We start from the raw sequence: 57,671 nt of genomic DNA, 5'->3' as shown, positions 1-57,671 counted from the left end.
TCTGGTCGGCGCTGTAGTACACCATCTGTGGCTGCAGCTGCACGTGCAGGCCCTGTGCGGCCAACCATAGCTGCCACCATTCGCCATCGTCTTCGTGAATCAGCGTGTGCTGCAGCAGCGCAGCCGGGCTGGCCGGCGTGCCGTGCTGCGCCAGATACGCCGGGGTGCACACCGGGAACACCGGCGGCACGGCCAGCGTGTGGTAGTAGCCGGGCAGGCTGGCGATATCGTCGGCCACCAGGCCCAGGTCGGCCTGGCCCGCTTGCAGCTGGCAAAACGTAGCGTGCGGCTCTATCGCCAGGCGCAGGCCGGGGCGCTGCGCCAGCAGGCTATCCAGCAGCGGGGCCAGCCAGCGCCGCGCCAGGCCTGGCACCACCATCAGCCGTAGCAGGGCAGGCTGCGGCTGCGCCAGGGCGGCACTGGCCGTGGCCAGCTCGTCCAGCAGGCGGCTGGCGGTGGCCAGATACTGCACCCCGGCGGCAGTGGGCTGCACGCCACGCGCATTGCGCTGAAACAGCGCCACCCCCAGCCAGCTTTCCAGCTGCCGCACGTGGCGGCCTATGGCCGGCTGGGTCACGTTCAGCTCCTGCGCGGCGGCCACAAAGCTGCCCAGCCGGGCGGCGGCCTCAAAGGCGCGAACACTATTAAGCGGGGGCAGGCGGCGGGCCATGGCGGCTCCAGCTGTTAAATTAATTAACACAAGGTAGCAAAAAGCGTGTCTTGCCGGTAGCGGCACGCGCTGGCCACACTGTGGCAACACTTGCGGAGCCGCCATGTACCAGCCCTTTTACCACGCCGACCAGTACCGCCCAGAACACACCCCGCCCAGCTACTGGCACGCCACTACGGCGCGGCCAACCTTTGCCGCCGGCAGCGGCGAGCACACGGTGGATGTGGCGATTATCGGCGGCGGCTACTGCGGGCTGTCGGCGGCGCTGCACCTGGCGCGCGACCACGGCGCCAGCGTGGCGGTGCTGGAGGCGGGCGACATAGGCTGGGGCGCGTCCGGCCGCAACGCCGGCTTTAATACCCTGCCGGCCACCAAGCACGACTACGCCGGGCTGCTGCGCCAGCTGGGCCCGGCCGGTGCCGCCGGTTTCATGGCCGCACAAAACGAGGCCATGCAGCTGGTGGCCACGCTGGCGGCAGAGGAGGGCATCGCCACCCAGGCCTGTGGCAGCGGCAGCTACGTGGTGGCGCACAGCCCGGCCGCGTGGGACGCGCTGCAGGCCGAGCACGATGCCTGGCAGCAGCACACGCCGGTAGCCTGCCGCCTGCTGCCGCGCCAGGTGTTTGCCGGCATGGGGCACGATGGCCCGGCGCAACACGGTGCCCTGCATATCCTGCAAGGTGGCGGGCTGAACCCGCTGGCGCTGGTGTGCGGCCTGGCGCAGGCCGCGCAGCGCCACGGTGCCGTGCTGCTGCCGCAGCAGCCGGTAAGCCGCTGGCAGCGCCACGCCGCCGGCCACACCCTGCACGCCAGCGGCAGCGTGGTACACGCCCGCCAGCTACTGCTGGCCACCAATGGCTACCTGCCGGCCGTACTGCCGCCCGCGCTGCGCCAGCGCACCCTACCGGTGATCTCCAACATCATCGTGACCCGCCCGCTAAGCCCGGCAGAATGGGACGCCTACCGCTACCACAGCGAGACCCCCATGTTCGACACCCGCCACCTGCTAAGCTACTGGCGCCGCCTGCCCGATGGCCGCCTGCTGTTTGGCGCCCGTGGCGACCTGAGCGGCAGCGACGCCAGCGGCCAGCGCCAGCGCGCCGTGCTGCAGGCACAGTTGGCCGCACGCTTTCCCGCCTGGGCCGGGGTGGAGATCGATTACTTCTGGCGCGGGCTGATGGCAGTAAACCGCCGTCTGCTGCCGCAATACGGTGCCCTGCCGGGTGATGGCAGCGTGTGGCACGCCGCCGGCTGCTTTGGCAGCGGTGTCAGCACCATGCCGTGGCTGGGCCGCGCCCTGGCACGCGCCATGGCCGGGCAGCCGCCTACCGCCACCGAAGCCGCCTGCGCCATGCACGGCCTGGCCCCGCGCCTGCCACCCACCAGCGCGCTACAAAAACTGGGCCTGCGCCTTGCTTATACCGCCTACGCCTGGCGCGACCGTTTCAGTGAACCCGCTTGAGGAGCCCCGCATGACTGCATTGATCTACCGCCCCCTGCTCGCCATCGCGCTGGCGGCTGCCAGCATGGCTAGCCACGCCGCCGGTGTGGTGAACGTGTACAACTGGACCGACTACGTGGCCGACAGCACCAACGCCAACTTCACCCGCGCCACCGGCATCAAGGTGCGCTACGACGTGTTCGACAGCAACGAGATCCTGCGCGCCAAGCTGATGACCGGCAAAAGCGGCTACGACGTGGTGGTGCCCTCGCACAACACCCTGGCGCTGGGCATACGCGGCGGGCTGTTTCTGCCGCTGGATAAAACCAAGCTGCCCAACCTCAAGCACCTGGACCCGGCCATCCTCAAGATCGTGGAGCAGTTCGACCCCGGCCAGCGCTACGGCGTGCCCAACTACTGGGGCTTTAACACTGTGGGCATCAATGTAGACAAGGTAAGCAAGGCGCTGGGCGGCAAGCTGCCAGCCAACCCGTGGGACCTGATCTTCAAGCCCGAATACACCGCCAAACTGAAAGGCTGCGGCATCAGCGTGCTGGATTCGCCCAGCGAGTTCTTCCCCGTGGCGCTGCACTACTTTGGCCTGGACCCCAACAGCAACAAGCTGGCCGACTACCAGACCGTGGCCAGCAAGCTGAAAGCCGTGCGCCCGCATTACAAAATGTTTTCCGGCGCCAGCTACTACAACCAGATGGCCAGCGGCGACCTGTGCGTCGCCATGGGCTATAACGGCGACTTCAACCTGGCGCGCCAGCGCGCCGAAGAAGCGCGCAACGGCATCAAGATCCAGGCGCTGCTGGCCCCCGGCGCAGACCTGTGGGTAGACATGTGGGCCATCCCGCGGGATGCGGCCAACGTAGACAACGCCCACGCCTACATCAACGCCATGCTGGACCCGAAAACCGCCGCCGCCAACGCCAACCACGTGGCCTACGCCACCGCCGTACTGGCCGCCCGCCCGCACATGCAGCCCGCGCTGGTGAACAACCGCACCATCTTCCCCCAGCCGGCCGACCTGCAAGGCAGCTTTGTCGCGCTGACCCCCGACCCCAAAACCATCAACGGCTACACCCGCATCTGGCAACAGCTGCGCAGCGGGCGCTAGGCCGTTTACTGGCGGGCAAATGTTGGCCGCAGGCCCTCACCCCTGGCCCCTCTCCCAGGGGGAGAGGGGAATGATGGTGCGCAGCCGTGGGTAGCGTGATGGGTGGGCGCTACACTGCGGCCAACCCGGCAAGGTATCGCACGCTGGTGTGCTCCCCTCGCCCTGCGGGAGAGGGGCCGGGGGTGAGGGCGCGACGCGGCCAACCTTACCCCGCATAGATCGTTGATATCCGCCACCTCTCGCCCCCGCAGGAGAGTGCAATGATGATGTGCAGCTGTGGGTAGGCTTGAGCCAGCCGCCTGCGTGTTGCGGCCAGCGCGCCAAGGTGTAGCACCCTGGTGTGCCCCCCTCGCCCTGCGTGAGAGGGGCTGGGGTGAGGGCGCTCTGCGGCCAACCTTACCCCGCATAGATCGTTGATATCCGCCACCCCCCGCCCCCGCAGGAGAGCGCAATGCCGGTGCGCAGCCGTAGGTAGCCTTGAGCCAGCCGCCTGAGCGATGCGGCCAACCCGGCAAGGTATCGCACGCTGGTGTGCTCCCCTCGCCCTGCGGGAGAGGGGCCGGGGGTGAGGGCGCCATGCGGCCAACCTTGCCCAGCATAAACCGCTGATGTTAATGCACCGCGCCCCAGCAGATCGCAGCCATAGGCAGCGGGTGAGGGTGCCATGCGGCCAACCCTACAGCGGCAGCGCGTGGGTGAGCTTGGCGGTTTCCATCGGTACTTCGGTTTTCACGCTCTGCACGCTGGCAATGCGCGTGAGCTCGTGTGCGTGAAACTGCCGGTACGACGCCAGATCTGTGGTGACAATGCGTAGCAGCATGTCGCACTCGCCCGCCATCACGTGGCATTCCACCACCTGCGGCATATCGCGCACCGCCTGGATAAAGTGGTTGGTGGTGTCCGCGTCTTGCGCCTTTAGCCATACCCGCGCAAACAGCGTCAGCCCCGCGCCCACCTTGCTGCCATCCAGCACCGCCACGTAGCGGCTTATCACCCCCGCCTCTTCCAGCTGGCGCACGCGGCGCAGGCAGCTGGACGGCGACAGCCCCACCTGCTGCGCCAGGGTAGCGTTTTGTATGCGGCCATCGCGCTGCAGCGCCTGCAGAATACGGCGGTCGAGCTTATCCAGTTTTACGGCATCCAATTGCAACACCTGCCTGTTTTGTGAAACCGGATTGCATTATGGCAATAAATGCCGCGCACTACGCAAGCCTATTCTGGCCGCCTTTCCCTACACTGTGTCTGCCTGCCCCGCCCACTGCGGCACCGCCGTTTCCCCCGGCTGCTGCGCGGGCGGCGGCGGGCACCACTAGGGAGAAACACCATGACCAGCCACACCCTGCTGCTATTCGGCCTGACTGTTTTCCCGCTGGTGTGCACCCCGGGGCCCGACATCCTGTTTGTGGCCTCGCAGGGGCTGACCGGCGGGCGCGCCGCCGCCACCCGTGCCAACGCCGGCATTCTTACCGGCTACTGCGTGCACGCCCTGTTGGCCGCATTCGGCATTGCCGCGCTCATTACCGCCTGGCCGCCACTGTTTCACGCCATCCGCTGGGCCGGGCTGGCCTACCTGCTGTACCTGGCGGTGCAGATGTTCCGCTCCGCCATGCAGCCCGGCGCGCTGGCGCTAAGCGGCAGCCCCACGCAGCGGCAGTTTGCCCGCGGCTTTGTGACCAGCCTGCTCAACCCCAAAGGCCTGCTGATCTACCTGTCCATCCTGCCCAACTTCATCCAGCCCGGCGAAGCCGTGGCCCTGCAGGCGCTGCTGCTTTCCGCCATCTTTATCGGCAGCTGTGCCGTGGTATACGGCCTGATAGGCTACAGCGCCGCCAGCATGGCCCGCCGCGGCGGCATCAGCGACGCCAAACGCCGCCTGGCCGAAGCCAGCGCCGGCAGCCTGCTGCTACTGGCCGCCGGCAAGCTGGCGGCGTAGCGGTGAAGGGTTGGCCGCAGGTTGCGATATCTAAGCGAGGGGGGCGGTTGCATTCAGTGGACGATAATGTGATTTCCGTTAGTGGTATGGAGCAGCCAACTGTAGTCGGTGTATCACGTAGGTACTTATCCTCTTCGTCCTGATAAGGATTAGCTAGAGTAGGGGAGTAATGCGGTAAAGCTGTAGCCCTACATACAACATGCCGATAGCGAGTTGAGGCCAACTTTCCGTCCTTTGTCAGCTCCACATTGCTATTTATTTTGTCAAGGCTCGTGTTGGGAGTCGGCAAACTTAGCGGCAGCGCTGCTCGTTTAATGCGTTTGTATTAAAATTTGACTGTGCAGGTGTGATCTTTTTGATTATGCCCTATAGACATTTTGCTCGACTGCATAGTACATTGACTAATGACATGTAATTTTAATAGTCATTTGTTATGCAGAAGTTGTTGCTCGATGTTTTGCCGAAAAGTCGACGTAAGCGAATGACCTACATCGATTTTCGACTGTATTTTCTTGGGCGCGTGTCTAGAGCTGATATTTGTAATCGCTTCGGTATTGCCTCTGCCGTAGCCACGCGAGAGTTGGCTTTGTACCGGCGTATTGCACCGGATAATCTGGCAATTGAGCAACAGTCAAGACAGTATGTAACTACAGCGGGGTTTCGTCCTGTATTTGAATATGCACTGGAACGCGTACTGGTGGCGTTATCCTCTGGATTTGGTGAGACGGAGCAGGAGCCTGTCGCTCCTTTGATCTCCAGCGACTTTATCCGTTCCATCTCTTGTCCTGATATGGATGTTTTGTCTTGTGTCTCCCGTGCCATTCATCTCGGCTACGCTTTAGATATCGGATATCACTCGAATGGTAGCGGGTATGACCGTCGGGAGATCGTACCAGGAGCTATAGTCGATAACGGTTTACGGTGGCACGTGCGTGCCTACGACCGTTCTCATGAAGGCTTCCGCGATTTCGTTCTGACACGTGTCGAGTCTCCCAAGATAAGTTCGCAGCCCCCTTGTGTCGGAGAACGACTTGACCAAGACGCTCAATGGACAAGGCTTGTCGATCTTGATCTGATTCCACACCCGGGGTGTCGTCAACCTGAGGTTATCGAGCGTGATTTTTCGATGTCTGATGGCGTGTTGCGTATGCGGGTACGTGCGGCGAACGCCGGCTATGTGCTTAGGCGCTGGAATGTCGATTGCTCTGTCGGACATACTCTTTCAGCTCATGAACATTTGCTTGCGTTGCGTAATCCTCTTTCTCTATACGGGGTAACCAGTGCGGTACTGGCTCCCGGATTCACTCCTGCCGAGTAGTTTCACCATGCCTCAAAATCAATCGCCACCCAGAATCAGCGCAATGCTGCGTTTTGCAATCAAATCTGGAGTCAAGGCAGCTGTAGCGTTGCAGATACGTAACCGCACTATGCTTGATGCAAGAGATGATCAGGGTCGGACGCCATTGATGCTCTCTGCAGCGACGGGAAGCCTTGATCTGTGTGTGCTGTTGCTTGAGGCGGGGGCCAATCCTGCCTTGGTCTGCAACGAGGGTAAAACAGCGGCCAGAATTGCTGCGGAGATAGGGCATGAAGCGCTCGGGAGCATGCTGCAGAGTCTCCTGGAGGAGCCAGCTTATTCTCCGCTCGGTGAAGTTGGTCAGGCTGCCGGAGACTTTCCGGGTCATGAGGCAGGAGATAGTGACAAAGATGTCATTCCAGATGGGGCTGAAATCGCAGTCTCCCCTTCTTCGGTCTCAGCCATGGATCCCGCTACTGCCTCGGGAACGCATCACGATACATCTTTTTTTATTGGTGATACTGTTCTCACTTCAACAGACACAGGCCAGTCTGATTGCAAAGCTACTGATCATATTGGCGTGATTGAACAGGGGGGTATCGAGGGTAAACGCCACCAACGCAATACTCTACCTAGGAATTCGGGCAATGTCGTTTCGGATGTGTTGCTGGTCCAGCCGAGGGAGGCTGGGGGTGATCTGAAGGTTTTTCCCGCTTGGAATAAAGATTCAGATGATCTGACAGGTGAACTCCTAGCGGATAACGCGCCTGCCCACTCGAATACTGGAACGGGCGGGAATGCACTGCACGATGATGATTTTGAACAGGCCAAGTCACATGATTTCGTGCAGTTGAATATTCCTTGCACAGATGGTTCTGATGTGCCGGCAAAGGACCTGAATGAGCCGGACCATTTGCATGAAGATGATTTTGGCTGGAAGGCAGAAGAGGAGGTGACTCCTCCTGATTCTGATGTGTCGCTTCTGTTGTCAGCGGTGCAGACTCATCGTCGCATAACTAGACACCGCGCTCTGAATACTGACGAGTCTTGGGATGACGTGGAGCTTAAGCTCCCTGAGTTGAAACCTGTAGTCAGCCGGGACAGCGAGGCTCAGGAGTTTCTGAAAGCAGTCTTTGTTGAAGGCTTTCATCGTGGCTGGGTCGCTTTTGACAAGGTAGCAGAGGCTTGCCGACTGGATGCTGGCCCTACTGCTGATGTGTTGCTTCCCGCAGCTCTTCAGGTGCTTGAGGATGTGGGCATCAGAGTCGAGGAAGAAAATCTGGCGGATGTCGCGGCAGATGGCCTTGTCGATGAAGAACAGGCGTTGTTTCTGGATGAGGCGTTCGAGAGATTGGACGCATATCTATCCGAATCGTTGTCCGAAGAGAATGCTTACAACTCCAGTACGATGAGAGCTTATTCTCGTGATGCCCGTGCTGTCGGCTTGATTTCCAAGGATGGGGAGGAACTGCTGGGAACTCGGATGGACTCCTCCATCAAGGCTCTGGCGCGTTACCTGAGGGATTTGCCAGAAAGCGCTGGGCTGGAATTGTATGCAAGTACTTTCGAGCGTGAGGTCGTGAGTGGTGATGACGTTGACGAAGAGGATATCTCTGACTTGGATGCATCCGTCGAGACCGATGAAGAAGGTCGTGTGTCCAGTTCTTTTGAAGATTATGTTCGCGCCCTGCGTGCAGGGAATGTGTCCGGCAAGACCGATGCAATGATTCCTCGTCCATCTGCATTGGTACTGGCTAACTTGATCGATGCCTTCCATCGGCTTGATGCGGATTTCCAGCCTGAACTTGCCCTAGAGCATATCCGGATCTTTGAAAAGGCTCGTAATGATCTAGTGAGTGCAAATTTGCGTCTGGTAATGAGCATTGCGGGCAAATATCGCAACAGAGGAATGCCGCTGGAAGATCTTGTCCAAGAAGGAAATATCGGTCTGATGAAAGCCGCCGAGAAATTCGAGGTTCAGCGTGGCTTCAAGTTTTCTACTTATGCGACGTGGTGGATTCGCCAAGCCATGACCCGGGCTATCGCGGATCAGCTTAGCTTGGTCCGGGTTCCTGTGCATATGGTGGAAAAAATTAACAAAATGCACCGCTGTACTCGAGAGCTAGCAAGCAAATCATCAATAAGTGTGAAAGATGATGATCTGGCAGCGGCGCTTGAGCTGAGTGTCCAAGAGCTCAGGAAAGTGCGGCTAGTTGATCGCGAAATGGTTTTCCGGGCAGGTATTGATGAGCTTGACTGGCCAGAACTTCTGGCAGAAGAGGAAACTGATGGTTTCCATTGCATGGTGAGAACAGAGCTCCAAGATGCCATAGAAGTCGCGCTATCCCAATTGACAGAGCGTGATCAAGCCATTGTCAGGTATCGCTTTGGTCTGGGATTGGACGAGGACTTTACTTTGGAACAGATTGGCATGATGTTCGATGTGACCCGGGAACGTATTCGTCAGATCGAAGCCAAGGCAATGCGTAAACTGCGCCACCCAAATAGAAGCAGGGTACTTGCTGATTTTCTGGATGGAGATGTTTTACCTGATGGTATTGATGAGGGCGGATGATTTATGAAAGAGCAGAACATTCGTCATGCGCCTCCACGTGCAGCGGCAATGATCGAAGCTTTGCGCGGGTTGGGCTACAACACAGCGACAGCATTAGCCGACATTATCGATAACAGTATTGCTGCCGGAGCCTCGACAGTCGATTTGCGCTTTGTCTGGAACAAGGAGCAAAGCCGGGTCGAGATTCAGGATGATGGACGTGGCATGAGTGCTGCTGAAATCGACAAGGCCATGCGGCTAGGAGAGAAGAGTCCGCTTGATGAGCGCAGTATGGATGATCTCGGTCGTTTCGGCCTCGGTTTGAAGACTGCATCCTTTTCTCAGTGTCGTCGTCTGACCGTAGCGGCTTGCGGGCCGGATGGTCTGCAATGTCTGCGCTGGGATCTGGACGTGCTTGCGGCAGGGAAAGGGGATGGCTGGTACTTGCTTGAAGGTCCTGCGGAGGGTTCGGAAAGCTTGCTGGATCCGCTGCTGGAGGCCGGTCGTGGAACCTTGGTCCTATGGGAAGTGATGGACCGCATCGTGACAAATGGAGTCGGCGAACAGGAGTTCCTAGATCTGATCGATGTGGTAGACCGGCATCTTGGCATGGTTTTTCATCGTTATCTGGAACAACCTCGCCGCTTGTTATTGCGTATCAATGGTCAGCCGGTGAAACCATGGGACCCTTTCCTTTCAGGTCATCCGGGCAAACCATGGCAATCGCCGCCCGTGTCCCCACCAGGAAATATGGCAATCAAGGTTCAATGCAATGTGTTGCCGCACAAGGACAAATTGTCATCTACCGAATTCGAGTCCGCACAAGGTCCTGATGGCTGGACTGCACAGCAAGGATTCTATGTCTATCGTAACGAGCGCCTGCTGGTCGCAGGTAGCTGGCTCGGCCTTGGTCAGGGGCGTTCGTGGACAAAAGATGAAGCTCACCGTCTGGCACGTATTCGCCTTGATATTCCTAACACAGCGGATGCTGACTGGAAAATCGATATTCGCAAATCTACAGCAAGACCACCAGTTGCATTGCGGAGCTGGTTGATCGGGTATGCCGAGGATACGCGGGCACGAGCTCGCAAGGCATTTGTGCATCGTGGTGTGGCACCGAAAATGCCAGGTGGGAGCGAAATCGCACAATCTTGGAAAGCCGAGCATTTTGCTGGCGGCATGCGTTACCGCATCGATACCGATCATCCAGTTGTTCGTTCTGTCCTTGATGATGCTGGTGTATTGCTGCCTCAGATCAAGGCCATGCTGCGTGTCCTGGAAGAGACCGTGCCTGTCCAGCGGATCTGGCTGGATACGGCCGAGAACAAGGAGGCTCCACGTACTGGTTTTGCCGGGGAGGCTCCTGCAGAGGTGAAGTCGGTGCTAGATGTGCTTTACCGGAACATGGTGGCGGTGAAGGGCATGTCCCCGGACATGGCTCGCGAGCGGCTTTCGAGAAGCGAGCCATTCAATCAATATCCCGAGCTGGTTGCCAGCTTGCCTGATCAGCTCTGAACAAGGAATGCAGCATGTCTTCAGCAGGTGAAGCAAACAAGATCAGTGTGGTTAAAATCGTTCAGGAGCTGTTGCTGGCCGAAAGTCCACAGGCCATTACGCCCGGTCTGATCGCAGACAAAATGAACCTTGTCCTCGCGTTGAACCCAAGGTGGAAGGAAGGTCTGGATCGAGAGGCTGTCATTGCCGAACTGATTCGTCGCCATAGCGAGTGGGTCGGGACGGGGGGCATGCTTGGTGATGTGGCGGGTCACGTTGCTTGGTTGACACCTTCACGGAAGAAAGAATGGCGTTATTGGCAGCGTTACCGTGAAATGCAGGAAAGCAAGCTTTCAGCGAATGCCGTTGCCAACCTTGATGAAACATCGGATCAGGTCCTGTCCATGTTGGAAGACCCTATCCGAGAAGGATCATGGGATCGTCGCGGTCTTGTGGTCGGACATGTGCAATCAGGCAAGACAGGCAATTATACCGGGTTGATCTGCAAGGCCGCGGACGCAGGTTACAAAGTCATCATTGTTCTGGCTGGCATGCACAACAACTTGCGGTCTCAGACACAGATGCGTCTTGATGAAGGTTTTCTGGGGTACGAAACACACTCTTCCAGCGATGAGCCCCGACCGATCGGAGTCGGTCTAATTGACCGGGATCCTTCGATTCGCCCGCACTACGCAACAACACGTTCCGAAAAGGGTGATTTCAACATGGCTGCGGCGAAGAATCTCGGGATTTCTCCCGAGGAACGTCCGTGGTTGTTTGTCGTCAAGAAGAACAAGAAAGTCCTTGAGCGGCTGCACAAGTGGATCATCAATCATGTAGCCAATGCCGTTGACACAGAGTCCGGTCGTAAGATCGTGACGCATCTTCCCTTGCTAGTCATCGATGATGAAGCTGACAACGCTTCTGTTGATACGGGAGAGCAGGTTTTTGGCGAAAACGGACTGCCTGACGAGGATCATCAACCAAAAGCCATCAACGGCCTGATCCGCAAGATTTTGCATGCTTTTCAGCGCAAGGCCTACGTTGGTTATACTGCCACGCCTTTTGCGAACATTTTCATCCACGAGCGCAATGCCACTCCGAATGAGGGGCCCGATCTGTTTCCGGCTGCATTCATAATAAATCTCGGTGCCCCATCCAGTTATATCGGACCTACTCGCTTGTTCGGCGTCAACAATGGCGGAACACGTACGGATGCATTGCCCCTGGTCCGTGAGGTCAATGACCACTGCTCGGACGATGGGAAGACAGGCTGGATGCCGGTATCTCACAAGAATGGACACAAGCCGGAAATCGAAAACGAGTTTGGCATGCCGGCGTCACTAGTAAAGGCCATTGATTCATTTGTACTTGTGTGTGCATTGAGAAAACTACGGGGTCAAGACGGTTCCCATAGCTCGATGTTGATTCATGTGACAAGGTTCAATCAGGTCCAACAAGAAGTGTATGCCGTAGTAGACCGCTATATCCGGCAGCAGCTGCAACGTGTAGAACGCAAGATCGGTCACGAAGGATTTGTCGAACGTCTTGCCGGACTTTGGAGGAAGGACTTCTTGCCTGTCACGACCGAGTTACATGCACAAATGCCGGATGTGGTGAGCCGTGACGAGTTTTCGTGGGAGCAGGTTGTCGAACAGCTACCGGGTATTATTTCGGACATTTCTGTCAGGATGATCAATGGTACGGCCAAGGATGCTTTGGATTATGCCGACTCAAGCAAGGGTCTCAAGGTCATTGCGATCGGTGGTGACAAGCTTGCCCGGGGCCTTACCCTGGAAGGTCTCTGTGTAAGCTACTTCCTTCGCGCATCCAAAATGTATGACACTTTGATGCAAATGGGGCGATGGTTCGGCTACCGGCCAGGTTACCTTGATCTTTGTCGTCTCTATACAACGTCAGATCTAGTCGAGTGGTTTGAACACATTGCCGACGCCTCGGAAGAACTGCGTGAAGAGTTCGACATGATGGTTGCCAGTGGTGGGACGCCGCGGGATTACGGTCTCAAGGTCGTATCACACCCTGTTCTGATGGTGACCTCGCCCCTGAAAATGCGATCTGCTAAGACATTGCGTCTCTCCTTTAGCGGGCATGTGGTCGAAACAGTATCAATGCACAAAGAGTCCGCTATTGTTCGCACGAACTTCGATGCATTCCAGAGTTTCGTTTCTGTAATCGGAAGGCCTTTGGCCATTCCGGAGAAGAAGCGTGGTGATGGATGGGATCACTGGACCGGGGTGTACTGGTCGAACGTGTCCTATGCGGATGTGGCTTCGTTTCTCACCGCCTATACGACTCATCCCAGTGCTTATAAGGTGAACAGTCAAATGCTGCGAGAGTTTATTGACTCTATGGCGTTTGATGGTTATTTGCTGAACTGGAATGTGGCCGTAATCGGAGGAAGTATCACCAAGGGGGCATGGCAGTTTGAGAAGCATGTTGTGCCGCTGACCCAGCGGGTCAATCGACAGCCTGATGCCAATCGATACGCCATCGGTCGTTTGCTATCTCCGCGAGACGAAGCTCTGGATCTGGACGAAGTCGCTTGGCTTGCCGCTCTTGATGAAACGAAGCGAATCTGGCACGCCGACCCTGGCCGACCGACGAGTAAGGAGGAGCCTGTCGTTCCAAGTGGTCCGGCCCTGAGGAAGATCCGTGGATTCGGTGCCGAGGGCGTACCAGCCTCTCCGGAAACGGGATTGTTGCTGATTTACTTGTTGAATCCGGAGAATGCCGGTTTGCCTGAGGATCATGAACCTGTCGTAGCATTCGGGATAAGCTTCCCCGGTAACAACAGTGGGATCAAGGTCGACTACAAAGTCGGACATATTTACTGGGAGCAGGAATTTGGATCTGCCGAGTAAGGAAGAAATCCTAGGAACATGGCGCGCGCTCTCAGGACAGACCGAACAGGAGGGCTGGAGAACCATCGTGCTTGTGCCGGAAGGTGTATGCGCTTTGAGGGCCGGTCGGTGTTTTCCTAGTAACGAGGAGGGCTTGCTGGTCCGGTTTGGCGTGGGGGGGATGGGGCCCTTGTCTGGACTGCCGGTGGCCACTGGATTCAAGGTCGAAAAAATTCGGCTAGGGGAAAATGAAGAGTGGCTGGCATTGATTCGCCAGCCCGGAGGAAGTCTTGATCTGTTTGCAACGGTCGTGGTGGACCTAGTTTCTGCATTGTTGCAATGCCCTATCCAGGATGACCGTCAACTGCTGAATGTATTCATGAAGCGATTGCGTGCGTGGATGAGCTTCATGAAGAAAGGGGCTAGTGTGCTCGGCCCCGAGGCTGAACTGGGCCTCGTTGGAGAACTGTACTGCATGTCTATATTGCTGGCGACGGGCTGTCCAGCCGAAAGTGTAGTGGAAAGCTGGATCGGTCCGATGGATGGTTTGCAAGATTTTCAGCCGGGACACGGGGCAATTGAAGTCAAGAGCACGCTGGCAAAGGCCGGATTTCCCGCCTCGATTCTATCGCTGGAACAGCTTGATGACAGTGTTCGCAAACCTCTGTTTCTTTGTGCTTGTCGATTCTCTGTTGATCCGGCCGGGGTTTCTCTGCCTGCCCGCATTGCCTCGCTGAAGGAACAGATGGATGAGGCCACTGCAGTTGCTTTCGGTTTCGCCTTACTGCATGCAGGGTACTTGGATGCACATGCGGATTCGTATACAAGGCAGTTTTTTGAGGTAAGTGCACGCTACATGCTTGTCGATGAGAAATTCCCGCGACTTATTGCCGGCAATGTTCCTGAGGGTGTGGTTTGGGCAAAGTATGAAATTGATCTAGATGCAATCGAGGCAAGGTTGTATCCGGCTGGTACAGTAATTGAAATGATCGGGATGAATTGAATGGAATTGGTCGAATTCTTGCGCCAGACGCAGCAACAAGTTCGTGACGAAACGGTCGAGAGAAGTACCGAGGCAGGTGGTGAGGCTGCATTCCCGGAATTGCTCTTCACCGAGATCGTGACAAGGCACATGGCTGACATTGGGATGACTTTTGATCCTGAAGTGTGTGCATATGACGCCAAAGTTGGACTGGGCTCAGGAATTGTGCGATTGAGCGGTTTCGCCGTTTCTGAAGATAATGATCAGCTGGATCTGTATGTGAGCCTGTATGAAGGCGTCGATGAAGTTGTCGATATTCCTAATGCCGATGTGCAAAAGGCAGCCGAACAATGTCTGCGTTTTCTTTCTTTGTGCGTGGATGGCAAGCTTGCTAAGGAAATGGATGAATCCCACACGGCGTATGCGCTTGTACTTACCATTCAACAGGTCTATCCGGATCTTGAGCAGATCCGGGTTTTTGTTCTAACAGATAGACGTGCAAAAGTCCGCACGTACCAGCCGCGGGAAGTGTCTGGCAAGACCGTCAAGCTTGAAGTCATGGATATCCAACGTCTGTTCAATCACTGGCAGGAGGGGCGCCCGCGCGATGAGCTCGTTGTGAATTTCGACGATGTATCCGGTGGGCCGCTGCCATGTGTCTGGGTTCCGGATCAAATGGGTGAATATGATTATGCAATGACCGTGATTCCCGGTGAAGCCTTGCGCTTTTTGTATGAAAAATATGGAGCACGCATCTTGGAGGCAAACGTCCGTTCGTTTCTCAGCCAAGTTGGAGGAGTCAACAAAGGGATTTCAGAGACCTTGCGCAAGCAGCCTGAACGGTTCATGGCCTACAACAATGGCGTGGTTATTATTGCAGATGAAGCCAGTCTAGCTCGTACCGAGGATGGCAGCTTGGGCATCTCTTGGTTGAAGGGCATGCAGATCGTGAATGGAGGTCAGACGACTGCCTCGATGTTCTTCACGAAGAAGAAATTTCCGGATGTCAGCCTGTCACAGGTCAGGGTACCCGCCAAGATCATCGTCCTAAAGAATGTCGGCTCCGAACAGGAGGAACGTCTGATTTCAGACATATCGCGCTATGCCAACAGTCAGAACAAGGTCCAGCTCTCTGATTTGTCTGCGAACATGCCATATCACGTTGAGCTCGAGAAACTTGCAATGACCACGTATTGTCCAGATGGCGTTGGTCGGTGGTTCTATGAGCGCGCAACTGGCAGTTACAAGGTGATGCTCGAGCGAGAAGGCAAAACGCCAGCTGGCACCAAGCGCATACAGGAAGGCATGCCATTGTCTCGCAAGATTACCAAAACGGATCTTGCCAAGTATCAATGTGCTTGGATGCGGCGGCCAGATCTGGTCAGCCAAGGGGGGCAAAAGAACTTCAAGGCGTTCATGGAGATTGTGAATGCAGCTGGGGATGCGTTGGTCTTACCTGATGTGATCGAATACAAGCGCATCATTGCCCAGGCCATTCTATTCAAGGAGGCACAGCGCAGGATTCGTCCACGTTTTGCAGCGTTCCAAGCAAACGTGCTTGCGTACACTGTGTCCCTTGTGTCCCTGAAGCTTGGTGATCGTCTGAGTCTGGATCGTATCTGGTCCGCGCAGTCGGTATCGCTGCAGCTTCTCGAACAAATCGAGGCATGGTCCGATGAGGTGAATACGCAGCTTCATGCGACAGCGAAAGGACGAATGCTTTCCGAGTGGGCCAAGAAGAAAGAATGCTGGGAAATGATGTCAGGATTCCGGTATACAACCTGCCTGGATGGCATTCCTGAGCTTGCCTGATCAGTCGTAAGGTGGGCGGTTTCAATGTTTACAACCGCCCTTCCTTCAATTTTCTCTTTCCCTGCTCAATAGCCCAGTATTCATCTACTCAGCAACTATTGTGATGGTAATCGCTGAAGAATCTTCTGCACTATTTCCGCAATTTTGTATGCCAGCAGGGGCGGGACTGCATTCCCCGCTTGTTGAAACTGTTGCGTCCGACCACCTTGAAAAAAATAGTTGTCAGGGAACGTCTGTAGCCTCGCGGCCTCACGTACTGTCAGACTGCGACATTGCAGTGGATCATAGTGAATGAAGTAGTGGCCATCCTTTGATATATGACTGGTAATGGTGGTGGAGGGGCCGTCTTCAGTCTGAACGCGGAATCGATCTGAAAAATTACCACTTTCCCAATTCTTATGTGAGGGTGCTAGCTCTGATAGATCAAATTCTTGATGGCCTTTCGGTGATCGTTTGAACTCTTGAGCAAATGTCGCTGCATAGCCATAGCGTGCTAGATCATCAATGCGATGACTCCGTGACTCATGATTGAGCCAGACCTTAAGCCTTTTATCTATTAACCAATAGTCTAACTGGGCATGACCTGTACCACCTTCTAAGTCCGTCTTGATTAGTCGATTTGCCCCGTATGATTTGATCCCCCCTATGAGGCCTGCATTTTGGCTAAGTTTCGGAGCCAGTCTATATGAAAAACCATATTGCTGTGATGCGGCTGAGACGGCAAGTTTTCCAAGCTGCTCACTTACCAATGTTGCCCATGAATCTGCAGAATCGATCTGCTTGCTCAGTCTGCTGCGAAGTTTAGGTAAGTTACCGATTATATCCTTTACGTTGATATGCTTGTCTTTGGTTAGCTTAGGCAATGAAGCGTGCGGAATGTCGTCTCGAATTCCTAATAATATTACCCGGTGCCGTGCTTGTGGAATTCCATGCTCCTCAGCCCGGATGATGTACTTCGTAGCATCGAGTTTGGCTGGATCGTTACTATCCTCGAAGACTACATCGTTAACTAACGACACAATTCTGTACTTATGGCCTTGTTTATCTGCACCAAGGGCATGATCTGGATTCGTTAGGTCATTAAGGATTTGATGAAATATCTGCACGCCATTAACTTTGGATGAAAGTATACCCTTGACGTTTTCCATTACAAAAATATCTGGTTGGTAGCGCTGTATAATTCTCAAATATTCTCGATAAAGGAAGTGACGATGGTCTTCTTCCGGTTTGTAGTCAGCCTTGCCCATATTTCGAGAGCGCCCAACTAGCGAATAGGCTTGGCATGGCGGGCCGCCAATCAACAGCCATGGTTTACGGTTGTTAGCTGCCCCCAGAGCTTGTTGAATAGCAGAGTCAAGCTTGGCATTACCTTCTGGGCTGCCAATCTCAATGCACAATGCCTCTTTGTTAGCAAGATCCCATAGATCCTGGGTATCACGACTGAATGGTGTTTCGGATTCTCCATGGCAGAAACGATAGTAGTCTCCAAGCATCTCAGGCCGTTTAGTGCGTAATAGCCGGTAGAATGCTCTTAGACGTAGTGTCTGATGTGCGACAGGATCTCTTTCTGCTGAGACGACGATCTGAAAAGATCTACCATCATTTAATGAAGAGAAGCCCTCTCCCAGTCCGCCAGGGCCGGCAAATAAGTCAACAATAGGGATAGTGGCTGCTTCATTACACATATTTACTCTTTTGCTGATAAAGATAGATGGCCAAAATGCTAAGTAACACGCCTAGTGGAAGGAAAAAACGTATGTGTAGTAATTGTACTGAATTTCTCCAAACTAACCTAGTCGTCTTATTTGGCAGGTCTGTTGATATGAAAAAAGCTCCCTGAGGAGCTTTTTTCATTATTTCTGTCAGTGAAATTTCACTAACCTGTCAAAAATTTCACTAACTGTGTTATTCGACATGTTTACACGTCAATATTCCGCGCAATCAACGCATTGCTCTCGATAAACGCGCGGCGTGGTTCGACGTTGTCGCCCATCAGGGTGGTAAACACGTCGTCGGCGGCCATGGCGTCTTCGATTTTTACTTTCAGCAGGCGGCGTACTGTCGGGTCCATGGTGGTTTCCCACAGCTGGCCGGGGTTCATTTCGCCCAGGCCTTTGTAGCGCTGGATGGACAGGCCCTTGCGGGTTTCGCCCAGCAGCCAGTCTAGCGCGTCGCCAAATTCGCTTACCGGTTTCACCGTTTCGCCGCGTTTTACCTGGGCGCCGTCGCGCAGCAGGCCGTGCAGCATGTCGCCGGTTTTGGCCAGTACGTCGTAGTCGGCGGTGGCCAAAAAGTCCTGGTCCAGCACGGTTACCAGCACGTTGCCGTGCAGCATGCGGGTGATCTTGATGAGCCAGGCGTCGTTTTTCTCGTCGCGCAGGGCGTCCAGCTTGATGAGCTCGGCGGGCAGTACGGCGGCCAGGCGCTGTACGGCGGTGGCGGCGGCGCTTTCGCTATCCAGGCTGATGCGGCCAACCTTCATCAGGGCGTGCAGTACTAGCGGGTCTACTACGCGGCTTTCGCGGTCGATGGCGGCGCGGGCTTGCAGGTACTGGCGGGCGATTTCACCCAGGGCGTCGCCGCTGAGCGGGGCTTCGCCGGCGGCGGGGGTGAGCTCGGCTTTGTCCAGCGCCAGCTGCAGCAGGTACTGGTTCAGCTCGAAATCGTCTTTCAGGTAGCGTTCCTGCTTGCCGTGCTTGGCTTTGTACAGCGGTGGCTGGGCGATGTAGATGTGGCCGCGCTCTACCAGCTCGGGGGTCTGGCGGTAGAAGAAGGTGAGCAGCAGGGTGCGGATGTGCGCGCCGTCTACGTCGGCATCGGTCATGATGATGATGCGGTGGTAGCGCAGCTTGTCCGGGTTGTATTCGTCTTTGCCAATGCCGCAGCCTAGGGCGGTAATCAGGGTGGCTACTTCCTGGCTTTGCAGCATTTTGTCGAAGCGGGCGCGTTCTACGTTCAGGATCTTGCCTTTTAGCGGCAGGATGGCCTGGAACTTGCGGTCGCGGCCTTGCTTGGCGGAGCCGCCGGCGGAGTCACCCTCGACCAGGTAAAGTTCGGACATGGCCGGGTCTTTTTCCTGGCAGTCGGCCAGCTTGCCGGGCAGGCCCAGGCCGTCCATCACGCCTTTGCGGCGGGTGATTTCGCGGGCTTTGCGGGCGGCTTCGCGGGCGCGGGCGGCTTCTACGATCTTGCCGGTAATGATTTTGGCTTCGTTGGGGTTTTCCATCAGGAAGTTTTTCAGGGCTTCGCTGATGACTTCGTTTACCACCGGGCCGATTTCGCTGGAGACCAGTTTGTCTTTGGTCTGGCTGCTGAATTTGGGGTCGGGCAGCTTCACGGACAGTACGCAGGTGAGGCCTTCGCGCATGTCGTCGCCGCTGGTATCGACTTTGGCTTTTTTGGCGATTTCGCTTTGTTCGATGTAGCCGTTCAGGGTGCGGGTCATCACCTGGCGCAGGGCGGTAAGGTGGCTACCCCCGTCGCGCTGCGGGATGTTGTTGGTGAAGCACTGCACGTTTTCCTGGTAGCTGTCGTTCCACTGCATGGCTACTTCTACGGTCATGCCTTCTTTTTCGCCAATGCCGTAGAACACTTTGGGGTGCAGCGGGTTTTTGTTGCGGTTCATGTACTGCACGAAGCCGGCTACACCGCCGCTAAAGGCGAAGTTTTCTTCTTTGCCGTTGCGTTTGTCGATCAGGGTAATGGCCACGCCGTCGTTCAGGAACGATAGCTCGCGGATGCGCTTGGCCAGGATGTCGAAGTGGAACTCTACGTGGCCGAAGGTTTCTTCGCTGGCGCGGAAGGTGACTTCGGTACCACGGTAGGTGGTGTGCCCGGTCATGGTCAGCGGGGCCACGGCTTCGCCACGGCGGAATTCCATTTCGTGTACCTGGCCGTTGCGCCAGATTTTGAGCTTGAGCCAGTCGGACAGCGCGTTCACTACGGATACGCCTACGCCGTGCAGGCCGCCGGAGATTTTGTAGCTATTGCTGTCAAACTTACCGCCGGCGTGCAGGATGGTCATGATGACCTCGGCTGCCGAGCGGCCTTCTTCCGGGTGTATGTCGGTAGGGATACCGCGGCCGTTGTCTTCCACCGAGATGGATTGATCCGGGTGGATGGTGACTTTGATGGTGTCGGCGTGGCCGGCCAGCGCCTCGTCAATGGCGTTGTCCAGTACTTCGAACACCATGTGGTGCAGGCCGGTGCCATCCTGCGTGTCGCCAATGTACATGCCGGGGCGCTTGCGCACTGCGTCCAGACCTTTTAGTACCTTGATGCTGTCCGCGCCGTATTCCTGTTCGCTCATAAACCCACTCTTGTTTCTGTTCGTTCGGGGCAGCTGCCCCCATGCTGGCGGCCAACCTTAGGCTGTTGGCCGCCACCGCTGGCCCTGCACGGGGCAGGGCAGGCGGGTGTTAGATGCGCATTGGCATCACAACATATTTGAAGGTTGCGTTGTCCGGGATGGTAACCAGCACGGCGCGTACGGCGTCGCCAAAGGCGAGCTGCACGGTTTCAGCCGGCAGGTTGGTCAGCACGTCCAGCAGGTAGTTGATGTTGAAGCCGATTTCCAGCTCGGCACCCTGATAGGCGATTTCCAGCTCTTCTTCGGCTTCTTCCTGCTCGCTGTTGGTACACAGGATGGACATGGTGCCCGGGCGCAGTACCAGCCGTACGCCGCGGAATTTCTCGTTGGCCAGGATGGCTGCGCGTTGCAGGGCCTGCAGGAAGGTAACGCGTTCCAGCAGGAAGATGTTGTTGTTGTCCAGCGGGATCACGCGGTTGTAGTCGGGGAACTTGCCGTCCACGATTTTGCTGATGATCACGGTGCTGCCAAAGCTGAAGCGCACCTGGTTGGACAGCAGCTCTACGTTGATCTGCTCGTCGCTATCCTGCAGCAGCTTGTACAGCTCTACGATGGTTTTGCGCGGCAGGATCACTTCGCTCTTGGCCAGGTTGGCCGCAATTTCGGCGCTGGCAAAGGCCAGGCGGTGGCCGTCGGTGGCGATCAGGCGTACCTGGTTGCCTTCGGTTTGCAGCAGCAGGCCGTTCAGGTAGTAGCGAATGTCCTGCACAGCCATGGCGTACTGTACCTGGGCGATCAGGCGCTTCAGGTCGCGCTGGGCCAGGCTGAAGCTGGCTTCGGCGGCGCTGGCGGCCGACAGCAGCGGAAAGTCGTCCGCCGGCAGGGTTTGCAGGTTGAAGCGGCTTTTGCCGGCTTTCAGCATCAGGCGGCCGTCTTGCTGTTCCAGCGTAACGGTGGTCTTGTCGGGGATCGCGCGCAGGATGTCCTGCAGCTTTTTGGCCGAGGTGGTCAGGCGGAAGGCTTCGCCGGCGATGTCGTCGGGGCTGGCCGTGGTGATCTGGATTTCCAGGTCGGTGGCCAGAAAGCTTACCGCATCTGCCTTTTTCTCGATCAATACGTTGGAGAGGATAGGCAGGGTGTGGCGACGCTCTACGATGCCGGTGACAGCCAGCAGGGGTTTGAGCAGTGCATCGCGTTCGGCTTGCAGAATCAGCATGTGCGGACTCCCGGGGTTACAGGTCGTTATGAAAAGGTTCAGTTACGCAGCATGGATAGCAGCGTATCGTAATCGTGGGCGATGTCCGCGTCACTACCGCGCATTTCTGCAATGGTTTTGCAGGCGTGCAGCACGGTGGTGTGGTCGCGGCCGCCAAAGGCGTCGCCGATGTTCGGCAGGCTCAGCGAGGTCAGCTCTTTGGCCAGGGCCATGGCGACCTGGCGCGGCCGGGCGATGTCGCGGCTGCGCTTTTTGCTGTGCATGTCGGACAGCTTGATCTTGTAGTACTCGGCCACCGTTTTCTGGATGGCGTCCACGGTGATCTGGCGGTTACCGGCTGCCAGGATGTCTTTCAGTGCTTCTTTGACCAGCTCCATGGTAATGGGCTGGCTGGTAAAGCGGGCGTAGGCCACCACGCGCTTCAGTGCGCCTTCCAGCTCGCGCACGTTGCTGCGCACGTTCTGGGCAATGAAGAAGGCCACGTTGTGGTCCAGCTTGGTGTTATCGGCTTCGGCCTTTTTCATCAGAATGGCCACGCGCATTTCCAGCTCCGGCGGCTGGATCTCTACGGTCAGGCCCCAGCTAAAGCGCGAGATCAGGCGCTCTTCCATGCCTTCTATCTGCTTGGGGTAGCTGTCGCAGGTCATGATCACCTGCTTGCCGCCCTCGATCAGCGCGTTAAAGGCGTAGAAGAATTCTTCCTGCGTGCGGTTTTTGCCGGCAAAAAACTGGATGTCGTCGATCAGCAGCAGGTCCAGGCTGTGGTAGTAGCGCTTGAACTCGTCAAAGGCCTTGTGCTGGTAGGCGCGCATGATGTCGGCGACGTAGCGTTCGGCGTGGATGTAACGAATCTTGGCCTGCGGGTTTTTCTGATAAACGTGGTTGCCGATGGCTTGTATCAAGTGGGTCTTACCCAGGCCCACACCACCGTACACAAACAGCGGGTTGTAGGCCGGGTCGCCCGGGTTTTCGGCAATTTGCAGCGCGGCGGCGCGCGCCAGCTGGTTGCCTTTACCGGTGACCAGGGTATCAAAGGTAAACGCCGGGTTCAGGCGGGTACTTTCGTGGCCACCGCCAATGGCTTTCAGGGCGTTTTGCTTGGGGCTGGCGGCCACGCTGGGGTTGCTGGCCGGGCGGCTGTCGGTTTTGCTGTCGCCGGCGGCGGCAGGGTTGGCCGCAGCGGCGCTGCCATTGCCCTGGCCACGCGGGGTGGCTTTGGGCGGCGTGACCGGGGCCGGGGTGGCGCCGGCGGGCGCGCCAATGCGCAGCTCTACCGGTGTTTCGCCCAGCAGCTCGATGGCCAGCTCTTCAATACGCGCCAGGAAGCGGTCTTTGATGAACTGCAGGATGAAACGGTTGGGTGCGTACAATACCAGTGCCTCCTCTGTCGGCTCGGCGGCCAGAGGGCGGATCCAGGTATTGAATTGCTGCGAGGAAAGTTCTTCCTCCAGACGCGTCAGGCACGTGGCCCAGAAGTGTTCCGGTTCAGTCATCAAAGTCATTAAAAACAAAATCCCGCCGCAAACGGACAGCTGGTCAGGGGGCGGCGGGAGTGGCTGACGGCAAGCGGCACCGGCAGTCATTGTTGGGTTGGGCTGGCTAGCCTTGCCTGTATAAGGGTAGCCGTGCTGGGGATTCGCTTTTATTGGGCACGGCGGCAGGCAGGTTTTCAGCTGGCTATTCTACGGCTTTTGCGCAAAGTTATCCACAGCGCTGCAAAAAATTTGTACAGCGCTTTGCCCACCATGGGCAGGGCATAGTGTCTCTATAATGTGTGCTTTAGCGTGCTGCCCGCGGGCTGTTAGTGGGCTTCTGGGCGGCAATGGTTGACAAAACATGGATTTATCTGTGTAATCACGCGTTTATTTCCGTTTCGAAACAGGAAAACTTCATCATGAAACGTACTTACCAGCCTTCTACTACCCGCCGCAAGCGTACTCACGGCTTCCTCGTTCGCTCCAAGACCCGTGGTGGTCGTGCCGTTCTGGCCGCCCGTCGCGCTAAAGGTCGCAAGCGTCTGGCCGTTTAATCGCTTGGACAACACATTTCGCCGTGCGCACCGGCTTTTAAAAACGGATGAGTTCTCATCCGTTTTTCATTTGCGGAACGCGCGCAGTAATAACCTGTTCCAGGTGTATGCCCGGCCCAACGGCCTGACGCATGCGCGCCTGGGCCTGGTGGTAGGCAAAAAAGTGGCCAAGCGTGCTAATCGCCGTAACTACATCAAGCGCACCGTGCGCGAGTGGTTTCGCCTGAACAAGCATGCCTTGCCACCGATGGATTTTGTTGTCCGCTCCCGGCAGGCGTATTACCGCGACGAATATCACGAAGCAATCACAGCTTTGGCTGCGCTCTTTGCTAAACTAGCCCGATGTCGAAATTCTTGATACTTCTGGTGCGCTTTTACCAGCTGGCGATCAGCCCCTGGCTGCCGCCGCGTTGCCGTTACCAGCCTACCTGCTCGGCTTACGCCATCGAAGCATTAAGAAAGCATGGCGCCATCAAGGGCGGCCTGCTAGCGACACGACGGATATGCCGTTGCCACCCTTGGGGCGGCAGCGGTTATGACCCGGTTCCCTGACCTTTCCGGTAAGAGAGATGGACTCCAAACGACTGATCATCTTTATCGTGCTGTCTTTCGGCATCCTGCTGTTGTGGCAGGAATACTTTGCGCCGAAGCCGCCCGCCAAGCCTGCCGTGCAGCAACAAGCTGCCGCCACCGCAGCCCCCCATTCCGATGTACCGGCAGCCCAGCTAGCCGATACCGCCAAACCGGCCAAAGGCCAGCGCGTGGTAGTGAATACCGACGTGCTGCGCGCCGAGATCGACACCAATGGTGGCGACCTGCGCAGCCTGCAGCTGCTGAAGCACGATGGCGCGGTAGACACCTCCAAGCGCTTCGAGCTGTTCACCGACAAGGGTGACCGCCTGTACGTGGCACAAACCGGCCTGATCGCCGCCGGTAACGCTGCCCTGCCTACCCACAAAACCGCGTTTGTTGCCGAAAAGGCCGAGTACCAGCTGGCAGGCGACAAGGTAGAAGTGAAACTGACCGCCCCGGCGGCCAACGGTGTACAGGTCAGCAAGGTGTATACCTTCAAGAAGGGCAGCTACCTGATCGACGTGCGCTACGACATCGTCAACGGTGGTACCACCCCGCTGTCCACTACCGCTTACTTCCGCTTGCTGCGTGACGGCCAGACGCCAGAAGGCGAAAGCCGCATGGCGCAAACCTTTACCGGCCCGGCGGTGTATACCCACGACGCCAAGTTCCAGAAGGTGAAGTTTGAAGACCTGGACAAAGGCAAGGGCGAATACGCCAAGAACGCCGACAACGGCTGGGTAGGCATGGTGCAGCACTACTTTGGTAGCGCCTGGATCCTGAAACCGCTGGAAGGCAAGCCGGTATGTGCCAATGCACAAAGCTGCCAGTTCCTGCTGGAGCCTAAAAACGGCGCCTACTCGGCCGCCGCCCTGGTGACCGTGCCGACCGTTGCCGCCGGCCAAAGCACCTCGCTGACCGTACCGCTGTACGCCGGCCCGCTGGAATACAACACGGTGACCAAAGTGGCCGAAGGCCTGGACCTGGCCAAAGACTACGGCATGGTGCATATCTTTGCCTCGCCGTTGTTCTGGCTGCTGACCAAGCTGCACGCACTGGTGAACAACTGGGGCTGGGCGATCGTGCTGCTCACCCTCACCGTGAAAGCGGTGTTCTACCCGCTGACCGCCGCCTCCTACCGCTCCATGGCCAAGATGAAGGTGCTGGCACCGCGTCTGGAAAACCTGAAGCAGCAGTACGGCGACGACCGAATGAAGTTCCAGCAAGCCGTGATGGAAATGTACAAGACCGAGAAAGTGAACCCGCTGGGCGGCTGCCTGCCTATGCTGGTACAGATTCCGGTGTTCATCGGCCTGTACTGGGCGCTGCTGGCTTCGGTAGAGCTGCGCCAGGCTGAATGGCTGTACATCCACGATCTGGCGCGCCCGGACCCGTTCTACGCGCTGCCGCTGATCATGGCCATTACCATGTTTGCCCAGACCTACCTGAACCCGCCACCGGCCGACCCGATGCAGGCCAAGATGATGAAGATCATGCCGGTAGCGTTCTCGGTGATGTTCTTCTTCTTCCCGGCTGGCCTGGTGCTGTACTGGGTAGTGAACAACCTGCTGTCTATCGCACAGCAGTGGTACGTGAACCAGAGCATCGAAAACGCCCGCAAGGCCGCGCTGCAGTCCTGATCTGCGGCCAACCTTGTACGGTAGAATCACAGCCCGGCCTTTTGGCCGGGCTTTTTGCTGGCTGGTCCGCCCGGCGGGCTACAATGCCGTTTGCCACGAACCCCACTAAAACACACGAAACAAGCGCCAAGCGCGCAGCCAGCCGCCATGGCTCTGCCGGTTTGTCAGTTTTTTGGTGTCTTTTCGTGGCTTTCGTGGCCTAAGAATCCAAGGAAATCACATGAGTCTCAGCTACACCCCCAGCACCATCTGCGCCATTGCTACCGCCCCCGGCCGCGGCGGCGTGGGGGTGGTGCGCGTTTCCGGCCGTGACCTGCTGCCCTTTGCCCAGGCCATCAGCGGCGGCAAAACGCCGCGCCCGCGCTACGCCACCTATACCGATTTTTACGATGCCGATGGCAGCGCCATCGACAACGGCCTGTTGCTGTACTTCCCCGGCCCCAACAGCTTTACCGGCGAAGACGTGATCGAGCTGCAGGGCCACGGGGGCCCGGTGGTGATGAAGATGCTGGTGAGCCGCTGCTTGCAGCTGGGTGCCCGCCTGGCCGAGCCGGGCGAGTTCACCAAGCGCGCCTTTCTGAACGACAAGCTGGACCTGGCGCAGGCCGAAAGCGTGGCCGACCTGATCGACGCCGCCAGCGAAAGCGCGGCCAAGAGCGCGCTGAAGTCGCTGAAAGGTGCCTTCTCGCACGAGATTCACACCCTGGTGGACGAGCTGATCAACCTGCGCATGCTGGTCGAAGCCACGCTGGACTTCCCCGAAGAAGACATCGACTTTCTGGAGAAAGCCGACGCGGTAGGGCGCCTGCGCCGCCTGCGCGGCCAACTGCAAAAAGTGCAGGCCACCGCCAAGCAGGGCGCGCTGCTGCGCGAGGGCATGCACGTGGTGTTGGTGGGCCAGCCCAACGTAGGCAAATCCAGCCTGATGAACGCGCTGGCCGGCGACGACATCGCCATCGTCACCGATATTGCCGGCACCACACGCGACACCGTGCGCGAGGAAATCGTGATCGACGGCGTGCCGGTACATATCATCGATACCGCCGGCCTGCGCGATACCAACGATGTGGTGGAGAAAATCGGCATCGAGCGCACCTGGCAGGCGGTGGAGCGCGCCGACGTGGCGCTGGTGCTGGCCGATAGCCGCGATGGCCTGGTACCCGAGGTACACGCCATTCTGGCCAAGCTGCCAGCGCGCCTGCCGCGCGTACACGTGTTCAACAAGGTAGACCTGTCTGGCGGTCAGGTTGGCCGCAGCGAGCAAGACGGCCACCCGGTGGTACACCTGTCGGCGCGTACCCACGCCGGCGTGGACGACCTGCGCGCGTTGCTGCTGGAGATGATCGGCTACAGCGGTGACAGCGAAGGCGTGTTTCTGGCGCGCGAACGCCACCTGGATGCCATCGCCCGCGCCGCCGACCACCTGGGCCTGGCTGAGGCCGATTGGCAGATGGTGGAAATCTTTGCCGAAGAGCTGCGCATGGCGCAGAACAGCCTGTCGGAGATCACCGGCAAGTTCACGCCGGACGACCTGCTGGGGGTGATCTTCAGCCGCTTTTGCATCGGTAAGTAAACGTGTGCCGCACCGGCTGCTGCGGGGCCGGTGCGAGCTAGCATTGTTTCAATAATATAGGGCCTGACAATGCAGCGATGTGCCAGCCAGTGGTACCGGCTTGTGTGTGTGGTGGTGTGTACGGTATTGCTGCTGCTGGACGATGCCATCCACCAGCAGTTTGTGGCGGCTAACCAGGCCGAGCTAGAGCTGCGCTATGTAGCGGTGTTGCTGTTGTTTGCGCTGGGCCTGTGCCTGTTGGCTAGCCGCTGGTTGATCTGGCCCCTGCTGGCGCTGCTGGCGGCCATGCAGCTGGCGCAGCTGGGCAATATTTCTTTTGCCGGCGAGCCGCTGGCGCCGGCCGAGCTGGTAAGCCTGTTTGGCCAGCCCGGCGAGGTATGGCAGACCGCGCGTTACCACTGGCACGATCACTGGCCGGTGCTGCTGGCGGTGGGCCTGCCCTACGGCGTGCTGGCCTGGCTACTGGGGCGGCTGCCGCCACCGGCTACCGGCTGGCGTGTGCTGGGTGGGGTGCTGGTGCTGGCGGTGTTACTGGCCAAGCCCTACCGCGCCACCTACCGCGATATGGATGCCTTCATGCCCGGCCCCACCCGCAGCAGCCTGCACAACAGCCTGAACGCTTTTGCCTATTACACCGTACGTCTGGCGGGGCGCGAACAACAGCCCTTGCCCTTGCTGCCGCCACAGCCCTATCAGCTGCAGCCGCAGCCCAGTGGTGCGCGCCATGTCTGGGTGGTGATGGTGGATTCGCTGCGCGGTAGCCGGCTGGGGGTGCTGGGCTATGCACGGCCCACTACGCCACAGCTGGCGGCGACGCCCGGGCTGCTGGCACGGCCGGGTATCGCCTCCGGGGTAGCAACGGCCGTGTCCTTGTCCAGCTTTGTGAACCTGGTGAGCCACCCCGGGCAGCACCATCTGTTACGCCAGCAGCCGTACAACCTGTTCCGCCTGGCACGGCAGCAGGGCTTTAGCACGCTGTGGCTGTCGTCGCAGGAATCCAAACTGCTGGCCAATCTGGGCAGTACATTCATGGATGTGCGCATCAGCAGGGAGGACTACCCGCTATTATTCCGCCAGCAGCACGACCACGCCTTACCGCAGCTGTTGGCACGGCAAGCGCTGGGCCCACGCAGTTTTGTGATGCTGAACCTGCGCAGTGCCCACAGCCCGTATCAGGATAACTACCGCCACCGCGGTGCCCGCTTTCAGCGCTGGCCTACCGACGAAGCCTTGCCTTACGCCACCCGCAAGTCCAATGCCTACGATAACGCCGTGCTGTACGCCGACGATGTGCTGGGCGAGATCATCCGCCAGTTCGAAGCCTTGTCGGGCGAGCGCTATCTGCTGATTACCGGCGACCACGGCCAGCTGCTGGGGGAGGGCGGGCGCTGGGGGCATAACGATTTGCAGCCAGAGGTGGCAGACGTGCCGATGCTGCTGCTGGCCCGGCAGGGCGCTGCCGGCAGCGTAGACGCCCTGGCGGCGCAATCGCACATCAGCCATTACGAAGCGGCGGTATGGTTGGCCGCACGGCTGGGCTACCGGGTGCACAACCCGCAGTGGCGCGAAGGCGAGCACTATTTGTTGGGCAAGCTATTGTGGCAGGACAACCCGCTGCGGCCGCTACGCGAGCACGGCGGCCAGCTGCAGTTTGCTCCACCCATCCTGCTGAGCGACTGGCTGCAGCGCCGCGTATCTGCCACCGGGCCACAAGATTTTAAATGATTGGCCATGTTATCGATGGGGCAATGCTAGACTTGTAAGGTCATTCTGCCTGTCAATAAGGGGCCTGCCATGTTGTTTCTGATGTTTGCGGTTTGCCCGGGTTGCGCCCCGATGGTGGCAGGCTGATGCAGTGGGCCAAGTCCATACTGCTGGCTTGCGTGTGTCTGGCCGTATGGCCAGCGCAGGCCCAGCGCCTGGTCTTCGCCTTTAATACCGCAGAGCCCTACAAAGTGCTGGATGCCAACGGCCGCCCTGCCGGGGCGTACGTGGACATCATCCGCGAGCTGGCGCGCCGCAGCCAGCTGGTGCTGGAAATCGAACAGGTGCCGCTCAAACGTGTGCTGGCCATGATGGAAACCGGCAGTGCCGATATCACCATCGGCGTGAAAGGCGGCCCCGACCGCGATGCCTACCTGCAGTTTATCGACCCGCCGTTTGCCCCCAGCAGCCGTACCGTTGTGTTGCAGCGCAGTAACGATGCGCGGGTGTTGCGGCGCTATGAGGATTTGCTGCCATTGCGGGTGGGGGTAGTGGAAGGGGTACATTATTTTCCGCAGTTTGACGCCGATAACCGCATCCGCCGTGATGCGGCGCCCACCATTGGCATGGCGTTGCGCAAGCTATTGGCCAAGCGTTTTGATGTATTGCTGATCAATGGCTTGCAGGCGCAGGGCGAGCTGCGCGAATCGCGCTATCGCGGGATGTATCGCCAGGCGCAGGTGTCGTTCGAGTTTGGCGAGCCCAGGCGCATTGCCATTTCGCGCAGGTCGGTGGTAGCGCAACAGCTGTCAGGCGTGTTGTCGCGGCAGCTGGCTGGCATGGTGAAAGACGGTACCGTTCGCCGCCTGCTGGCCAAGGCCGATGTCGACATGACCATAAGGCCGCAGCCTTGAGCCTGCGCCGTGGCGTGCTGGCGCTGATGTTGGCCGCAGGCTGTGCCACCCCGGCACTGGGGGCGCAGCCTGCCGTGCTGAATATTGCCTTTAGCGTGATGCCGCCCTGGAAAACCATCGATGCCAATGGCGAGGCGCAGGGCCCCTATGCCCGCATACTGCGCCAGCTGGCCGCGCAGCTGGATGCCACGCCGCGTTTCATCCAGTGCTCGCTTAGCCGCTGTCTGCAGCTGATGCAGCTGGGCGAGGCCGATGTGGCGCTGGGCCTGGCGGCCACGCCGGAGCGGGTGGCGTACCTCGACTTTATTCCCCCGGGGCTGGAAGAAGACTCGCGCATTGCCTTTTTCATGCGCAGTACCGACCACCGCCCGCTTGCCCGTTATGAAGACCTGGCCGGCCTGCGTGTGGGGGTAACGCATGACCGGCGCTATTTTGCCCGCTTCGACGCAGATACCACGCTACAGAAAGACGTGGCGCTGCATACGGTGGAATCCATGCGCAAGCTGGTGGCAGGGCGGGTGGATGTGGTGATTGCGCCCGTGCTGCACGGGCGCAGCGTGCTGGCAGCCGAGTCGCTGGCGCAGCGCGTGCGCCAGATGCCCTTGCAGGCCAAATCCTACGGTGGCTTTATTGCCTTGTCCCGTTTGTCGCCCTGGGGGCCGTACCGCGCCCAGGTGGCCATGGCGATTACCCGTATGCGCGCCATGGGCCAGCTGGATCCTGGCCGGCAGGTGCCGCATAACCCTCGTTGCGAGCGGGCCAATGCCGGCGCGCGTACCCCCGGCTGCGCCTATGACGCGGCGGCGTTGCGGCCGTAGCGCCAGCTTACAGCCAGCTGGGGTCCAGCCGGTCTGGCCGGTCGGTACACAGCATGTTGACCCCCCAGTGCCGCAGCCTTTGCATGTCGTCCAGCTGGTTTACCGTCCAGGCCATCACCGCCAGCCCGGCTTGGTGCAGGGCCTGCACGCTGGCTTCGTCCAGGGCACGGTAATGCACGTGCAGGGCACAGCAGCCCAGTGCACGGGCTTGTGCCACGCTGTCTTCCGACAGGGTGTCCAGTAGCAGGGCGCGTGGCAGCTGCGGTGCGGCCAACTGTGCGCTAGCCAGCGCGGCGGTATCAAACGATGACAGCAGCGGCGGTAGCGCCGCGCCTTGCCACAGTGCCTGGATTTCGGCCACACACACGCGGGCCATGGCGGCGGGCTCGTGCGCGGGCTTCAGCTCCAGGTTCACCGCCATGCCAAGCTTGCGGCTTTTGGCGGCCAGCGCCGCCAGCGTGGGTAGCGGTTCGCCGGCAAACGCCAGGTGGTGGTAGCGCCCGGCGTCCAGCGTTTGCAGCTGGGCGATGGTTTGCCCGGCCACGTCGCCACTCCCGGTGGTGGTGCGCTCCAGGGCGTGGTCGTGCACGATCACCGCCTTGCCATCCGCGCTGAGCTGTACATCACATTCCACGCCGTTCACGCCCAGCCTGTGGGCCAGCTGCAGCCCTGCCAGCGTGTTTTCCGGGGCCAGTGCACCCCCCAGCCGGTGGGCAAAGCCTAGTGGGTATGGCCAATGCATGCTTTCGCTCCATTTCATGAAAAAAGCGTAACGGAGTGCGTTACAAAACTGTCGTCATTCTGCAGAAATTGCCTGCTACGGTAAGCATTTAGCGGCATTTGCCACAGGGATTACCCCTTAAGCGTAAACCCTTCTTTACAAAGTGTTAGACAAAAAGGTCTACTGTAATACGGATGTTGCATTGCAATATCTGTGCGGCATGGCGCTGCTGGCTGTTATGGGCGTGGGGGTTCCGCCACAGCAGGCCGCATGTCGCAGCACAGCAACGTACAAAAAACACGACAGCCTGCCGGCAACGATATAAGTTTTTGGAAAAACTGTTTTGAAATCATTTGATTAATAGCTTGTTGGACAGTATTCATGGCAGCTGTGTTGCCCTGCCGACAGGGCTGACTACCGTTTGGCATGTCGCTTTTTTGTAAAAGCGTTGCGCTAAATCAAAAGTCGTGATGTAGTAAGAATTCAAACGCTCGTTCGAAATTAGGCCTCGCACGGGCGTTCGCTATCTTTAGATTTTTTATTTGTCATTCATCTATTTGCAGAAAGGAAGACCATGCAAATCGCTATTCCAGCCGAAAGGCTGGCAGGTGAAAGCCGCGTGGCCGCGACACCGGAAACGGTTAAAAAGCTCGTCGCCATGGGTCATGCCGTGGTGGTAGAGGCGGGGGCGGGCCATATGGCGGCCGTGCCGGATGCGGCGTATGCCGAAGCCGGCGCCACCTTGGCCGCATCGCGCGCGGCGGTGCTGGCGCAGGGCGACATTGTGCTGACCGTGCGCCCGCTGCCGGAAGACGCTATTGCCGAGCTGAAAGAAGGCGCCGTGCTGATTGGCCAGCTGGCACCGTTCCAGAACACCACCTTCCCGCAGCTGGCTGCGCGCAAGGTGTCGGCCTTTGCCATGGAGCTGCTGCCGCGTACCACGCGCGCGCAGAGCATGGACGTGCTGTCCAGCCAGAACAACATTGCCGGCTACCGTGCCGTGCTGCTGGCCACGCACTACTACCCGCGCTTCATGCCGATGCTGATGACCGCAGCCGGTACCGTGAAGCCTGCCCGTGTGCTGATCATGGGCGTGGGTGTGGCCGGTTTGCAGGCGATTGCTACCGCCAAGCGCCTGGGGGCGGTGGTGGAAGCCACCGACGTGCGCCCGTCTACCAAAGAACAGGTGGAAAGCCTGGGCGGCAAGTTCATCGAAGTACCGATGAGCGAGGAAGAGAAGAAGGCCAACGATGGTGTGTACGCCAAGGAGATGTCGGACGACTACAAGCGTCGTCAGGCCGAGCTGGTAGCCAAGCACGCGCGCCAGGCCGACATCATCATCACCACGGCGCTGATTCCGGGCAAGAAAGCGCCGACGCTGATCAGCCGCGATATCGTGGCCGCCATGAAGCCGGGCAGCGTGATTATCGACATTGCCGCCGAAGCCGGTGGCAACTGCGAGCTGACCGTACCGGGCGAGGTGCATCGCACCGACAACGGCGTGACCGTGGTGGGCCTGTCCAATCTGCCGGGCCAGCTGGCGGCCGATGCCTCCAGCCTGTACGCCAAAAACCTGCTTACCTTCCTGTCGCTGATGCTCAGCAAGGAAGGCTTCACCCTTAATCTGGAAGACGACCTGCTGGCGGCCACCCTGGTGACGCACGACGGCCAGGTGCGCTTTCCTGCGGCCAACTAGGAGGTGCCATCATGGTTGACCCGTTTATCTCCAGCTTCACCATCTTCGTTCTGGCCGTGTTCGTGGGCTACCACGTGGTATGGAACGTTACCCCGGCCCTGCACACCCCGCTGATGGCGGTAACCAATGCCATTTCCGGCATCATCATCGTGGGCGCCATGCTGCAGGTGGTGGATATCCATGGCAGCCAGATCACCGTGACATCGGTGCTGGGCACCATCGGTATCTTCCTGGCCAGTATCAACATCTTCGGTGGCTTCATGGTCACCCAGCGCATGCTCGACATGTTCAAGAAGAAGAAAAAACAGGGGGCATAGCAGATGGAGAACGTATCCGCAGTACTTTACCTGGTGGCAGCCGTGCTGTTCATCCTGGCACTGAAAGGCCTGTCCTCGCCCACTACGGCGATTCAGGGTAACCGCTACGGCATTATCGGCATGCTGATTGCCGTGGGCACCACCTTCATGATCATGGACAAGCCGGTGCTGGCGCTGATTGTCGGTGCCATCGTGGCCGGTGGCGCCATTGGCGCGTACAAAGCCAAAACCGTCGAGATGACCGGCATGCCCGAGCTGGTAGCCGCCATGCACTCGCTGGTGGGCCTGTCGGCGGTGCTGATTGCCGTGGCCGCCATTTTCCACGCGGGTGTCGAGCATACCGGCGTGCAGAAGATCGAGCTGTTCATCGGTGCCTTCATCGGTGCCATTACCTTCACCGCCTCGGTGGTGGCCTACGGCAAGCTGTCCGGCAAGTTTGGCGCCAAGGCAGTGAACTTCAGCGGCCAACACCTGCTGAACCTGGTGCTGGCACTGGGCATGGTGGGCTTTGGCGTGGCGTACTTCCTCACCGATAGCCACGGCGCCTTCCTGATGATGGTGGCCATTGCGCTGGTGCTGGGCGTGACGCTGATCATCCCGATCGGCGGGGCCGATATGCCGGTGGTGGTATCCATGCTGAACAGCTACTCCGGCTGGGCGGCAGCGGGTATCGGCTTTACCCTGAACAACCCGGTGCTGATCATTGCCGGCGCGTGCGTGGGCGCTTCCGGTGCCATTCTGTCCTACATCATGTGCAAGGCCATGAACCGTTCCATCGTCAGCGTGCTGCTGGGCGGTTTTGGTGCCGAAGCGGCTGCCGGCGGCAGCGCCGACACCGGGCCGAAGAACTACAAGTCCGGTTCGGCCGAAGACGCCACCTTCCTGATGAGCAACGCCGACAGCGTGATCATCGTGCCCGGCTACGGCCTGGCCGTATCGCGTGCCCAGCACGCGCTGCAGGAGTTTGCCGAGCTGCTGCACCAGAAAGGCGTGAACGTACGCTACGCCATCCACCCGGTAGCGGGCCGTATGCCAGGCCACATGAACGTGCTGCTGGCCGAAGCCGAAGTGCCGTACGAGCAGGTGCAGGAGATGGAAGAGATTAACTCCGACTTCTCCAACACCGATGTGGTACTGGTGATTGGCGCCAACGACGTGGTGAACCCGGCCGCGCAGAAAGACAAGCAAAGCCCGATCTACGGCATGCCGATTCTGGAAGCGCACAAGGCACGCACCGTGATCGTGGTGAAACGCTCGATGAGCGTGGGCTACGCCGGCCTGGATAACGAGCTGTTCTACATGGACAAAACCATGATGGTGTTTGGCGATGCCAAAAAGGTGGTGGAAGACATGCTGAAGGCGGTATCGCACTAAGCTGCGGCCAACCCTGCGATACAGCGCCCCGTTCGTGCCTGGCACGGCGGGGCGTTTTTGCGCCCGGGCCTGGCGGCTGCCTCCCGTGCCGTTACAGCCATTGCCTGCTGTTTGATGCGAGTCAATACCCGCTTGTATTAGGCTGGCTAATCTTTCGGGTCTATCCGGTCTGCACCGAGCAGGTGGCTCGCAAGCGTTATGGCACAGGTTCTCTACAACGACGGCAACCATAAATGCATCGCCTTTACCGACCTGGTACAGGGTGAGGGCATTCAGTCCAACCAGTTTGCCATTGTGCACGATGGCGACGGCATGCTGCTGGACCCGGGCGGCAACCTGACCTACAAGCACCTGCTGGCCGAAATGGCCGAGCACTTTCTGCCCTCGCATACCCGCTATATTTTTGCCTCGCACCAGGACCCGGACATCATTGCCTCGGCCAACGGCTGGCTGCTGATTACCGACGCGCAGATCGTGATTGCGCAGGAGTGGACGCGCTTCATCCCGCATTTTTGCGTAAAAGGCGCCACCGAAGGCCGGCTGATTCCCATCCCCGCCCGCGGCATGACCCTGCCACTGGGCCGTACGCGGCTGGAAATCGTGCCGGCGCACTACCTGCATACCGTGGGGTTTTTCCAGGTGTACGACCCCATCAGCAAGATCCTGTTTTCCGGCGATATCGGCGCATCCCTGATGGACGGCACCAGCGCGGCGCAGCCGGTGGAAGACTTTGACCGCCACCTGGTAGACCACCACATGTCCGGCTTTCACCGCCGCTACATGAGCAATAACCGCGCCGCCCGCCTGTGGGTCAACATGGTGCGCCAGATGGACATAGAGTGGATCGTGCCGCAGCACGGGGCCTCGTACAAAGGCAAAGCCATGGTGAAGCGCTTCCTCGACTGGTTCGAAAAGCTGGAGTGCGGCACCGACCTGCTGTCCGAAGCCGACTTCCCGCCGCGCCGCTAAACCATGCTGCTGCCAGACGACTTCACGCTGCTATTGGCCGCTAGCCCCGCTGTCTTGCTGGGCGTGCTGCTGGTGCTGCGTCAGCGTCGGGCCACGCCGCCGGCCGGCAGCCAGCTGCCGCCGCTGAAAATACTGCGCCCGCAGCCTGCGGCCAACCCTGCCACGCTGCCGGCTACGGCACCGGCTGGAGACGGCTTATCCGCCGATACGCCTGTGCTGCCGGTGGCCGGCGAACAGGCGGGGGCGGATGAGCTACCGCTGGACATCGGCGTAGCCGATACCGATCTGCTGACCGAAGCCGACGTCTACCTGCAATTTGGCTACCTGGACCGCGCCGCGGCCCTGCTGCGCAGCTATGTAGACCACAACCCGCCCGCCAGCCGCGAGCTGGCACGGCTACTGGGCCTGTACCTGCGCCTGCACGCCATCGACGACTTTACCGAGATACTGCAAAGGTTGGCCGCACTGGGCATCATGACCGAGGCCGACACCGGCCAGGCGGTAGTAGAAGGCCTGCGCATCGACCCGGACAACCTGGCGCTGCGCGTGTTTGCCGAAGAGACCCTGGGCTGGGACATGGCCACGGTCAGCCGCCGCATCGGCCTGCGCCAGCCGGCAGGCGCTACCCCACAGCCAGGCCCGCATGCCAGCCCGGCCAGCGCCGCAGGCGATGGCAGCCTGCAGCTGGTGTGTGGCAGCCAGGCGCTGGCCGCGCTGAACCCGCACGAGCGGCTGGCCATTTGCCACCTGATGCCCGCGCGCCAGGGCGTGCGCATCCTGCAGCAGCACGGCGAAACCGCGACCGCCATCGGCACGCTGGAAGCCCTGCTGGCCCAGACGCGCCACCCGCTTACCCCGCTGATGGACATCCTGCATCTGTATTACCGCCAGGCCAACCTGGCCGGCTTCACCCGCCGTCTGTGGCAGAGCTTTGTGCTGCTGGGTGAACACGGTGCCGCCCTGCGCGAGCGCCTGCTGCGCATGGGGTTTGCCCTGGGCAGCCACCCGGTGCTGGATGTACTGGCCAGTGGGCCGGACAGCGCCCGGCTGGACGCGCTGGGGCGCGAATGGGGGTTTGTCCCGCCCAGCCCCACTGCCGGGGGCGGCATACCGCTGGTAACCGTGCACGCCGCCGCAGCGGGCACCGCAACCCGGCACGATGCGCTGGCCGAAGCCGATGCCTACCTGGATTACGGCCAGACCGAGCAGGCGCTGGCGGTGCTGGAGCAAGCCGTGTTTGCCAACCCGGCCGACGTACGCCTCTACCCGCTGCTGCTAGACCTGTACCAGCGCCTGGAGGCTACCGACCACCTGCGCGCACTGCTGCAGCACCTGCGCCAAACCCTGGGGCGGCCGCCTGCCGAGGTGGCCACCCGCCTGGCGCAATTGCGCCAGCTTCTGAAACTGGATGACCCGCTGGAGGAAGCCCATGTCTGTCAGCACGCCGGCTGAGCCGATTACCGTACTCACCGCCGGCATGGACGAACGCAAGCTGGCGCTGTTCCGCATGGCGTTTCGCCTGCATACCCTGCATCGTTACTGTCTGGCCAGCGACCACCCGGCTACGCCACAGGTGGCGATTGTGGATGTCGACAGCGCCAGCGGCTGGCAGGTATGGCAGCAGTATCGCCAGCAACACCCGGCGCTGCCGGCGCTGATTGTGACCGCCTACCCCAGCGACGATGCCCCGTCGCTGCAGATGGTGAAGCCGGTACGCATGGAAAAGCTGTTTCCGCTACTGCGCCAGCTGTTGGCCGCACCCGGCCACGACACCGCCCCTGCGGCCAACCCCGTACCCGCCGCACCCGCCGTGACGCTGCCGCTACCCGCCAGCGACCAGGCCGTACCCCCGCCCGCCCAGCGCCTTCCCCCCTCGCTGCCCATGCACGGCGATAGCCCTGCGGCCAACCCCGCCCCGCGCAGCGGCCAGCGCCGTACCCTGCAGCGCTTCCACCCGGCCGGCACCATCTATGGCCTGCTGGTCGCCGCTGCCCGCCAGAAGCAGCCGCAGCAGCTGCACTGCGAGCAGCGCCTGTTTGCCACGGTAGACCCGGTGCAGGGCCAGGTGGCGCTGTACACCACGCTGTCCAGCGTGCAGCAGCTGTGCGAGCTGAACGGCCTGCGCCTGGGTGCCGAGGCGCTCGCCACCCAGCCGGTGGGGGAGCCCACGCTGCGCCTGCCGCTATCCACCCTGCTATGGCAGGTGGCGCTGTGGAGCTGCCGTGGCCGCCTGCTGGCCGGTATCGACCCGGACACACCGCTACGCCTGCGCCAATGGCCCAACCTGACCCGGCTGGCGCCGCTGCCCGGTGCCTTGCGTATTGCCGGCCTGTGGTCACGTACCCCCACCAGCCTGCGCGTGGCGGTAAGCCTGCTCAAGATGGAGCCGGGCCCGCTGTGCAATTTCATTGCCGCCAGCCACGCGCTGGGCCTGCTGGAACAAGCAGGCAAGGCAAACGAGGCGGCTTCTGCCGCTACCCGGCCGGCCACGCCGGCACCCGCCCCCTTGCCCCCGGCGCGGCAGAGCCTGCTGTCGCGCCTGCTGGGGCGGATCAAGAACCTGTAGGTGCTTTGCATGCGACCCAGTGACAACAAAATCCTGTTTGCCGGCCCGGTAGGGGCCGGCAAGACCACGGCCATCGCCAGCCTGTCGGACATACCGCCGGTGACCACCGACGCCACCGCCTCCGACATGACGCTGGACCGCAAAGGCCATACCACCGTGGCGCTGGACTACGGTGTGCTGATGCTGGACGACGACACCAAGGTGCACCTGTACGGCACGCCGGGGCAGGAGCGCTTCGACTTTATGTGGGACATTCTCAGCCAGGGCGGTATCGGGCTGATTCTGCTGCTGGACAACACCCGGCCCCACCCCATACGCGACCTGCAGTTTTTCCTGAAAGCCTTCGACAAGCTGCTGCAGGATGCGCCACTGGTGGTAGGCATTACCAAGACCGACCTGGCCGCCACCCCCACCACGGCGCACTACGCCGGCATTCTGGAAACACTGGGCCTGCGCCCGCCGATTTTCGAAGTGGACGCGCGCAACCGCGAAGACATCAAGACGCTGGTGTGCGCGCTGCTGTACTCCATCGACCCGGGGCTGGAGGGCTAGCGCCATGGACAGCACGCTCAGCCTGAATGGCGCGCTGTACGCCGAGCTCACCCCCGCCGGTGCCTGGTATGCGGTGAGTACGCGTGACGAGGGCTGTGACCGCCAGCTGTTGCTGCAGCTGCTGCAGCATGGCGGCGAGCTGGCGCTGACCGAGGCCCGCCTGCAGGAATGGTCTTCGGCAGACAGTGCAGCGCAAGCACTGGCCGTGCTGTACCGCCTGCAACGCCTGGGTTTTGTCAGTGGCCGCAGCGCAGCGCGCAGCGTGCCCGCCGGTAGCCTGGAAAGCCGCTTGCCGGCCTTGTTGGCCGCCTTGTCCGACGAAGGCCGCGCCCTGCTGGCCGACGATAACGGCCTGTACTACGCCACCGCCGGTTTTCGCCACGAGGCGGCCGAGCAGATTGCCGCGCTCGCCGGTGACATCATCACCCTGAGCCGCCGCCACACCCGCCTGCTGAACCAGAACCTGGGCCTGGGCGCCCAGGCCTGGGCACTGATCGACCCCGCCGGCTATGCCGAGCTGGGTTTTCACCCGCTGTATCTGGGCCGCCAGTCGTTTGTACTGGTGATTGGCGGCCAACCCCGACTGGGCGATAACGCCTTTGTTGCCATGACCGAGGCGCTGTGCCGCCGTTACGCCTGAACGATTACCGGAAACCACCACCATGCGCGAACAACTGCTCAAATCCATCCTTAGCGACCTTAATGGCGCCTCGGCCGATATCGAAGCCTCGGCCATCATTTCGGCCGACGGCCTGACCATGGCCGCCCTGCTGCCGCAAAGCGTAGACGAAGACCGTGTCGGCGCCATGGCCGCTGCCATGCTGTCGCTGGGCGAGCGCACCGCGCGCGAGTTGGCGCGCGGCGAGCTGGAGCAGGTCATGGTAAAAGGCGACGCCGGCTATATCCTGATGAGCTACGCCGGGCGCGATGCCGTGCTCACCGTGATTGCCCGCAAAGAAGCCAAGCTGGGCCTGATCTTTCTGGATGCCAAACGCGCAGCACGCAGCGTGGAAGAAATCCTGTAGCTATGGTGTGCTCTATGCATAAACAGCATAGCTGTTTATCATGCAGCGACACACTGTATAGAGATCACCATGAAAAAAACCACGCTGATGGCCAGCTTGCTGCTGGTACTGTGCGGCCACACGCTGGCCGAGCCGCTGACTTTTGGCCTGTTTGAGAGCAATGACTCGCGCCGTGCCAGATTCGAGCAAGCCTTTGTGATTGGTGACAGTTTGCGCACGCTGGCCATCGGCAAGAAAGCCATCGTGCTGCCGGAAGGTAACTGGGTGATCAGCGACGTGGAAACCTACGCCCCGGATGTGACCGAAGAGGGGGGCAGCCAGGTGCTGAGCTACAGCGCAGATGCCAGCCTGACCCTGCAAGACCCCGACAGTAGTGACCAGATCCTGTTTAATACCAATCTGGCGCCGCAGAACCCCCGCATCTCCTTTACGCAGCTAGCCGAACCGTGCCAGCTAGGTAGCGGTGCTGACAAGGGGTGGGAGACCCACCAGCAGCAGCGTGACAGTGTGCGGGAAAACCGCCAGAGCTGCGTGCGCACCATGGTGCGCCTGCGCACGGGTAAGGACGGCCAGACGTATCTGCAGCTCAAGACCACAGCCATAGAAAACTGGCGGCTGGACTACATTGAGTACAAGCGTTTGCGCAGCATGCCGGTACCGGCAGACAGCACACTGGACACCCTGCTCAAGCAGCCGCAAGTCAGTGCTTATCTGGCCAAAGAGCTGGCCTGGTCGGTGGAGATGAAAACCACCGTCGCCAGACAAATGGGCTGGTAGCCCGCCTCGTACACCATGAAAAACCCGCCATGCCGGTACCGGTGTGGCGGGTTTTTTGATGGCGATGCAGCGGTTTACGCGGTGTGGCCGCCCTCGCGCAGGCGGCGGTAAAACGTGCTGCGGCTGATACCCAGTGCTCGTGCCGCCGCGCTGGCATTGCCGCCGTGCTGTTGCAGCAGGCTGTGTAGCGTGCCGGCCGTATGGCGCGGGCCGGCATCCTGGCCGCGCAGGGTGGCGGGCAGGTGGTCGGGGGTCAGCACGGTGCCATCGTCTGCCAGCGCCAGCAGGGTGCGCAGCAGGTTGTCCAGCTGGCGCAGGTTGCCCGGCCACGGGTAACGGCGGATAAAGTCGGCCAGTGCCGGCGACAGGGTAATGCCGCGCGCGGCGCTGCCGTGCTGTAGCAGCAGGTTGGCCGCAATCTGCGCCACGTCGCCGCGCTCGCGCAGTGGTGGCAGCGTGAGCGGGTAGTGGCACAGCCGGTAGTACAGGTCGGCGCGAAAGCGCCCGGCGGCCACCTCTTGTTCCAGCTGGCGATGGGTGGCGGCCACAATGCGCACGTCTACTTTTTGCCCGGCCCCGCCGCCTAGCGGCACCACCAGCCGCTCTTGCAGTACGCGCAGCAGCCTGGCCTGCAGGCTCATGGGCATGTCGCCGATTTCATCCAGAAACAGCACGCCACCGTCGGCTTCGCGCAGGCGGCCTTTCGCCCCCTGGCGGCGGGCGCCGGTAAACGCGCCTTCTTCGTAGCCAAACAGCTCGGACTCGATCAGCCCTTCCGGGATGGCGGCGCAGTTTACCGCCACCAGCGGGGCAGCCGCGCGGCTGCTGATGCGGTGCAGCGCCTGCACAAAGCGCTCTTTGCCAGCGCCGGTTTCGCCCAGCACCAGCACCGGGATATCGGCTTCCAGCAGGCGGCGTGCGGTGTCCAGCATGCCTGGTGGCAGCGCCAGGTCTTGCTTGCGGCCAACCTTGTCGCTAGCGCTATCGTGCCGCGCGGCCGCAGCAGGCCGGCGCGGGCTGCTGGGGGGCAAGCCGGTGTGCAGCAGCGCCGTGCCGTGGTTGGCCGCAGCTTGCCGGGGGGGCAGCAGGCTGGCCGAATACAGCTGCCCGCCGTGGCGCAGCGAGGCAATACCGCTGCCGTGGCGGCTAAGCCAGTGTTCCATGCTCAGGCCGGATAGCCCGGCAAAGCGGGTCTGGCCCAGGCAGTGCCAGTCCAGCCCCAGCAGTGCGAGCGCGGCACGGTTGGCCGCACGCAGTACGCCGTCGTCGTCAAAGGCCAGCCGCGCGCAGCGCGGGGTGGCCAGCGTGGCCGGGTCGGGGGCAAAGCGCAGCTCGTGCAGGCTGCGGGTGTGTTCGTCGAACAGGCGTTGTTCGATATGGCGCACCGCGGTGACCACCTGCAGCTGCTGCGCCTCGCCCAGCTTGCGTGGCAGGCCGGAGACATCCAGCACGCCCAGCATCTGTCCCTGCGGGTCGACGATGGTGCTGGCGGTGCAGGATAGCTGCCGGTTGCGCTCCAGATAGTGCTCGCTGCCGCGTACGCGCACCGCGCTGCCGGTGACCAGCGCGGTGCCGATGGCATTGGTGCCGCGTACGTCTTCGCGCCAGTCCATGCCGGGCAGCAGCGCCACGCGTTCGGCGCGGTCCAGAAACGCCGGGTGGCCCATCTGGTTCAGGATCACGCCGTCGCGGTCGGCCACAATCACCACATGGCCTTCGTCTACCACGCTGTCGAACAGTGCATCGATCGCTGGCCTGGCCAGCTGCAGCCAGTCGGCATTGTCTTGCTGGCGCAGTGTCAGGCGCTGGCTATCCAGCCGCTCTGGCGGGCGTAGCCGCGCGGCGGACAGGCCCAGCCCCAGGCAGCGCCGCCAGGAGTGCAGGATGGGCTGCGGTACGCTGTTTTCCGGTAGCTCGTCACCGTCAAAAAAACGGCGGCGGATTTCAGCCAGGGGCAGGGTAGACATGGTGTTCTCCGTACTGTGTCACGGTGTTGCGACAGCTGTGTCAGTCTGGCACAGCCAGCGGCGGGCTGCAGGGCTGATCGTGGCGCTGGCGGCCTGCCGAAGCGGCCCGCCAAAAAACCTTGGTTTATTGCGATGCAGCATGCATAGGCTGGATTGCAGCATGGGCGGGCAGCACAGTAAAGCTGCACTGCAGCATGGCAACAGGCTGGCACGGTAGGTGCAGTGTGGTGTTTACACCCGGCGAGGTGACACCAACACAAAGGAGACACAGATGAGCGCGATTACCCCGGCACAATACGGCCTGAACCTGAAAACCCGTTACGCCAACTTTATCAACGGCCAGTGGCAGCCACCGGTTAACGGCCGCTATTTCGAGAACATTACCCCGGTAACCGGCCAGGTATTGTGCGAGATCCCGCGCTCTGACGCGGCCGATATCGAGCTGGCGCTGGACGCCGCCCACGCCGCCAAGGGTGCCTGGGGCAAAACCAGCGTGGCACAGCGCGCGCTCATCCTGCACCGTATTGCCGACCGTATGGAGCAGCACCTGGCCACCCTGGCCACGGTGGAAACCTTTGACAACGGCAAACCTATCCGCGAAACCACCCACGCCGACCTGCCGCTGGCGATCGACCATTTCCGCTACTTTGCCGGCTGCATCCGCGCACAGGAAGGCAGCATCGGCGAGATCGACGCTACCACCGTGGCGTACCACTTCCACGAGCCGCTGGGCGTGGTGGGCCAGATCATTCCGTGGAACTTCCCGCTGCTGATGGCCGCCTGGAAGATTGCCCCGGCACTGGCGGCCGGTAACTGCATCGTGCTGAAACCGGCCGAGCAGACCCCGCTGTCCATTCTGGTATTTGCCGAGCTGGTGGGCGATCTGCTGCCACCGGGCGTGCTGAACATCGTGAACGGCTTTGGTACCGAAGCCGGCAAGTCGCTGGCCACCAGCAAGCGCATCGCCAAGATCGCCTTTACCGGCTCTACCCCGGTGGGCCGCCTGATCATGAACTACGCCAGCGAAAACCTGATTCCGGTCACGCTGGAGCTGGGCGGCAAATCGCCTAACATCTTCTTTGACGACGTGGCCGCCAAAGACGACGCTTTCTTCGACAAAGCCATCGAAGGCTTCGTGATGTTTGCGCTGAACCAGGGTGAGGTGTGCACCTGCCCAAGCCGCTCGCTGGTACACGAGTCCATCTACGACCGCTTTATGGAGCGCGCACTCAAGCGTGTGGCCGAAATCAAGCAAGGCAACCCGCTGGACCCGTCCACCATGATCGGCGCGCAGTCGTCGCAAGAACAGATGGACAAGATTCAGGGCTACTTGCAACTGGGCAAGGACGAAGGCGCCACCGTACTGGCCGGCGGTGAGCGTGCCCACCTGGGTGGCGGGCTGGAAAACGGCTTCTATATCCAGCCTACCGTGTTCCAGGGCAATAACCAGATGCGCATCTTCCAGGAAGAAATCTTTGGCCCGGTGCTGTCGGTGACCAAGTTCAAGGATATCGACGAGGCACTGCACATTGCCAACGACACGCTGTTTGGCCTGGGTGCCGGCGTGTGGACGCGCAATATGAACACCGCCTTCCACATGGGCCGCAGCATCGAGGCGGGCCGCGTATGGACCAACTGCTACCACGCCTACCCGGCCCACGCTGCGTTTGGTGGCTACAAGCAGTCCGGTATCGGCCGCGAAACCCACAAAATGATGCTGGACCACTACCAGCAGACCAAGAACCTGCTGGTGAGCTACAGCGAGGACAAACTCGGCTTCTTCTAACACCTGGCTGCTGCCACCGTCTGTCTGCTGCCCGCCGGGCGAGTGGAGGCGGTGGCGCCACTGCTTCCTCCCCTGTTTGTCGTGGTCGCTCGCGGCGGGCAGTTTCGTTGCCACCTGATGTTTCTCAACACAGGTGGCATTTTTTATGGAGATGATGGGTGTAAATACAGTTTAATCTATAAAAAATAACATCATCGCCGGGGCCAGCCCCGGTACGCGCACAACGACAACCGATGGAGCACTCATGCTGTTCTTCAACAAGAAACGTTCTTCTGCCACCCATTCGGCCAGTACAGCTCAGGCGGCAGAGTTGATGCATATCGTCCGTACCGATAATCAGGGCTACGAGCAGGCGCTGGCAGGCCGGGCCAGTGGCAGCATCAAGCTGGTGCTGGGTTATGTGAACCCGGCGGCCAACCTGGAGCAAGTCGGCCGCAGCGTGGCGCGCCATTTTCCGCAGGCTAAAGTGGTGCTCACCACCACCGCGGGCGAGCTGTGCAGCGCCAGCCGCCAGGACACCCTGTACCTGCCCGCCAATGGCCAGTGGCAGACCATGGTGTTCCAGCTGTTTGACGCCGCGCTGGTGTCGGATGTGCACGTGGCGGCGGTGCCGCTGGCGTGCGAAGACATCAAGGCCGGCCAGCCCAGCCTCAGCCACGAAAACCGCCTGGCCAAGCTGAAAGACAACGTTGGCCGCATCAACCTGCCGTTTGCCATGCGCCACGACGAGGGCTTTGTGCTGACGCTGGTAGATGGCCTGTCCAATAGCGAAAGCTACCTGATGGAAGCGCTGTACGAATCCGGCAAGCTGCCCTACCTGTTTGTGGGCGGCTCGGCCGGTGGCCCGCTGGATTTCAGCATGACGCGGCTGTACGACGGCCAGCAAGTGCGCGATGGCCACGCCGTATTCGCCTTCATCAAGCTGGCGCCGGCCTACCGTTACGGCATCTTCAAAAGCCAGAACTTCGAAGACAGCGGCACCAGCTTTACCATTGCCAAAGCCAGTAACGAGCTGCGCCGCGTGTACTCGGTGATCGACAGCCAAAGCGGCGAGATTCGCCCCGTGCTGGACGCGCTGTGCCAGCATTTTCGCTGCCAGCGCGGCGAGCTGGGCGCCAAGCTGCAAAGCCACAGCTTTGGCATCAAGATCCAGGACGAGCTGTTTGTGCGCTCGGTACTGGCCATCAACGAGCAGGAAGGCTACCTGCAGTTTGCCTGCGACCTGGCCTTTGGCGAGCAGCTGTTCTTGGTGCGCAGTGTCGACCTGGCCGAACGCACCGCCCGCGATTTCGAGCAGTTCAGCCGTGGCAAGCCGCAGCCGGTAGGCGGCATCCTCAACGACTGCATCCTGCGCCGCCTCAACAACGCCAGCGCGCTGGCGCGTGCCAATGTGTACGGCGACATCCCCACCGCCGGTTTTTCTACCTTTGGCGAGCTGCTGGGCGTGAACATCAACCAGACGCTGACCGCCATCTTCTTTTATCCGGCCAGCGACACCTTCCGCGATGATTTTGTCGACCGCTTCCCGGTGCACTACGCCAACTTCAAGAACTACTTCTATCGCCGCGAGCTGCAACGCGCGCGCATGACCGGGCAGATGAAAAGCCGCGTTATCGAAGAGCTGAACGGCTACAAAGCCTTTGCCGGCCAGCTGATGGAAAGCCTGCCGCTGTTCCGCGACACCACCGCCCAGCTGGTAGAGCACCTGGGCAGCATCGAGCAAGACATCAGCCGCTTTGGCCACGAAGTGAACCAGGGCGCGCAGACCGCCAGCAGCGTGACCGTCCGCATTGGCGCGCTGGAAAAAGACGCTCAGCAGATTGGCGACGTCATGCAGATGATCAAGAAAATCGCCGAGCAAACCAACCTGCTGGCGCTGAACGCCGCCATCGAAGCCGCCCGCGCGGGCGAAGCAGGCCGTGGCTTTGCCGTGGTAGCCGACGAGGTGCGCAAGCTGGCCAACACCACGCAATCCAACCTGGACGCCACCGGCGGCGCGGTAGACAACGTGATGAACGGCGTGCGTGACGTAGGCGGCGACGTGCGCGGCATGGGTAGCCAGGTCAGCGGCTTTGCCGGCGAAATGGCGCAGGTGGTAGACAAACTGCACCAGCTGGCCGGCACCTCGCAGGACAGCAAACAGCGCGTGGACAGCATGCTGTCGCAAACCGAAAGCCTGTACACCCGCATGCGCGAGGTAGACCGCGAGCTGGACGCCATCCTGCAGCTGGAAAAACAGTAAGCCCCTTGCCAGGCCACCCCGCCATCCCGGCCCCGCTGCCCCTGATACAGGTAGCGGGGTTTTTCATGGTAGGGAGGTGACGGTGTGTGACGCCATTCACATTTGTTAAACCCGGCGGCATTGACCCTGGCCGCGCTACTGGCATAAGCTGCCCCGCTAACAGCCAACAGGAGCACGAGATGAAACATAAAGGCCGGACTATTGCCATGATGTCGCTACTAGTGGGCGCCTGCGCCAGCAGCACAGTGCCGCAGCAAGGCCACTGGCAGCAAACCGGGCCCGACGGCCAGCCGCTGCAAACCCTGCAGCTGAAAGACGGCCAGCTATCGGCCAGCGCTGGTTGCAACCAGATGTTTGGCAGCGCCCGTATCGAACAAGGCCGCCTGGTGGTGGGCCCGCTCGCCAGCACCCTGATGGCCTGCGCCCCCGACGCCATGCAGCGCGAGCAAACGTTGGCCGCACTACTGCGCAGCCGCCCGCAAGTGCGCCTGGATGGTGACAAACTGCTGATTGGCGAAGTGGCCCAGCAACAGGTATGGCAGCCGGTTGCAGCACCTGCTCCCGCCCACGTTACCAAGCCAGTACCAGCGGTAGTGACACCTGACGCAGCTGCTGCTGAGCAGGTGACTCAGCGCCTCATCTACGTGGCCCCCGAGCGCCGCACCTGCGTGGGCGTGGCCCCGATGCAGTGCCTGCAGGTACGCGAGCGCCAGCAGCAGCCGTGGCAACACCACTACGGCGAGATCGAAGGCTTCACCCCCGAGGCCGGCACCGCCTACCGCCTGCGCATCCGCGAGATCAAGGTAGCCAACCCGCCGGCCGACGCGCCAGACCGCCGCTGGGTGCTGGACAGCATCGTCGAGCAGATCCGCATCGCACCGTAAGTGCAGGGTGAGGGTTCTGCAGTAATAGAAAAGCCCCGGCACGCCGGGGCTTTGTTTTGGTGCAGCTTGGCCGCATGCGGCCAACCTTTCGTGCAGGCTTAGCCGCGGTTGAACAGGCCGCCCAGCAGGCTGGCGCCCTGGGCCAGCAGGCCGTCGCCTTCTACCTGGCCGTTGGGGGTGAGCTTGTCGATCACGGTAGGCAGGTGTTCGGCGATTTGTTGCGAGGCCACGGCCGGGTCGATACCCAGTTTTTCGGCCAGGCCGGCGATTTGTTCGTTACCCAGCACGCTCTGGATTTGTTCTGCGCTGATGGACAGGTTGGCACCGGTGCCTACCCAGGACGAGACGATCTCGCCCAGGCCACCGTTCTGGAATTTTTCTACCAGGCCGGCCACGCCGCCGTTGTCGTTCAGCAGGGTGTTGGCTGCCTGCAGCAGGCCACCTTGTTCGCTATTGCCCAGCAGGCTGCCCAGTTGGTCGAGGATGCTCATGGTGTGCCTTTCGTATGAAGGTAAAAGAGTGCCCAACTTAAACCTTTTCTTGTTACAGATAAATGTTTCTATAAATAAATAGCCGGCATGCTGTGTGGGGCTGTCGTTTTAACTGCTTGTTTTCACTACACGATTCTGCAGGCGTGGCATGGACTTTCGCGCCGCGCTGCCGCATACTGCCGCGTTTTGCCATTCAGGAGCAGGCCATGCCTATCAACCACTTCGACTTGCAGCGTTTTGAGGCGATCAAGGTACGCGAGAGCATTCGCAAAGCCGGCTCGCCAGACCGCTTTGGCAAAGAATCCAATGCCAAGAACGACAAAAAGCTGGATAACCCGCTGCTGGGCAAGCTGCTGAAAAGCCACGTGCCCGACGACAAGAAGTAAGCGCCACGCTGCCCGCGACGGGCGGCCTGGTATGGCTGACACCCCCATGCGTACTGCGCTGGGGGTGTTTTGCTTGGTGGGCCGTGCTTTTGCCGGCCAGTGTGGTGTAAGCATTGGCTATACACAGTGTGTTCATATTCATTAATGAAGTAACACCTAAGCCTGTCGCACAAATTGTTTATGCTGGTGGCCATGGCAAGACTGGACGATAGCGACAATGAATAAATGGCTGACAGGGACCGTGGTGCTGGCGGTAGCCGGTGGTACGGTGTGGTGGCAGGCAGGCAAGCAGCCTGCGGTAGACAACAACGCGCGCGCCAAACGCCCGCCGGTGGTGGCGCTGGCGCCGGCGCAGCCCAACCGGCTGCCGGTGGTGCTCACGGCCAACGGTACCGTCACGGCGCTGGACCGTGTGGAGGTGAAACCACAGGTGTCCGGCGTGGTCAGCCGCGTGCTGGTGCAGGAAGGCAGTACGGTCAAGGCGGGTGCGCTGCTGGTGCAGCTGGATGACGCCGCCGAGCGCGCCGCGCTGGCGCGGGTGCAGGCGCAGCAGGCCAGTGACGCGGCGCAGCTGAACATTGCCCAGCGCGATCTGGCGCGCGGGCGCGACCTGTTCCGCCAGCAGTTTATTTCGCAAAGCGCGCTGGATGCGCTGCAGGGCAAGGTAGACAGCCTGCAGGCCACGTTGGCCGCAGACCGCGCGGCGGTAGAGTCGGCGCGGGTGAGCCTGCGGCAGAAGGCGATCTACGCCCAGGTGGATGGCCGCGTTGGCGCCATCAGCCTGTCGCCCGGCACCCTGGTGCAGCCGGGCATGGCGACGCCTATGCTCACGCTGACACGCATGTCGCCAGTAGCCGTGAGCTTTACCCTGCCCGAGCAGCAGCTGCAGGCGGTGCGCCAGGCGCAGCAGGCCGGCCCGCTGAAGGTGGTCGCGCGTAGCGGTAACGGCGCGGGCCAGTGCCACAGCGGCGAGCTGACCTTTATCGATAGCGCGGTCGATAGCGCCAGCGGCAATGTGCTGCTCAAAGCGCGCTTTGATAACGCAGGCAGCGCGCTGTGGCCCGGCCAGTTTGTCAATGTGGCGCTGCAGGCCGGCCGCTATGAAGGCGCGGCCAACCTGCCGGTAGCAGCGCTGCTCACCGGCCCGGACGGGCAGTTTGCCTACACCGTGGGCGCAGACCTGAAAGCGCAGCGTGTGCCCTTGACCCTGCTGGCGATCCAGAACGAGCGCGCCATCGTGCGCGGCATCGCCCCTGGCTTGAAGGTGGTGGTGAATGGCGGCCAGAACGTGCGCCCTGGCGAGCAGGTCACGCTGGCCCCGCCGCGCAAGCAGGACGCCAGTGCTGCAGCGAAGGTTGGCCGCCGCGAGGCTAGTGGTGCCGCTGCCGAAGCAGGCCGTGCTGCCGGCAAGGCAGGGCAGAGCCTGGCCGAGTGTGGCCCCGCCATCAGCGATAAGGCCACCCGCGCGGGTAGCACCGACGCCAGCGCCCCGCGTGCCGAGGGCGGCCAAGGCCAGCGTGCAGCCAGCGGAGCGCCATGATGAATATTTCCGAGCTCTGTATCCGCCGCCCGGTGATGACGGTGCTGCTGTGCCTGTCGCTGATTATCGGCGGCCTGCTGGCGCTGCAGCGCATCCCCATTGCCGCGTTGCCCAGCTACGAGACACCCACCATCAACGTGTCGGCCAGCCTGCCGGGTGCCAGCCCGCAGACCATGGCCAGCTCGGTGGCCACGCCGCTGGAAAAACAGTTCGCCACCATTCCCGGTGTCGCGGTGATCAGCTCCAGCAGCAGCCAGGGCAGCACGTCGGTTACGCTGGAATTCGAGCCGGGGCGCAATCTGGACGGTGCCGCGCTGGATGTGCAGGCCGCCTTGCTGCGTGCGCAGCGCAGCTTGCCGGACGAGATGACCAACCTGCCGTCTTACCGCAAGGTGAACCCGGCCGACGCGCCCATCCTGCTGCTGGCGCTGAACTCGCCGGCGCTGTCGCTAACCCAGCTGAACGACTATGTAGACAGCCTGGTATCACCCACGCTGTCCACCATTAATGGCGTGGCGCAGGTACAGGTGTTTGGCCAGAAGCGTTACGCCGTGCGTATCAAGGCCGACCCGGAAAGGTTGGCCGCACGTAACCTGACGCTGGACGAGGTGGCCACCGCGCTGCGTGCGGCCAACGGCAATACGCCGCTGGGCACGCTGGAAGGCCCGTCGCAGGTGCTCACCATCCAGTCCGATAGCCAGCTCAAGACCGCCGCCGAGTTTGCCGCCATGGCGGTAGCCAACCGCAACGGCAGCGTGGTGCGCCTGGCCGAGGTGGCCACGGTGGAAGACAGCATCGAAAACCTCAAGACCGGCAGCTGGGTCAACGGCGAGCGCTCCATCGTGCTGGCGGTGTTCCGCCAGTCTGACGCTAACACCGTGGCGGTGGTCGACGCCATCCGCGCCATGCTGCCCAAGCTGGAAAGCCAGCTGCCGGGCTCGGTACGCGTCACGCCGCTGTCTGACCGCTCCGAGTCCATCCGCGAGGCGGTGCACGACGTGAACCTCACCCTGCTACTGACCGTGGCGCTGGTGATCATGGTGATCTTCATGTTCCTGCAGCGCATGGCCGCTACGCTGATACCGGCGCTGACGCTGCCCATTTCGCTGATCGGCACCCTGGGCCTGATGTACCTGATGGGCTACTCCATCGATAACATCTCGCTGCTGGGCCTGACGCTGGCGGTGGGCCTGGTGGTGGACGACGCCATCGTGGTGCTGGAAAACATTGTGCGCCACATGGAAGAGGGCGACGACGCGATGACGGCGGCGCTGAAAGGCTCGCGCGAAGTGGCGTTCACCATTGTCAGCATCTCGCTGTCGCTGGTGGCGATCTTTATCCCTATCTTTTATATGGATGGCGTCATCGGCTTGTTGTTCCACGAATTTGCCGTGGTGGTGTCGCTGGCCATTCTGGTGTCGGCGGTGGCGTCGCTCACGCTGATTCCGCTGCTGGCGTCGCGCTTTCTGCGCCGCGAGCACATGCCGCACCACGCCGAGGCCAGTCAGGGCAACGCTATTGCCCGTGCTTTCGAGCGCGGTTTTACTGCGCTGCTGGCCGCCTACGAGCGCACACTGGACGCCGCGCTGCGCCACCGCCGCCTCACGCTGCTGGTGGCGCTGGGTACCGTGGCGGGCTCGGCGTGGATGTTTCAGGCCATTCCCAAGGGCTTTTTCCCGGTGGAGGACACTGGCCAGGTCAGCATCAATACCGAGGTGGCGCAGGATGTGTCCTACGACAAGTTGGCCGCATTGCAGGCGCGCGCGGCCACCATCGTGCAGCAAAGCCCGCACGTGGCAGCGCTGACCTCGTCGGTGAGTAGTAGCGGCGGGCGCATGTTCGTTACGCTGAAACCGCGTGGCCAGCGCGGCAAGATCGACCAGGTGGTGGATGACTTGCGTAAAGACCTGCGCAAGGTGAATGGCCTGAGCGCGGCCATCAACCCGGTGCAAAACCTGCGCCTGGGCGGGCGCAGCAGCAAGAGCCGCTACCAGTACGTGCTGCAGAGCGTGGACAGCAGCAGCCTGTACGACTGGGGCGAAAAGATGGAGCGCGCCATGCGCAAAGACAGCCTGTTCCAGGACGTGAACAGCGATGCGCAGCGCAAAGGCCTGCAGGCCGAGCTGCACATCGACCGCGACAAGGCGGCGCAGCTGGGGGTGAATATGCAGGCTATCCGTACCGCGCTGTATACCGCCTTTGGCCAGCGCCAGGTGGCCACCATCTACACCGATACCGATAACTACGCGGTGCTGCTGCAGCTGGATGACAGCCAGCGGGTGAACGAGTACGACCTGACCCGCCTGTACGTGCGCGGCAGTGGCAGCGAGCTGGTGCCGCTGACCAGTGTGGCCAGCATCCAGCGTACGGTGGGGCCGGTATCGATCAGCCATCAGGGCCAGCTGCCGGCGGTGACGCTGTCGTTCAACCTGCCGCCGGGGGTAGCACTGGGCGAGGTAGACGCGCGGCTGAAGGCCATGCAGCAGGAAATCGGCCTGCCTGCCAGCGTGCTCACCAGCTACGCCGGCGACGCCGCGGCGTTTGCCGAGTCGCAAGGCAGCCAGACCACGCTGCTGCTGGTGGCGCTATTGGTGATCTACGTGCTGCTGGGCGTGCTGTACGAGAGCTACATCCACCCGCTCACCATCCTGGCCGGCCTGCCGTCGGCGGCCATGGGGGCGCTGGGGGCGTTGATGCTGATGGGGCAGGAGCTGACCATCATCGCCAGCATCGGCATCCTGATGCTGATCGGTATCGTGAAGAAAAACGCCATCATGATGATCGACTTTGCGCTGGTGGCGCAGCGAGAGCAGGGCATGAGCCCGCAGCAGGCTATCCGCACCGCCTGCCTGCTGCGCCTGCGCCCCATCCTGATGACCACGCTGGCCGCCATGATGGGCGCGTTGCCCATTGCGCTGGCACTGGGTGCTGGCGCCGAGCTACGCCAGCCGCTGGGCGTGGCGGTGGTGGGCGGCTTGCTGTTCTCGCAGCTGGTAACGCTGTACATCACCCCGGTGCTGTACCTGTGGTTTGACGGCCTGGCCGCAAAGGTTGGCCGCCAGGCCGCCGCCAGCTAGGCAGCCTGTTTATCTGGCTACCCGGCCCGCCCGCTGCCTGACAGCCGGCGGGTTTTTACTGGGCGCGGCTGGCCGGGGCGGGCGGGGTGTCGCTGAACTCGGCCAGCGCCCAGTCGCGGAAGGCAATCACGCTGGGTAGGGTTGCCAGCTCTTGCGGGTAGATCAGGTAATAGGCCCAGCTGGTCACCAGGGCCACGTCGGACAGCTGTACCAGGGTGCCATTGGCCAGGTCGTCGGCAATCATGCTTTCCTCTGCCAGCGTAATGCCCATGCCGCGGGACGCGGCAGTAATGGCCAGGTCCAGGGTGTCGAAGGCGTAGGCCTCTATGCTGTTGCCTGGGTTCATGCCCGACAGGGCGAACCATTGCGACCAGAACTGGTCTTCATGGGACGGGTGCAGCAAGGGGTATTCCATGAACTGCGCCATGGTTGGCCGCGGTTTGTCCTTGAACAGGTCTGGCGAGGCCACGGGCACAAAGCGCGCACCGCGCAGGCGATGGTAGATCAGCCCGGGCTCCTGGGTTTCGCAGGCCTGGAACGAAATATCGTATTCGCGGCTTTTGAAGTTGGGGTCAAAGCCGGTGACGGTTACCAGGCTGACCATCAGGTCGGGGTAGCGGTTACGAAACTGGGTGAAACGCGGCAAGACCCAGCGCGAGGCAATCGATGGGCTGGCTTTTACCCGCAGCTCGCGCGAGCGGCGCGAAATGGCCTCGCTGGCGGCCTCGATGCGCGAAAACGCATCGCGCACGGCGGGGAACAAGGCCACGCCTTCTGGCGTGAGCGTGAGCCCCCGGGCCTGGCGCACAAACAAGGGCAGGCCGTAGTGCGCTTCCAGGGTCTGGATGTGGCGGCTGACCGCCCCCTGGGTCAGGTGCAGGGTTTCCCCTGCCTTGGTAAACGAGTGGTGTTCGGCAGCCACCAGGAAGACACGCAGGGCATTGAGCGGGGGCAGTTTCATTATTATTGCTCCATGAATTTTATGCATGGTAAACATGCACATTCATGCTTTGTCAATGCAAGCTGACATGGGTAAGCTTGGGCGGCAATGCAGGTAAACATCTTGTAAGAATAGGGGCTTATAATTTATTTTAGCCCTGTGTGTTGTGATTTGTTGCAGTGATTTGTTGCTTTGTGAAATGCACTTAATGCATGGATTGAAATATAGCAATAAAACCCTGTTTTAGTATGCAACGCTGGCATGGCCTGCGCTATCATGCAGCTGGTGTTGCTGTGTTTATTTGCTGGGTATGGCGCACAGTGCTTGCTACACTGTAATGCGGTAGCAAGCTGAATGAATTCCGGCGCAAGGGCTTGCCCTTGCGCCTGTACCGAACCCGCCCGGTAACGGGCTGTGGTAGGGCCTGCAGGTATCTGACTGTCACGGGTATGGTCTACCCGTCGGGTACTGTGCTTGCCCGAACAGCACGCGGCGTGCCGCCTGCTGTCAAATCCTGATTTATCAGGGTTTTGCTCTGTCCCACGGTGTCCCGCCGGATTCGTCCGGCGGGGTTTTTTTTGCCCGTGCGGCCAACCTTAGACTTCTGCCCACTCGCGCAGCAGGTTGTGATAGGTGGCTGTGAGCGACATGACTTCTTCGCAGTCCCCTACCTTCTGCCGCAGTTGCAGGATGGCCATATCAATATCAAATAGCATGGCACGGCGGGTATCGCTGCGCACCATGCTCTGCGTCCACATGAACGAAGCCAGCCGTGCGCCGGCGCTCACCGGCTCTACGCGGTGCAGGCTGGTAGACGGGTACAGGATGGCGTGGCCGGCCGGCAGCCGTACGCTGTGTGTGCCGTAGGTGTCTTCTACAATCAGCTCGCCCCCTTCGTACTCTTCCGGCTGGCTGAAAAACAGGGTGCACGATACATCGGTACGCACGTTCTGCCCGCTTAGCGGGTCGCGGCGAATGGCGTTGTCCACATGGTTGCCGTAGGTCATGCCGCCTTGGTAGCAGTTGAACATCGGCGTCATCAGCGTATGCGGTAGTGCGGCCGACATATATAAGGGGTGGCGGAACAGTGCCTGGCGTACCAGGGCGGCCAGCTCGCGCGCGGCATCACTGTCTGGTGCCAGCTGCAGGTTGTTCTTTACCTGTAGTGCTTGCTGGCCAGCGGTGCTGCGGCCGTCTTGCCAGGGGGCCGCCAGTAGCAAGGCGCGGGCGTGGGCAAGCTCTTCGGGGGTGAGTACGTCGGGAATGTGCAGCAGCATGGTGTGTCCTGTAACGGCAGGGTGACAAACGGCGTGGACGGGTGGGGCGCCTGGCCAGCGTTTTGCCTATCGGCCTGCCGCGATAGGCAAAACGGCCTGCCATGGGGCAGGCCGCGCGGGGGTTAGTGCTGCGCTTCGGTGACAAAGCCGATGCGGCTTACACCTGCACCTTGGGCATCGGCCAGGGCTCCGGCTACTACCTCGTAACGTACGGCTTTATCCGCACGCAGATGCAGCTCTACTTGAGGGTTGGCCGCGGCTGCTTCGGCAAAGCGGCTTTTCAGGCGGCCTGCTTCCATTGGCATATCGTTCCAGTAAATCTTGCCAGCGGCATCGATGCTGAGCCGGATCGCCTCCTGCTTTTCCTGGTGTGCCGCGGCGCTGGCCTGCGGCAGGTCTACCTTTACCGCATTGGTCAGCAGCGGGGCGGTAATGATGAACACCACCAGCAGCACCAGCATCACATCCACCAGCGGCGTGGTGTTGATTTCGGACATGGGCGCGTCGGCGCCTTTGTCAAAACTACCGAATGCCATCTTTGCCTCCCAGCGTCAGCAGGTGCGCATGCAGGTCGTGGGTGAAGTGATCCATATCCTGGTTGATCAGGCGGTTCAGGCGGGTAAACGTGTTGTACGCCAGCACGGCCGGAATCGCCGCGGCCAGGCCGGCAGCGGTGGCCACCAGTGCCTCGCCAATCGGGCCGGCAACCGTACCGATGGATACCTGGCCCTGGGCACCGATATTCACCAGCGCGTTATAAATGCCCCACACGGTGCCAAACAGGCCGATAAACGGTGCAGTCGAGCCGATAGTAGCCAGGAAAGTCATGCCGCCTTCCAGGCTCTGCTGCTCTTGCGACAAGCGTTTGCGTAGTGCGCGTGTCAGGTAGTCATCCAGGCTGCACGACTGCCCCAGCGAGCCATCGCTGTGCTGCTGGTATTTGCGCACCGCCGCCAGCCCTTCGCGCAGCAGGGCTGCGGCCGGCGCCGGGCTGGTATCCAGGTCTTTCTCTGCGGCTTGCCAGCTGGCAGCACCCCACAGTTGCGCATCTGCCTCACGGTTCAGGCGGCGCACCTGCCACGCGCGCCAGCCGCGCAGCACGATAAAGTACCAGGTCAGTACTGACATCAGGATCAGGATCAGAAATACCGATACCAATACGGCATCGCCCTGTTCAAAGGTAAGCATCAGGTTCATGGGTCAGGACTTGTTCTTTTGAGGGTGAGTGAATTCAACAGGTACCAGGCAATATTCTTCTACCGCCTCGCCGCCGCGCTGGCCGGGTGTGAACTGCCAGCGGCTGGCCACCGTGCGGCGCGCCGAGTTGTCCAGCCGCGGGTAGCCGCTGCTCCTGGCAATCGCGACAGACAGGGCGCGGCCTTTGGTGCTGACCAGTACACGCAGCACCACCGTGCCTTCTTCCTCCAGCTCTACAGACAGCGGCGGGTACTCGGGTTTGGGGTTACCTTGCGCGCCGCTAATAGGCGTTGGGGCGATATAGGCCTGCTCGGCAGCGGGCTTTTCTGCCGGCGGGGCCGGTCGCGTATCCGCAACAGGCCTTACCGCCGGCGCTGCAGCTTCTGCCACTGGCTGGGTAGGTGTCGGTACCACTGGCGTGCTAATAGCATTGGCAGGTGGGGCCACCGTGCTTTTGCTCACCTGTACCGGCGGTGTCGGCATCGGCTTGGCTAGTGGCGGGCGTTTGACCGGAGCTGTCTGCGGGGTGGGTGGCGCCGGTTGTGGGGCCGCCTGCTGCTGGGCCACTGATACCATCTCTATAACAGGTAAAACCTGCGGCGGTGTCAGCGGCGAGCTGTGGCTGGGCGTCATCATCAACAAGCCCAGGTGGGCCGCGCCGATGATGCCCAGCGAGCCATAGTGAAATGCGCGGTGTTCCATTGATTGAGATTTGGCTTGATAACTATTCTCATTAATACTAATGCGCAGCGGGCCTGCTGTCAAAACAGCCTGTGCCAGGTGTCGAGCTTGCGTTGCATAGGCTGTTTTTGTCTTTTCTATAGCGGTTGCTTGTCTTCATCGCCGAGTAGAACGGGAGGCGGTGCTGATGCGGCCAACTTTTTTGCTTTTCAGTGCCGTTGCAAATCAACACCTTAAGCAAATACTTGCAGTTTATTGCGGGG

General features: G+C 60.7%; 47 protein-coding genes (1 of these 47 running past the window's edge). 33 read left to right on the top strand and 14 right to left on the bottom strand.

Annotation, left to right across the window (positions count from 1 at the left end; genetic code table 11):
- On the bottom strand, positions 1 to 670 hold the 5' portion of the coding sequence (locus FLQ44_RS16915; RefSeq protein WP_147695348.1) for a LysR substrate-binding domain-containing protein. The gene continues 227 nt to the left of window position 1, outside the view; only the first 670 of its 897 coding nucleotides appear in the window; it begins with the start codon at positions 668 to 670; its stop codon lies off the left edge, out of view.
- Positions 671 to 773: 103 nt separating this feature from the next.
- Here FLQ44_RS16915 and FLQ44_RS16910 point away from each other — a divergent pair, with 103 nt between their 5' ends.
- Both FLQ44_RS16910 and FLQ44_RS16905 read left to right on the top strand, forming a co-directional pair.
- Positions 774 to 2,132 (top strand): NAD(P)/FAD-dependent oxidoreductase, encoded by a 1,359-nt coding sequence (locus tag FLQ44_RS16910; protein ID WP_147695347.1) that lies wholly within the window; start codon positions 774 to 776, stop codon positions 2,130 to 2,132.
- A gap of 10 nt (positions 2,133 to 2,142) precedes the next feature.
- Positions 2,143 to 3,234, top strand: a complete 1,092-nt coding sequence (locus FLQ44_RS16905; RefSeq protein WP_147695346.1) for an extracellular solute-binding protein — start codon at positions 2,143 to 2,145, stop codon at positions 3,232 to 3,234.
- Between the two features lie 676 nt (positions 3,235 to 3,910).
- Here the strand turns inward: FLQ44_RS16905 and FLQ44_RS16900 are convergent.
- Positions 3,911 to 4,387, bottom strand: coding sequence for an Lrp/AsnC family transcriptional regulator (locus tag FLQ44_RS16900; RefSeq protein WP_439144940.1), 477 nt, complete (start codon positions 4,385 to 4,387; stop codon positions 3,911 to 3,913).
- Between the two features lie 171 nt (positions 4,388 to 4,558).
- Here FLQ44_RS16900 and FLQ44_RS16895 point away from each other — a divergent pair, with 171 nt between their 5' ends.
- The 7 genes from FLQ44_RS16895 to mzaE all read left to right on the top strand — a co-directional run bounded on the left by FLQ44_RS16895 (position 4,559) and on the right by mzaE (position 16,167).
- Complete coding sequence (locus FLQ44_RS16895) at positions 4,559 to 5,167, top strand: LysE family translocator (protein WP_147695345.1); 609 nt, start codon at positions 4,559 to 4,561, stop codon at positions 5,165 to 5,167.
- 481 nt (positions 5,168 to 5,648) lie between these two features.
- Complete coding sequence (locus FLQ44_RS16890) at positions 5,649 to 6,485, top strand: BrxR family transcriptional regulator (RefSeq protein WP_206208940.1); 837 nt, start codon at positions 5,649 to 5,651, stop codon at positions 6,483 to 6,485.
- 43 nt (positions 6,486 to 6,528) lie between these two features.
- The gene (gene mzaA, locus FLQ44_RS16885) at positions 6,529 to 9,039 is read left to right on the top strand and encodes an MZA anti-phage system associated sigma-70 family RNA polymerase sigma factor MzaA (protein ID WP_170253013.1); all 2,511 of its coding nucleotides are present in this window, start codon (positions 6,529 to 6,531) and stop codon (positions 9,037 to 9,039) included.
- 3 nt (positions 9,040 to 9,042) lie between these two features.
- Positions 9,043 to 10,533, top strand: coding sequence for an MZA anti-phage system associated ATPase MzaB (gene mzaB, locus FLQ44_RS16880; protein ID WP_206208939.1), 1,491 nt, complete (start codon positions 9,043 to 9,045; stop codon positions 10,531 to 10,533).
- Positions 10,534 to 10,547: 14 nt separating this feature from the next.
- The gene (mzaC, locus tag FLQ44_RS16875) at positions 10,548 to 13,394 is read left to right on the top strand and encodes an MZA anti-phage system associated Z1 domain-containing protein MzaC (protein ID WP_147695342.1); all 2,847 of its coding nucleotides are present in this window, start codon (positions 10,548 to 10,550) and stop codon (positions 13,392 to 13,394) included.
- A complete protein-coding gene (gene mzaD, locus FLQ44_RS16870; protein WP_147695341.1) occupies positions 13,327 to 14,376 on the top strand; it encodes an MZA anti-phage system associated PD-(D/E)XK motif protein MzaD in 1,050 nt (349 codons plus the stop codon). The genes mzaC and mzaD overlap by 68 nt, the downstream gene beginning before the upstream one ends.
- Positions 14,377 to 16,167, top strand: coding sequence for an MZA anti-phage system associated AIPR family protein MzaE (gene mzaE, locus FLQ44_RS16865; RefSeq protein WP_147695340.1), 1,791 nt, complete (start codon positions 14,377 to 14,379; stop codon positions 16,165 to 16,167).
- A gap of 95 nt (positions 16,168 to 16,262) precedes the next feature.
- Here the strand turns inward: mzaE and FLQ44_RS16860 are convergent, their stop codons facing one another.
- The 4 genes from FLQ44_RS16860 to dnaA all read right to left on the bottom strand — a co-directional run bounded on the left by FLQ44_RS16860 (position 16,263) and on the right by dnaA (position 23,185).
- On the bottom strand, positions 16,263 to 17,852 hold the full coding sequence (locus FLQ44_RS16860) for a DNA cytosine methyltransferase (RefSeq protein ID WP_147695339.1): 1,590 nt from the start codon (positions 17,850 to 17,852) through the stop codon (positions 16,263 to 16,265).
- 233 nt (positions 17,853 to 18,085) lie between these two features.
- Positions 18,086 to 20,476 carry a DNA topoisomerase (ATP-hydrolyzing) subunit B gene (gyrB, locus tag FLQ44_RS16855; RefSeq protein ID WP_147695338.1) on the bottom strand — a complete coding sequence of 797 codons (2,391 nt, stop codon included), beginning with the start codon at positions 20,474 to 20,476 and terminating at the stop codon, positions 18,086 to 18,088.
- 109 nt (positions 20,477 to 20,585) lie between these two features.
- Entirely contained in the window at positions 20,586 to 21,692 is a 1,107-nt protein-coding gene (gene dnaN / locus FLQ44_RS16850) for a DNA polymerase III subunit beta (protein WP_017510175.1), read from the bottom strand.
- Positions 21,693 to 21,730: 38 nt separating this feature from the next.
- Positions 21,731 to 23,185, bottom strand: coding sequence for a chromosomal replication initiator protein DnaA (gene dnaA, locus FLQ44_RS16845; RefSeq protein WP_147695337.1), 1,455 nt, complete (start codon positions 23,183 to 23,185; stop codon positions 21,731 to 21,733).
- A gap of 401 nt (positions 23,186 to 23,586) precedes the next feature.
- On the opposite strand from dnaA, the gene rpmH reads away from it, so the two are divergent.
- The 8 genes from rpmH (at position 23,587) to FLQ44_RS16805 (ending at position 30,943) form a co-directional block, all read left to right on the top strand.
- Positions 23,587 to 23,721: a 50S ribosomal protein L34 gene (gene rpmH, locus FLQ44_RS16840; RefSeq protein ID WP_008955801.1), complete on the top strand. Its 135-nt coding sequence runs from the start codon at positions 23,587 to 23,589 to the stop codon at positions 23,719 to 23,721.
- Positions 23,722 to 23,725: 4 nt separating this feature from the next.
- Complete coding sequence (gene rnpA / locus FLQ44_RS16835; RefSeq protein ID WP_081600701.1) at positions 23,726 to 24,079, top strand: ribonuclease P protein component; 354 nt, start codon at positions 23,726 to 23,728, stop codon at positions 24,077 to 24,079.
- The gene (gene yidD / locus FLQ44_RS16830) at positions 24,064 to 24,273 is read left to right on the top strand and encodes a membrane protein insertion efficiency factor YidD (RefSeq protein WP_081600700.1); all 210 of its coding nucleotides are present in this window, start codon (positions 24,064 to 24,066) and stop codon (positions 24,271 to 24,273) included. Before rnpA ends, yidD begins: the two co-directional genes overlap by 16 nt.
- 17 nt (positions 24,274 to 24,290) lie before the next feature.
- Positions 24,291 to 25,934: a membrane protein insertase YidC gene (gene yidC, locus FLQ44_RS16825; RefSeq protein WP_147695336.1), complete on the top strand. Its 1,644-nt coding sequence runs from the start codon at positions 24,291 to 24,293 to the stop codon at positions 25,932 to 25,934.
- 220 nt (positions 25,935 to 26,154) lie between these two features.
- Positions 26,155 to 27,507, top strand: coding sequence for a tRNA uridine-5-carboxymethylaminomethyl(34) synthesis GTPase MnmE (gene mnmE / locus FLQ44_RS16820; RefSeq protein ID WP_147695335.1), 1,353 nt, complete (start codon positions 26,155 to 26,157; stop codon positions 27,505 to 27,507).
- Positions 27,508 to 27,576: 69 nt separating this feature from the next.
- Positions 27,577 to 29,232, top strand: coding sequence for a sulfatase-like hydrolase/transferase (locus tag FLQ44_RS16815; protein ID WP_147695334.1), 1,656 nt, complete (start codon positions 27,577 to 27,579; stop codon positions 29,230 to 29,232).
- Between the two features lie 125 nt (positions 29,233 to 29,357).
- Entirely contained in the window at positions 29,358 to 30,125 is a 768-nt protein-coding gene (locus tag FLQ44_RS16810; protein ID WP_147695333.1) for a substrate-binding periplasmic protein, read from the top strand.
- Entirely contained in the window at positions 30,122 to 30,943 is an 822-nt protein-coding gene (locus FLQ44_RS16805) for a substrate-binding periplasmic protein (RefSeq protein ID WP_147695332.1), read from the top strand. Before FLQ44_RS16810 ends, FLQ44_RS16805 begins: the two co-directional genes overlap by 4 nt.
- Positions 30,944 to 30,950: 7 nt before the next feature.
- Here the strand turns inward: FLQ44_RS16805 and ugpQ are convergent, their stop codons facing one another.
- Positions 30,951 to 31,685, bottom strand: a complete 735-nt coding sequence (ugpQ, locus tag FLQ44_RS16800) for a glycerophosphodiester phosphodiesterase (protein ID WP_147695331.1) — start codon at positions 31,683 to 31,685, stop codon at positions 30,951 to 30,953.
- 553 nt (positions 31,686 to 32,238) lie between these two features.
- Between ugpQ and FLQ44_RS16795 the strand changes: the two genes are divergently transcribed.
- The 10 genes from FLQ44_RS16795 to FLQ44_RS16750 all read left to right on the top strand — a co-directional run bounded on the left by FLQ44_RS16795 (position 32,239) and on the right by FLQ44_RS16750 (position 40,940).
- The gene (locus FLQ44_RS16795; RefSeq protein ID WP_147695330.1) at positions 32,239 to 33,360 is read left to right on the top strand and encodes a Re/Si-specific NAD(P)(+) transhydrogenase subunit alpha; all 1,122 of its coding nucleotides are present in this window, start codon (positions 32,239 to 32,241) and stop codon (positions 33,358 to 33,360) included.
- 11 nt (positions 33,361 to 33,371) lie between these two features.
- A complete protein-coding gene (locus FLQ44_RS16790; RefSeq protein ID WP_147695329.1) occupies positions 33,372 to 33,677 on the top strand; it encodes a proton-translocating transhydrogenase family protein in 306 nt (101 codons plus the stop codon).
- Positions 33,678 to 33,680: 3 nt separating this feature from the next.
- Entirely contained in the window at positions 33,681 to 35,051 is a 1,371-nt protein-coding gene (locus tag FLQ44_RS16785; RefSeq protein WP_147695328.1) for an NAD(P)(+) transhydrogenase (Re/Si-specific) subunit beta, read from the top strand.
- Between the two features lie 198 nt (positions 35,052 to 35,249).
- Positions 35,250 to 36,020 (top strand): oxygen-binding di-iron domain-containing protein, encoded by a 771-nt coding sequence (locus tag FLQ44_RS16780; RefSeq protein WP_147695327.1) that lies wholly within the window; start codon positions 35,250 to 35,252, stop codon positions 36,018 to 36,020.
- A gap of 3 nt (positions 36,021 to 36,023) precedes the next feature.
- The gene (locus tag FLQ44_RS16775; protein ID WP_147695326.1) at positions 36,024 to 37,472 is read left to right on the top strand and encodes a hypothetical protein; all 1,449 of its coding nucleotides are present in this window, start codon (positions 36,024 to 36,026) and stop codon (positions 37,470 to 37,472) included.
- Complete coding sequence (locus FLQ44_RS16770; protein ID WP_147695325.1) at positions 37,450 to 38,586, top strand: response regulator; 1,137 nt, start codon at positions 37,450 to 37,452, stop codon at positions 38,584 to 38,586. The genes FLQ44_RS16775 and FLQ44_RS16770 overlap by 23 nt, the downstream gene beginning before the upstream one ends.
- 9 nt (positions 38,587 to 38,595) lie before the next feature.
- A complete protein-coding gene (locus tag FLQ44_RS16765; RefSeq protein WP_147695324.1) occupies positions 38,596 to 39,138 on the top strand; it encodes a GTP-binding protein in 543 nt (180 codons plus the stop codon).
- A gap of 4 nt (positions 39,139 to 39,142) precedes the next feature.
- A complete protein-coding gene (locus FLQ44_RS16760; RefSeq protein WP_147695323.1) occupies positions 39,143 to 39,778 on the top strand; it encodes a roadblock/LC7 domain-containing protein in 636 nt (211 codons plus the stop codon).
- Positions 39,779 to 39,800: 22 nt separating this feature from the next.
- Positions 39,801 to 40,163 (top strand): roadblock/LC7 domain-containing protein, encoded by a 363-nt coding sequence (locus tag FLQ44_RS16755; protein WP_147695322.1) that lies wholly within the window; start codon positions 39,801 to 39,803, stop codon positions 40,161 to 40,163.
- A 69-nt stretch (positions 40,164 to 40,232) separates the two neighbouring features.
- Positions 40,233 to 40,940, top strand: a complete 708-nt coding sequence (locus FLQ44_RS16750; RefSeq protein WP_147695321.1) for a hypothetical protein — start codon at positions 40,233 to 40,235, stop codon at positions 40,938 to 40,940.
- Positions 40,941 to 41,014: 74 nt separating this feature from the next.
- On the opposite strand, the gene FLQ44_RS16745 is transcribed toward FLQ44_RS16750, so the two are convergent.
- On the bottom strand, positions 41,015 to 42,907 hold the full coding sequence (locus FLQ44_RS16745) for a sigma-54-dependent Fis family transcriptional regulator (protein ID WP_147695320.1): 1,893 nt from the start codon (positions 42,905 to 42,907) through the stop codon (positions 41,015 to 41,017).
- Between the two features lie 271 nt (positions 42,908 to 43,178).
- Here FLQ44_RS16745 and adh point away from each other — a divergent pair, with 271 nt between their 5' ends.
- From adh to FLQ44_RS16730, 3 genes are all read left to right on the top strand, one after another.
- Positions 43,179 to 44,693 carry an aldehyde dehydrogenase gene (adh, locus tag FLQ44_RS16740; protein ID WP_147695319.1) on the top strand — a complete coding sequence of 505 codons (1,515 nt, stop codon included), beginning with the start codon at positions 43,179 to 43,181 and terminating at the stop codon, positions 44,691 to 44,693.
- Positions 44,694 to 44,937: 244 nt separating this feature from the next.
- Complete coding sequence (locus tag FLQ44_RS24640) at positions 44,938 to 46,935, top strand: methyl-accepting chemotaxis protein (protein ID WP_147695318.1); 1,998 nt, start codon at positions 44,938 to 44,940, stop codon at positions 46,933 to 46,935.
- Between the two features lie 179 nt (positions 46,936 to 47,114).
- The gene (locus FLQ44_RS16730; RefSeq protein ID WP_147695317.1) at positions 47,115 to 47,819 is read left to right on the top strand and encodes an META and DUF4377 domain-containing protein; all 705 of its coding nucleotides are present in this window, start codon (positions 47,115 to 47,117) and stop codon (positions 47,817 to 47,819) included.
- 98 nt (positions 47,820 to 47,917) lie between these two features.
- Here FLQ44_RS16730 and FLQ44_RS16725 read toward each other — a convergent pair whose 3' ends face one another.
- Entirely contained in the window at positions 47,918 to 48,310 is a 393-nt protein-coding gene (locus tag FLQ44_RS16725; protein ID WP_147695316.1) for a YidB family protein, read from the bottom strand.
- 206 nt (positions 48,311 to 48,516) lie between these two features.
- Between FLQ44_RS16725 and FLQ44_RS16720 the strand changes: the two genes are divergently transcribed.
- The 3 genes from FLQ44_RS16720 to FLQ44_RS16710 all read left to right on the top strand — a co-directional run bounded on the left by FLQ44_RS16720 (position 48,517) and on the right by FLQ44_RS16710 (position 53,313).
- Positions 48,517 to 48,696 carry a hypothetical protein gene (locus FLQ44_RS16720; protein WP_147695315.1) on the top strand — a complete coding sequence of 60 codons (180 nt, stop codon included), beginning with the start codon at positions 48,517 to 48,519 and terminating at the stop codon, positions 48,694 to 48,696.
- 217 nt (positions 48,697 to 48,913) lie between these two features.
- On the top strand, positions 48,914 to 50,236 hold the full coding sequence (locus tag FLQ44_RS16715; RefSeq protein ID WP_147695314.1) for an efflux RND transporter periplasmic adaptor subunit: 1,323 nt from the start codon (positions 48,914 to 48,916) through the stop codon (positions 50,234 to 50,236).
- The gene (locus FLQ44_RS16710; protein ID WP_240801321.1) at positions 50,233 to 53,313 is read left to right on the top strand and encodes an efflux RND transporter permease subunit; all 3,081 of its coding nucleotides are present in this window, start codon (positions 50,233 to 50,235) and stop codon (positions 53,311 to 53,313) included. The genes FLQ44_RS16715 and FLQ44_RS16710 overlap by 4 nt, the downstream gene beginning before the upstream one ends.
- 55 nt (positions 53,314 to 53,368) lie before the next feature.
- On the opposite strand, the gene FLQ44_RS16705 is transcribed toward FLQ44_RS16710, so the two are convergent.
- The 5 genes from FLQ44_RS16705 to FLQ44_RS16685 form a co-directional block, all read right to left on the bottom strand.
- Positions 53,369 to 54,274, bottom strand: coding sequence for a LysR substrate-binding domain-containing protein (locus FLQ44_RS16705; protein WP_170253011.1), 906 nt, complete (start codon positions 54,272 to 54,274; stop codon positions 53,369 to 53,371).
- A gap of 575 nt (positions 54,275 to 54,849) precedes the next feature.
- On the bottom strand, positions 54,850 to 55,530 hold the full coding sequence (locus FLQ44_RS16700) for a Fe2+-dependent dioxygenase (RefSeq protein WP_147695312.1): 681 nt from the start codon (positions 55,528 to 55,530) through the stop codon (positions 54,850 to 54,852).
- A 122-nt stretch (positions 55,531 to 55,652) separates the two neighbouring features.
- Positions 55,653 to 56,066, bottom strand: coding sequence for an ExbD/TolR family protein (locus tag FLQ44_RS16695; RefSeq protein WP_147695311.1), 414 nt, complete (start codon positions 56,064 to 56,066; stop codon positions 55,653 to 55,655).
- Positions 56,053 to 56,727 (bottom strand): MotA/TolQ/ExbB proton channel family protein, encoded by a 675-nt coding sequence (locus FLQ44_RS16690; RefSeq protein WP_147695310.1) that lies wholly within the window; start codon positions 56,725 to 56,727, stop codon positions 56,053 to 56,055. Before FLQ44_RS16690 ends, FLQ44_RS16695 begins: the two co-directional genes overlap by 14 nt.
- Positions 56,728 to 56,730: 3 nt before the next feature.
- Entirely contained in the window at positions 56,731 to 57,429 is a 699-nt protein-coding gene (locus FLQ44_RS16685; RefSeq protein WP_147695309.1) for an energy transducer TonB, read from the bottom strand.
- Between the last annotated feature and the right edge of the window lie 242 nt (positions 57,430 to 57,671).

The sequence above is a fragment of the Vogesella mureinivorans genome, from assembly GCF_007644035.1.
Taxonomy (GTDB): domain Bacteria; phylum Pseudomonadota; class Gammaproteobacteria; order Burkholderiales; family Chromobacteriaceae; genus Vogesella; species Vogesella mureinivorans.
This window is presented reverse-complemented; position numbering and strand designations above follow the sequence as displayed.

Coding starts and splice junctions, on each gene's coding strand:
- FLQ44_RS16795 (WP_147695330.1), top strand. CDS start 32,239: ATGCAAATCGCTATTCCAGCCGAAAGGCTGGCAGGTGAAAGCCGCGTG.
- dnaN (WP_017510175.1), bottom strand. CDS start 21,692: ATGCTGATTCTGCAAGCCGAACGCGATGCACTGCTCAAACCCCTGCTG.
- FLQ44_RS16815 (WP_147695334.1), top strand. CDS start 27,577: ATGCAGCGATGTGCCAGCCAGTGGTACCGGCTTGTGTGTGTGGTGGTG.
- mzaA (WP_170253013.1), top strand. CDS start 6,529: ATGCTGCGTTTTGCAATCAAATCTGGAGTCAAGGCAGCTGTAGCGTTG.
- FLQ44_RS16700 (WP_147695312.1), bottom strand. CDS start 55,530: ATGCTGCTGCACATTCCCGACGTACTCACCCCCGAAGAGCTTGCCCAC.
- FLQ44_RS16705 (WP_170253011.1), bottom strand. CDS start 54,274: ATGAAACTGCCCCCGCTCAATGCCCTGCGTGTCTTCCTGGTGGCTGCC.
- FLQ44_RS16775 (WP_147695326.1), top strand. CDS start 36,024: ATGCTGCTGCCAGACGACTTCACGCTGCTATTGGCCGCTAGCCCCGCT.
- FLQ44_RS16690 (WP_147695310.1), bottom strand. CDS start 56,727: ATGAACCTGATGCTTACCTTTGAACAGGGCGATGCCGTATTGGTATCG.
- FLQ44_RS16765 (WP_147695324.1), top strand. CDS start 38,596: ATGCGACCCAGTGACAACAAAATCCTGTTTGCCGGCCCGGTAGGGGCC.
- FLQ44_RS16860 (WP_147695339.1), bottom strand. CDS start 17,852: ATGTGTAATGAAGCAGCCACTATCCCTATTGTTGACTTATTTGCCGGC.
- FLQ44_RS16895 (WP_147695345.1), top strand. CDS start 4,559: ATGACCAGCCACACCCTGCTGCTATTCGGCCTGACTGTTTTCCCGCTG.
- FLQ44_RS16715 (WP_147695314.1), top strand. CDS start 48,914: ATGAATAAATGGCTGACAGGGACCGTGGTGCTGGCGGTAGCCGGTGGT.
- FLQ44_RS16685 (WP_147695309.1), bottom strand. CDS start 57,429: ATGGAACACCGCGCATTTCACTATGGCTCGCTGGGCATCATCGGCGCG.
- FLQ44_RS16730 (WP_147695317.1), top strand. CDS start 47,115: ATGAAACATAAAGGCCGGACTATTGCCATGATGTCGCTACTAGTGGGC.
- mzaC (WP_147695342.1), top strand. CDS start 10,548: ATGTCTTCAGCAGGTGAAGCAAACAAGATCAGTGTGGTTAAAATCGTT.
- yidD (WP_081600700.1), top strand. CDS start 24,064: ATGTCGAAATTCTTGATACTTCTGGTGCGCTTTTACCAGCTGGCGATC.
- FLQ44_RS16910 (WP_147695347.1), top strand. CDS start 774: ATGTACCAGCCCTTTTACCACGCCGACCAGTACCGCCCAGAACACACC.
- FLQ44_RS16750 (WP_147695321.1), top strand. CDS start 40,233: ATGAAAAAAACCACGCTGATGGCCAGCTTGCTGCTGGTACTGTGCGGC.
- FLQ44_RS16790 (WP_147695329.1), top strand. CDS start 33,372: ATGGTTGACCCGTTTATCTCCAGCTTCACCATCTTCGTTCTGGCCGTG.
- FLQ44_RS16780 (WP_147695327.1), top strand. CDS start 35,250: ATGGCACAGGTTCTCTACAACGACGGCAACCATAAATGCATCGCCTTT.
- mzaB (WP_206208939.1), top strand. CDS start 9,043: ATGAAAGAGCAGAACATTCGTCATGCGCCTCCACGTGCAGCGGCAATG.
- FLQ44_RS16785 (WP_147695328.1), top strand. CDS start 33,681: ATGGAGAACGTATCCGCAGTACTTTACCTGGTGGCAGCCGTGCTGTTC.
- FLQ44_RS16770 (WP_147695325.1), top strand. CDS start 37,450: ATGTCTGTCAGCACGCCGGCTGAGCCGATTACCGTACTCACCGCCGGC.
- FLQ44_RS16720 (WP_147695315.1), top strand. CDS start 48,517: ATGCCTATCAACCACTTCGACTTGCAGCGTTTTGAGGCGATCAAGGTA.
- FLQ44_RS16905 (WP_147695346.1), top strand. CDS start 2,143: ATGACTGCATTGATCTACCGCCCCCTGCTCGCCATCGCGCTGGCGGCT.
- FLQ44_RS16745 (WP_147695320.1), bottom strand. CDS start 42,907: ATGTCTACCCTGCCCCTGGCTGAAATCCGCCGCCGTTTTTTTGACGGT.
- dnaA (WP_147695337.1), bottom strand. CDS start 23,185: ATGACTGAACCGGAACACTTCTGGGCCACGTGCCTGACGCGTCTGGAG.
- ugpQ (WP_147695331.1), bottom strand. CDS start 31,685: ATGCATTGGCCATACCCACTAGGCTTTGCCCACCGGCTGGGGGGTGCA.
- gyrB (WP_147695338.1), bottom strand. CDS start 20,476: ATGAGCGAACAGGAATACGGCGCGGACAGCATCAAGGTACTAAAAGGT.
- adh (WP_147695319.1), top strand. CDS start 43,179: ATGAGCGCGATTACCCCGGCACAATACGGCCTGAACCTGAAAACCCGT.
- yidC (WP_147695336.1), top strand. CDS start 24,291: ATGGACTCCAAACGACTGATCATCTTTATCGTGCTGTCTTTCGGCATC.
- FLQ44_RS16890 (WP_206208940.1), top strand. CDS start 5,649: ATGACCTACATCGATTTTCGACTGTATTTTCTTGGGCGCGTGTCTAGA.
- FLQ44_RS16810 (WP_147695333.1), top strand. CDS start 29,358: ATGCAGTGGGCCAAGTCCATACTGCTGGCTTGCGTGTGTCTGGCCGTA.
- mnmE (WP_147695335.1), top strand. CDS start 26,155: ATGAGTCTCAGCTACACCCCCAGCACCATCTGCGCCATTGCTACCGCC.
- FLQ44_RS16755 (WP_147695322.1), top strand. CDS start 39,801: ATGCGCGAACAACTGCTCAAATCCATCCTTAGCGACCTTAATGGCGCC.
- FLQ44_RS16710 (WP_240801321.1), top strand. CDS start 50,233: ATGATGAATATTTCCGAGCTCTGTATCCGCCGCCCGGTGATGACGGTG.
- FLQ44_RS16760 (WP_147695323.1), top strand. CDS start 39,143: ATGGACAGCACGCTCAGCCTGAATGGCGCGCTGTACGCCGAGCTCACC.
- FLQ44_RS16695 (WP_147695311.1), bottom strand. CDS start 56,066: ATGGCATTCGGTAGTTTTGACAAAGGCGCCGACGCGCCCATGTCCGAA.
- FLQ44_RS16725 (WP_147695316.1), bottom strand. CDS start 48,310: ATGAGCATCCTCGACCAACTGGGCAGCCTGCTGGGCAATAGCGAACAA.
- rpmH (WP_008955801.1), top strand. CDS start 23,587: ATGAAACGTACTTACCAGCCTTCTACTACCCGCCGCAAGCGTACTCAC.
- mzaE (WP_147695340.1), top strand. CDS start 14,377: ATGGAATTGGTCGAATTCTTGCGCCAGACGCAGCAACAAGTTCGTGAC.
- FLQ44_RS24640 (WP_147695318.1), top strand. CDS start 44,938: ATGCTGTTCTTCAACAAGAAACGTTCTTCTGCCACCCATTCGGCCAGT.